This window comes from Staphylococcus coagulans, from assembly GCF_002901995.1.
GTDB classification, from domain to species: Bacteria; Bacillota; Bacilli; order Staphylococcales; family Staphylococcaceae; genus Staphylococcus; species Staphylococcus coagulans.
In genome coordinates, this window is the sequence record NZ_PPQN01000034.1 from 1 (window position 1) to 44,048 (window position 44,048).

Here is a 44,048-nt window from a genome sequence, read left to right on the forward strand (position 1 = left end):
AAACTATCTAGGATAATATTTAAACCTTTATAAGTAAGTTGAAATAATGAATTGTTCTTCATGATTTCATCTTCATCTTTAGATATTTTAGGAATTAAAACACTCTCTGCTGGATAAATGAGAGATGAAAATATTAAAGACAAACTCAATAATATATACATCGTTATTAAACTCATGTGTCCACTATAAAACAACAATGCTAACAAAGTGACTAAAATAATTTGTATCATCGTACTTAGATATAGGATTTTTTTAATATGATATCTATCTAAAATCGGTCCTAAGAATATCATGCACACATCTATAATACCTACAATAGCGCCTATTATGCCTAAATATACGGGGTTATCATATTGAGTAGCAATATACCAAGTTAAGGAAATTAATATAATACTATCTCCAATATTTGTCGCAATTCTCCCTATAAGTAATTGATATATTGTTTTCATGATTTCACCCCCAAAACCTTTTATAAAATAAGATGTAGCAACGCTTAAAGTACAGTCATATTAGAAATTTAATTTATCTCTATTATAATCTAAAGTGTTATCATGAGAAATCCCATAGCTGATCACATTCCTTATTGATTCAACTTCGAGTACTGCTATTTTAAATTATTTAAGGTTACAATGAAATAATGATAAAAACCCAAAACAAACTATAGCTATGAAATACGTGTAGTGATTATAGCCCAAAGATTAGGGCATAGTGATACAACAGAAGTGTATAACCGATACGGTCACTTATATCCTAGTACGCAAAAAGAAGTAGTAAAATATTTGTAAGGAGTAGATATATGATTATTAACGATTGGAAACTTTATAATAATTCGAATCTAAACTTAATTTTTATAAATACTAAAGATAGTATCCTAGCTACTAGTGAAATGACACCAGCTTTTTGAGTTTACTTTGAAAATGATTTACAAAAAGAAGAAATAATAGAAATTAATCCAGAGTTATACGCAGAAATAAAGAAAGATAATAAAACAATTAAACTGTTTGATAAATAAACACCCTAAATATGGGTGTCTTTTTTTATGTGTTAGGGCATATCTGGGGTAATATTTGTGCACTCAAAAATAAAAAGCCCATAACCACAAGGATTATAGACTAAAGTATGGAGACGGCGGGATTTGAACCCGCGTCCAAAGGTCCTGATACAAATGTTTCTACGTGTGTAGTCTATCCATGAAATTCACATCATGCAAGGCGATAGACAGCCAACATGATGCTAGTTTGATTGATCTCTTCTCGTCAGACTTCAAACGGCAGTGACGAGCGTATCCTACTAAAGTTGAATCACGTTAACAGCACATAGGCGATGCGGTTAGGTGATGCAGAGTGCAATTACGCAGCTACTGCTAAATTATTGTTAGTTTTGCCAGTTATTATAAACTGATGTGTTGATGACGGAGACAACCCTCCGACACGCTTCATGAGCTCTGGGGACCCCTGTCGAATCCATAAACGTCCCCGTATTTTTAAATGTGCTTTCTTTATACGAAAGCACATTATATCATATCAAAATTTTACAATCTTAGCAATGCTTTAATATTTTTGTTTCATCGCACGATCCATATCACGCTTCACAGCTTTTTCTTTTAAAGTTTGGCGTTTATCGTATTTTTTCTTACCTCTTGCAATACCAAGTAATACTTTACAATTTCCGTGCTTTAAATAGAGCTTGAGCGGAATAATCGAATATCCGATTTCACGTGTACGTTCACCGAGTTTAGTAATTTCACGCTTGTGCAACAATAATTTGCGTATACGTCTTGGGTCATGGTTGAAACGATTACCTTCTTCATAAGGTGCGATATGCATATTGTGAAGAAAGATTTCACCGCGTTTAACTTGTGCATAGCTGTCCTTTAAATTCGCACTTCCACGACGTATCGACTTAATTTCAGTCCCTTGCAACACAATGCCCGCTTCAATCGTGTCTTCGATGTTATAATCATGACGTGCCTTACGATTTTCTGCTAATGTGCCTTTACCTGATTTTTTTGGCATTGGTTTCACCTCAAATTATTTTTTCTTTTTACGTGCTTTTTTCTTCACACTTTTCCCTTTATAAAAAGGCTGATGCTGTGTATTTCCAGATTTTTCACGACGGCGTGCGTTTTTTCCTTTACGCTGCTTCTGCTTTTTCTTTTTAGTTTTTTTCTTTTCAAACTGATTACCTTTTGTTTTTGCTTGTATCGTTTTACCGCGTGCTTTTTTATCTTTTTGTCGACCAAAATCAATAGGCATGCCTACAATTTGAAAATCAATTTGTCGTTCTTCCACATCTACATGAACTACTTTGACTTTTACAACATCACCAATTCGATAGACAGTCGCTTTTCTTTCACCGATAAGCGCCATTTGTCGCTCATCAAAATGATAATAGTCATCAGTCATATTTTGAACATTGATCATCCCTTCAATTGTGTTAGGGAGTTCAATAAACATACCAAAGTTTGCTACTGAACTAATGACACCTTCAAATTCATCACCAATATGTTGAATCATGTACTCTGCTTTTTTAAGTTCATCCGTATCACGTTCAGCATCGACCGCACGGCGTTCACGTTGTGATGTATGCTCAGCAATTTGAGGTAACTTTTCTTCCCATTCGTGTTTCGCTTTTCCATCCATCGACTTTTCAATAAGATATTTTCTAATCAATCGGTGTACGATTAAGTCTGGATAACGTCGTATAGGTGATGTAAAGTGTGTATAATAATCAGCTGCTAAACCAAAATGACCTAAATTTTCTGCGTCATAATGCGCTTGTTGCATTGAGCGAAGCATCATTGTGGATATGACCATATCTTCTGGTCTTCCAGCAATTTCTTCACTAATACTTTGTAAAGTACTTGGATGAATATCTTCTCCTGTTCCTTGAATCATGATGCCAAAATTCGTAATAAAGTCAAAAAATTGGCGTAATCGCTCTGATTTTGGTTGTTCATGAACACGGTAAATAAATGGAACTTCCATCTTACTAAAATGTTCTGCTATCGTTTCATTGGCAATCAACATAAATGATTCAATCAGTCGCTCGCCTTCACCACGCTCACGTGTAACCACTTCTTTTGGAATACCTTCTTCATTGACTAAAACTTTAGCCTCTTTGATATCAAAATCTATTTCGCCACGTTTTTTACGCATATCGATTAATGTTTGAGATAAATTTTTAGCTAAATCTAACATTGATACAAGCTCACGATATTTTTGGCGTGCTTCTGGATCTCTATCAGTAATGATACGATTCACAGCTTCATATGTCATTCTTGCATTAGAATGGATCACACTATCAAATATTTCGTGTTTGATGACTTTACCTTCGGGATTAATGACCATACGGCAACTCATCGCCAAACGATCAACATTTGGATTTAACGAACAAATTCCGTTACTTAATCGGTGTGGAATCATCGGTATAACACGATCCACTAAATACACACTTGTCGAACGATCATAAGCTTCTCGATCGAGTGCAGAACCTTCTTTGACGTAATAACTCACGTCAGCAATACTTACTGTTAATTCAATATTTCCATGATCTAATTTTTTGACTGCAATCGCATCATCTAAATCTTTCGCGTCTGCGCCATCAATAGTAATGGTTAAATCTTGACGCAAATCTTGTCGTCCTTCAAGTTCTGACGGTTGGATTGTTTCAGGAATGCATTCTGCCTCTTTCAGCACATCATTTGGGAATTCTATCTCGATTCCATGTTGATAAATGATGGACAAAATATCTACGCCTGGATCATTTTTATGGCCTAAAATCGCTGATACTTGGCCTTCAGGATTATTAGTTCCATCAGAATACTTTGTAATTTGTACAAGAACTTTATGGCCATCAATCGCACCTAAATCCTGCCCTTTAGGAATAAAGATGTCTTGCATAATTCTTTTATCGTCAGGGACGACGAAACCAAAATGACGGGCTTCTGAGAATGTACCGACCACTTGTTTAATCGAATGTGATTCTATCGCCTTCACTTCACCTTCAAATTTTCCTTTACGGAAGTCGCCGCGAGATTTTTTTACTTCTACGATAACTGTATCGCCATCCATTGCTCTATTGATTTTTGTAGGCGGTATAAAGATATCTTCCATGTCCTCTTCTTCAGGTCTTAGAAACGCAAATCCTTTTTTATTTTGGCTTAATGTTCCTCTGACAATGCCTGGTTTAGGTCCGCGTTTTTGATAACGGTCTTGTTTTGTCCGTGTAACCATTCCTGATTGTTCTAACTCAACCAATATTTTTATGAGGTCACGAAATGAATCTGCACTATTTAATCCTAATGCATCTTGGAAGTCAGACACTGACATAGGTTCATAATCAGCGCTTTGGATAATTGCCTTAATCTCTTCTTTTAAATTCATCTTGCTCCTCCTTTCTATTTAAAATCTGATTTAAATGACTTTCTAACTTGTTACGTATTTAAAATTGACTGTTTTAATATGCACTATTCTGACCAATCTAATGTTTCTAAAAATGAATAAATTTCTTCAAACACAGCTTCTTTTTCTTTATCAATTGTAATGACATGGCCTGAATTTTGATACCATGATAAATGCTTATCATCAGAAATAGCTTCATTGTATATGATATTAGCAGAATCCGGATTAATCATTTCATCGTTTTCTGATTGAATCACGAGTAACGGATCCATCACTTCATCTACAGCATCTCTGACTTCTTGCAATGTACCTTGGAGTTCTTTTAAAGTACTCGTCGGATGAAATGCTGCCATTTCTTTTTCTATCGTCTCTTCATCTTTTCCCTCATACTTTTTAAAGTTTCTAGCATATTCTAAAACACCTTCATACATTGCACCTTCTGTTTTAATGTACATCGGCGTACACATGGTTACAATACCCTTCACACTGCGATTTAAGCTTAATTTCAGCGCAAATACCCCACCTAATGATAAACCTGCTACAGCAATTTCATCGTAGCCTTGTTCTACTAAGTAATCATAACCATCCAGTGCATCTTTATACCACACATGCGGGCTTGATTTTAAAATTTCTTCTGGTGGCGCTGCATGTCCCTCATAATGAGGCGCATAGGAAGTATAGCCTTTCTTTTGTAAAAAGCGGCCTAACTGGCGTACGTCTGAACTATTACCTGTAAAACCGTGTAATAATAACACAGCGCGTTTTCCTTCTTCAAAAAAGAAAGGCTTAGGTAGTTGAATTTTCATAATACAATCTCGTCCTTTCAAACACTCATATGATTCATTCTATCGATAAAAAATCGTACATACAAACAAAAAAGCCCGACTTTTCAACGGCCGGACTCTACATATTAAAGTAACTGATACCTAACATTAATACAAAGAAAATAATCGATAGTACAATTGTCAATCTATGCAAAAATAAATCTACACCACGTTGTTTTTGCTTACCGAATAACTGTTCAGCACCACCGCTGATTGCGCCTGATAAGCCGTTACTCTTACCTTCTTGTAATAAAACAACCGTGATGAGTGCGATACAGTCAATAATGAGTAATACTACAAAAAAGGTATGCATCAGACTGTCCTCCATTCATCATATACGGAAGCTATTTTACCATATTTACCGTATATTCACAATATAGTTTAACGATTAAATGTCGATTTACGCTTCACACTTACGGTAATCATCATTATCGCGAGAACTAAAGAACCTAAATTCACGACGAGATAAGGGACTAATGCGAAAAATCCTTTTACATGAAAAATCGCTGCATAAAGGATGGGTGGATTGAGTAGCGCGTTAAATAATTGAGAAATAAAGACTGCAAGCATAAACCACCATAAATAAGGATGTTGATTTTTAAGTGCAACAACACCCGCTGCATAGGCTAAAACATATAAAATGCCTATATAGCGTAAGCTGTTATTAATTGCATTGATGCTATTTTCTGTTGCCTTATTACCCGAATGTTCCAACATATACGTAATCACTTGACCATCAACAATAACGACCTGATGAATCACTAAGCAGACCGCAAATAAAAATGAAATATAACCTAATAATTTGCCGGTATGTTGTGCACGCATTTCAGAGTTTTGTAGTTGTGACATAAAAGACTCCTTCTTATACTTTTAATATTATTATATCAGTTTCAAAACACATTGAAAATCTAAGTCTTGGTCGAAATAAGACGGACACAACGATATCGATTTAAGCAGTCCACTTATTAAAGTTTTGAATGAAAAAACGAGAGGTTAAGCAACACGTTAGTGTTCCTCAACCTCTCAAATATCATTTAATTCATCTATTTAACTTAATATTATTTGTTTAAGTTATAGAATGATTTTAAACCTTCATATTTAGCTGCTTCATATAATTCATCTTCAATACGTAATAATTGATTGTATTTTGCGATACGATCTGTACGTGATAATGAACCTGTTTTGATTTGACCTGCATTTGTAGCTACTGCAATGTCAGCAATTGTAGTGTCTTCAGTTTCACCTGAACGGTGTGATACAACAGCTGTATAACCAGCTTTTTGAGCCATTTCGATTGCTTCGAATGTTTCAGTTAATGTACCGATTTGGTTAACTTTGATCAAGATTGAGTTACCGATGTTTTGTTCAATACCTTTTGATAAAATTTCAGTATTTGTTACGAACAAGTCATCTCCAACTAATTGAACGCGATCGCCGATACGTTCTGTTAATAACTTCCAACCTTCCCAGTCGTTTTCATCCATACCATCTTCAATAGAAAGGATTGGATATTTATCAACAAGTTGTTCTAAGTAGTCAACTTGTTCTTCAGCTGTACGTTTTGCACCATTTTCGCCTTCGAATTTAGTGTAATCGTAAACACCATTTTCGTAGAATTCAGAAGAAGCACAGTCGAATCCAAGGTAAACATCTTTACCTGGTTCTAAACCAGCCGCTTTAATAGCTTCGATGATTGTTTCTACGCCATCTTCAGTACCTTCGAATTTAGGTGCGAATCCACCTTCATCACCTACTGCAGTCACTAAACCGCGTGATTTTAAGATTTTAGCTAACGCGTGGAACACTTCTGCGCCCCATCGTAATGCTTCTTTGAATGTTTCAGCACCTACTGGTAAAATCATGAACTCTTGGAATGCAATTGGTGCATCTGAATGAGAACCACCGTTTACAATGTTCATCATTGGTGTAGGTAATACAGTTGAATTGAATCCACCTAAATATTTGTACAATGGTTGACCTAAGAAGTCTGCAGCTGCACGTGCGACAGCAATTGAAACACCTAAAATTGCGTTTGCACCTAATTTACCTTTATTAGCAGTGCCATCTAATTGAATCATCATTTTATCGATTGAAACTTGTTCTAGTACTGAAAACTCACCTTCGATTAATTCTGGTGCAATAATTTCGTTTACATTTTCAACGGCTTTTTCTACACCTTTACCTAAATAACGAGCTTTATCTCCGTCACGTAATTCTACAGCTTCATGTTCACCAGTTGATGCACCTGAAGGTACGAGTGCGCGACCAAACGCACCACTTTCTGTTAAAACTTCAACCTCAACTGTAGGGTTACCGCGTGAGTCTAGTACTTCGCGAGCGTATACATCAGTAATAATTGGCATAATGTTAATCTCCTTTTTCAATCAATTTTATGATCTGTTCTTAATATTTTAAACAGACATTATTTTATCCAAAACAGGTTGGCTGTTCATTGTTATTATAACGAGTAATACTTATTTTTCAAAATGATTTAGTGTTCGATTAATGATTCACCAGTCATATCTTCTGGTTGTTCTAAGCCCATGATATCAAGTAATGTTGGCGCTAAGTCACCTAAGCGTCCTGTTGAACGCAAAGTATGACCTTCTTTAGTCAAGATTACTGGAACGGGGTTTGTTGTGTGTGTTGTCATCGGTTGATCATCATCTGTTAACACTTCATCAGAGTTACCATGGTCAGCAGTGATTAATGCATGACCACCCATGTCGATGATTTTATCAACGACTTCGCCGAGACATTCGTCTACAGCTTCGATTGCTTTAATAGTCGGTTCCAATTTACCACTGTGACCAACCATATCTGGGTTCGCAAAGTTTAAGATAATAAGGTCTAAATCACCTTTATCTAATTCTTCTAACAATGCATCGCGAACTTCATAAGCGCTCATTTCAGGTTTTAAATCATAAGTTGCAACTTTAGGTGAATTGATTAAACGACGACGCTCACCTTTGAATTCCTCGTTTTGACCCCCGTTCATAAAGTAAGTCACGTGAGGGTATTTTTCAGTTTCTGCAATTCTTAATTGCACTAAACCATTATCTTGAGCAACTTCACCGATTGTATTTTTCAAATCAACTTTTTCAAATACAATATGTGCATCAACTTGATCATTGTAGCCTGTAAATGTAGCAAAATATAGATCTTTAACTTGTTCAACCTCAAAACCATCAAAAACTTTATTTGTAAAGATTTCTGAAAGCTGTCCAGCGCGGTCAGGTCTGAAGTTATAGAAAATTACTGCATCACCGTCATTTACACCGTTATTTTGATTTTCTACAACAAAAGGTTCGATAAATTCATCTGTCAAATCGTTATCATAGTTTGCTTGAACCCCTTCGTGTGCTGAAGGATATTTAACGACATGATCAAATCCACGAATCGCATCATATGCTTTTTGTTCACGTTCCCAACGTTTATCACGGTCCATTGCGTAATAACGTCCAGAAACAGAAGCGAATTGACCAACACCAAGTTCTTTGAATTTATCTTCAGTTTCATCAATATATTTAAGTGCAGATTTTTGATCAACATCACGACCATCTAAAAATGCATGCACGTAAACTTTTGTTAAACCTTTTCTTTTAGCAAGTTCTAAAATCGCATAAAGGTGTTCGTAATGACTGTGCACACCACTATCAGAAAGTAGACCAAAAACATGTAATGCTGATTGATGATTCAACGCATGATCAATTGCACCGTTTAAAACACCATTGTCGAAAAAATCGCCTTCTTCAATAGATTTGTTAATACGTGTTAAACTTTGGTACACAATGCGTCCAGCACCGATATTCATATGTCCAACTTCTGAATTACCCATTTGGCCATCTGGAAGACCTACATCCAAACCACTCGCTTCAATTTGCGTTGTCGGATATTTTTCAAAATAGCGGTCAAAATTAGGCTTGTTTGCTAATTTTACTGCATTACCATGGATTTCTTCACGATTTGCAAATCCGTCTAAAATAATAAGAGCTGTTGGCTTTTTGGCCATAATTATTTCGCACCTTCTAACAATTGAACATAGTCATCAACTTTCAATGATGCGCCACCTACAAGTGCACCGTCGATATCTGATTCAGACATATATTCTTTAATGTTATTTGGTTTTACACTACCGCCATATTGAATACGTGCTGATTGTGCAACTTCATCACTTGTTAATTTTGCAATTGTTTGACGAACAGCTGCACACATTTCATTCGCATCTTTAGCAGTAGACGATTTACCTGTACCAATTGCCCAAATTGGTTCATATGCAATAACTACATCTTTAATTTGCTCATCTGATAAACCTTTTAAAGCTTTTTCTACTTGTGCTTCTACAACTTCATTTGCTTTGCCGTTTTCACGTTCTTCGTCTGTTTCACCTACACAAATAATAGGTGTCATGTTGTGATTAAATACAGCATGTGCTTTTTTATTTACATCTTCATCTGTTTCATGAAATAACTCACGTCGTTCAGAGTGACCAATAACGACATAGCTCACGCCTAGATCTTCTAAAGCAACAGGAGAAGTTTCACCTGTGAAAGCACCATTTTCTTCAAAATAAGTATTTTGTGCACCAATTTTAAGACCCGGTGCAACATTTTCTTTTGTTAAAGAAATTAATGCATCTAATTGAATTGTTGGTGCACAAATCACTGCCTCAACTTCATTTGTATCTGGTAATGCTGGTAGTTCTTTTACAAAATTTTTAGCTTCCTGCACCGTTTTATTCATCTTCCAGTTTCCAGCGATAATAGGTTTTCTCACTTCAGAACACTCCCTCTTAATTCTTAGTTTGCTTTCTATATTCACGCTTTAAAATTATTTATTCGCAATTGCTTTAATACCTGGTAGTTCTTTACCTTCTAAATATTCTAATGACGCACCGCCACCAGTTGAAATGTGTGTAAAGTCTTCTTCAAAACCAAGTTGCATTGCTGCAGCAGCTGAATCGCCACCACCAATGATTGTTGTTGCATCTTTAAGTTCTGCAATAGCTTCACATACACCAATTGTACCTTTAGCAAAGTTGCTAAATTCAAAAACACCCATTGGGCCGTTCCATACAACTGTATGTGCACCTGCAAGTTGTTTTTTGAATAACTCAACAGTTTTTGGTCCAATGTCCATTGCTTCTTGATCAGTAGGGATTTCATCGATAGATACAGTTGTAATTTGTGCATCGTTAGAAAATTCTTTTGCCACTTTACCGTCAATTGGTAATACAATTTGGTCACCTGCACGGTCTAATAAATCTTTGGCAAAATCAATTTTGTCTGCTTCAAGTAATGAAAGACCGATTTCTTTACCTTGTGCTTTTAAGAAAGTGTAGGCCATTCCGCCACCGATTAACACTTTATCTGCTATTTTTAATAAGTTTTCAATGACGCCGATTTTATCAGATACTTTAGCGCCACCTAATATTGCAACAACAGGTTTTTCAGGATTTTCAACAACGCCACCAATGAATTTGATTTCTTTTTCCATTAAGAAACCTGCAACAGCCTCAAGGTGTGTTGAGATTCCTACGTTAGAAGCATGCTCACGGTGTGCTGTACCGAAAGCGTCGTTTACGAAAATGTCACCTAAAGATGCCCAATATTTACCAAGTTCAGGATCATTTTTAGATTCTTTTTTACCATCTACATCTTCAAAGCGTGTGTTTTCAAACATTAAAACTTCGCCTTCGTTTAAGGCTTTAATGGCAGATTCTAATTTTTCTCCACGTGTTTCTGGAATAAATTGAACCTCTTTGTTTAGTTTTTCTGATAAACGTTTCGCAACCGGCGCTAATGAGAGTTTCTCTTTATCACTTTCTTCTTTGACTTTACCTAAATGTGAGAAAACAACAATTTTCCCACCTTGTTCAATGATATATTTTAATGTCGGTAATGCCTGAACAATACGGTTATCGTTGGTAATTTCGCCGTCTTTCATTGGAACATTGAAATCTGCACGCACAAGTACAACTTTACCTTTTAACTCAACATCTGTTACATCCTTTTTTGCCATCGAGAATCCTCCTCATAAAAAGTCATGAATTTTAAAATAAGCGGAGAAGCGTTTGTGCTCCTCCGCTTACTACAAGCTACAAAATAGTTCGAAGCACATATAGCCGTACTTACAATCCTATTTTAATCTATTTTATTTAGCGTGGCTTGCTAAATGTTCTAAAGTACGAACAAGTTGAGCAGTATATGACATTTCGTTGTCATACCAAGAAGCAACTTTAACTAATTGACGGTCACCAACAGTCATTACACGAGTTTGAGTTGCATCGAATAATGCACCGTAAGTCATACCTACAACGTCTGAAGAAACGATTTCGTCTTCAGTGTAACCGAATGATTCGTTAGTTGCTGCTTTCATTACTTTGTTTACTTCTTCAACTGTTACTTCTTTATCTAAAACAACTGTTAATTCTGTTAATGAACCAGTTGCAACTGGAACACGTTGTGCACCACCATCTAATTTACCAGCGATTTCTGGAATAACTAAACCGATTGCTTTCGCTGCACCTGTAGAGTTAGGGATGATATTTTCAGCAGCAGCACGTGCACGACGTTTGTCACCTTTTCTGTGAGGTGCGTCTTGTGTATTTTGGTCACCAGTATATGCGTGAATTGTAGTCATTAAACCTTCAACAATACCGAATTCGTCGTGTAAAGTTTTTGCAACAGGTGCTAATGAGTTTGTTGTACATGATGCACCTGAAACAACTGTTTCAGAACCGTCTAATGTTTCGTGGTTAACGTTATATACGATTGTTTTAAGATCACCTTTAGCTGGTGCTGAGATTAATACTTTTTTAGCGCCTGCTTGAATGTGTGCTTCAGCTTTTTCTTTATCTGTGAAGAAACCAGTACATTCTAATACTACGTCTACACCAAGGTCACCCCAAGGTAATTTAGCAGGTTCTGGTTCAGAGAATGATTTCACTTCTTTACCATTCACACGGAAACCACCATCAATTACTTCTACTTCTTCAGTAAAACGACCTTGCATTGTGTCATATTTCAATAAATGTGCAAGCATATCGTCGTCTGTTAAATCGTTTACAGCTACTACCTCAATGTTTTCTACATCTTGAATTCTTCTAAATGCTAAACGACCTATTCTACCAAATCCGTTAATTGCTACTTTTACTGCCATGTTAATGGCCTCCTTTAAATGATATTTAAAAAGTGGATCAATTCAAAATTAAATAAATCACGCACTTTTTATTATTGCTAAATTGTTTCACTCGTAATAACTTTAGCCGCAGCTTCATCCGTGATTAAAACGGTATTAGGAGAAGCGATTTTAAGGTATGCCTTAATTGCAAGGCCTTTCGATGCGCCACCCGCTACAGCAAAAATGTGTGCTTTTGATTGGGCTTCTTCTAACTGAATCCCAATCGTTTTAACCTTGTGAATGATGTTACCTTGTTGATCAAAATAATATCCTAACGATTCACCGACAGCATGATGATGTTGAAGCTTTTCGATGACTTCTAATGGCGATTGTCTTCGTCTCGCCATTTTCAGCGCATCACCGATACCGTGAATAGTGAATTGAGATTCTCTAATTTTATCCAATGTCTGGATAACAGAAGGCTCTTGCATCAAATTTTGATAAGTCAACTCACTCACTTGCTCAGGGACGTATAGTGTTGTGTAGTCGCCCCCAGTTCTCTGTGCCATTCTAGAACAAATTGTGTTGGCTTGAAAAACAACATTCTGACCTAAGCCACCGCGTGCTGGAACGAACAAAACATGAAAGGGAAGTTTAGACATCGCATCACTAACTGATGCCATTGTTGAACCACCCGTCACTGAAACAATTGCACGATCGTACAATTGTTTTTCAAGCAGTTGCCCAGCAATTCGACCAAGTTCTACTTTTACAGCAGAATCTGTATCGCTGTTCCCCGGAATGACATGAACTTCATTGATATCGAATTGACCCTTAATCGTTTGAGCAAGGCGATGATAATCAGAATAATGATTGAAATAAGCATTCAACTGTGTGACTACATCCTTACCTTCTACCGTTAACGTCATACCTGTTGGCTTGACAGAAATTAACTCTTGATGTTTAAGCAAGTCTGTTTCTGAACGTAAGACACGTTCTGTCAAATTCAACATCTCACTCAAAGTTCGTCGTCCTACAGGTTGATATTTCTGAATCGTTGCTAAAATAGAGAACCTTCGATACATTTTGTCTATCAAGTCAGGCACAATTTTTTGTTGCACTTGAATCATACGTTCCAAGGTGAATGCCCCCTTAATAGTCAATTAGATGGTCAACTTTGAGCCACGCTTTGACATTTATAGTCCCAAGCACTGTAAAAAAATATATCTTGTTGTTTACAAATCCATCATACTACTGAACTATATAAAATGCAAGTCATAAACCATCCCAATTTCATAAAACGTTGGACAAAAAACGACCAATAACAATTTCCTATGACTTTCATTCCATTTATAACACATTTCACCATTCTTAAACATCCTTATCAATTTTATTGCAACACGATAAGTTATTTCATATATTTACATAAAGAGGTGATACTATGACAAGAGATTCCGAACAGCCTGAGGTCATCGATCCTTCAGATCCTCGCTATCGTCGCCCCGAAGATATACAATACGGTTCAAACAAAAATAGATATGAAGGTGGGAATTATACCTATACGCGTTACTATGGGTGTACACCTGTAGGTTGCTTACCAGGTTGCTTATTTTCCATTTTTTTATCAATACTTTTAACATTATTACTCAATTTCCTTTTTTAATATGAAAAAGAAGAAATGAGACGAACTACGCTTTTGGTACTTCTAACCAATATCCATATAAAGCGAATAGAAATGATAAAGTTGCAAAAAAAGCATAGCCACACGCTTTGTGCGTTAAGTTGACTATGCTTTTCTTTATTTTATTCATACAATAACTGCACAACACGATACGGTACAAAATCTTCCGTCCTTCGTTTACTCTAGGCATCAATGTATATTGATTAAGCCATTTTAATGTTGATTACTTTTATCTTCTGACGGTTTTTGATTTTGGCTTTGGTTCTGATTTTGTTGAGGTTGTTGTTGAGAATGACCATTAGGTTGCTGTGTTGAAGGTTCCTTTTTAGGTTCCTGAGCTGAAGATGGCGGCGTTTTTGGCTCGTTTGAAGATGGTTCATTTGTCTTCGGGCCCGACGATTTTGGTTCTGAAGTATCTGGTTTTTCACTCGTCTTCGGTTCTTTTTTAGGCTCCTCGGTCTTCGGCTCTTCTTTCTTTGGTTTTTCCGTTTTCGGCTCAGTTGATTTAGGTTTTTGCTGCTGATTACGTTGGTTTTGTAACTGTGCTTGACGTTCCGCTTCAATGGATTGTTGACGCGCTGCTTCTAAAGATCTTTCTTGCTCAGCTTGTTCTTTTTCAATACTTTTTTCTTTTTCTCTCTTTTCTTGTGCTTTTTTTTCTTTTTCTTTTTTAATTTCAGCATCTCGCTTTTCTTTTTGTTCCTCAATAGACTTCTCTTTTAATCGCTCACTACTTCGGTGTGATTGATCGACGAATGAGAAGATTGCAAACACTAATCCAGCTAGCAATAACAATACAACAATAATACTGATAATCGCTAAACCTCGTTTTTTCTTTTCCCCTTTTTCAGCATATTTTGGTCCTTGTCCACTTCTTTTTGGTGCTGACATGTTTTTCCCTCTCTTTATTAAGATATCAATCTATTTAGTTTAAGCTATATTTATTTTTAAACTTACGTCTTGTCTGTATTGTGATATTACAATTATACAATATTAGAAAGTTAACGACTATGTGACTTTTAAATTAATAACATTCAATATAAATCATATCACTCAAAACGACAAGGCACCAATTATCGAAATCACCAATATCAAAACCATAATCCATATCACTCATCTTTTATGAAACAGTACTACCCAAAACTATGATTTATTACTATTGAAACGAATTAAAGCATATTAAGTCCAAATTGTTATTGAATCTAAAAACCTTTCATGCGCAATCTGCTGATACCATTCAAGTTGAAGTTTAAAAATAATCATAATGAGGAAATGACTAACTATTACACCATTAATCATCTGAACATAAACGAAGATAATAAAAAGAGGTCTGAATGCTGCATCATTCAGGCCTCAACTAAAGGGAGTCAAAAATTACCTTCGTCGTATATATTATGGGGTATACTGAATTTAATTAAGAGATGTATTAATTATCGAAGGTATTTCTATTATAACGCACTTTGTGAATTAATAAACACACTTTAATGCATTTAAAGTGAAAAGTTAATGTCTGTTCTATGACAATAATATGAACGAATCAAAAGGAGTGGTTTAAGTGACGAATTATTTAATAACTGGCGGCACAGGTATGGTTGGGACAGCGCTAGTTGAAGACATTTCACAACGACCTGATTCAATGATTTATATTCTGACACGTAGCGATCGAAGTTCAAAATCTTCACATATTCAATATATTAATTGGAGTCAAACGGGTTGGGAACAAAAAGTCCCCGACATTGATATCGTTATTAATTTAGCAGGCGCGACGTTAAATAAAAGATGGACAAAGTCGCATCAACAACTTATGATGACAAGTCGAATACAGTCCACGCGCGCATTATATGACTTATTTAAAACACGCAAGCAAAAGCCGAGTGTGCTTTTCAACGCAAGTGCGATGGGATATTATCCACCTTCTCATACTGCGACATATACGGAAGACTTTCGTACGACACCACATGATCTTTTATCCGAAATCGTTTATCAATGGGAAAAGCAGGCTTCACTATTTGAATCAGTAGGTACTCGTGTGATCTTAGGTCGATTTGGCCTCATCCTCTCTCAAAAGGGTGGCGCTCTACCTATGATAGAAAAAACGTATCGCTTCTTTGTAGGAGGACGTATCGGTAGTGGTCATCAATGGTATTCATGGATTCATCTTGAAGATTTAAAACGCGCAATTCTATTCTTGATTGATCATAAGACGGCTTCTGGAGTATACAATCTTGCTGCACCTGGGCCAGAAACACAACAACAGTTTGGGAAAATACTTGGAAAAACGTTGCATCGCCCCCACTACACATGGGCGCCAGCTACGCTTATGCGATTAGTTCTAGGGAAAATGTCAACATTGGTACTTGATACACAATTTATCGTCCCTCAAAAACTCAATCATCTCCACTTTACATTTAATTATCCAACGCTTTCACTTGCACTTAAAGATATCTATAACCATTAAGTGAACTGACCAGTGTTGAATGCTAAAAGTGCTTCAATGATATCATTTCGAGATATATGATAAACCAGAATTGACAAGTTGAAACACCATACATGTCAATTCTGATTTTTAATGATATCGCCAATTAAATCATGCCACATAAAGATACCTTATTTTAACTGTATCTGATAAAATGCAAGATCAAGCCACTGATCAAATTTATATCCAACTTTCTCTAATGTTCCCATATGTCGAAATCCAAATTTTTCATGTAACAGTTTACTTTGTATGTTTTGGTCATCAATACCTGCCACCATCGTTTGAACCTGTTTTTCGCGGGCATCTTGAATTATGTTCTCTAATAATTGAGAAGCAATGCCTTCTCTTCTCGCATTAGGACTGACATATAAAGAATGTTCAATCGTAAATTGGTAAGCGGGCCAATTTCTAAATTGACCATATGTAGCAAATCCCAACACCTCCCCATTCCGTTCGTATACAAAGACAGGTTGTTGTAATTGTTGCTTCGTTTGAAACCAATTTTCACGTTCTTCTAATGTTACTGTTTCATAAGTATAGACAGCGGTCGTATGCTTAATCGCATGATTATATATTTCTTGAATTTGAGTCAGATCATTCACTTGTGCCTGTCTTATCACGTCTGTTACCCCCTTCCCCTCATTTAAATAAAATCCGTTTGTTTTATCATAAAAAAAGAGTGGAGCATAAATCTAAAATACGCTTTCAGATTTCATTGCTCCACTCATTACATAGTAAGATGAGATAGGTTCATCATCTTATAAATGACAGAAACTTCTCTTCTATTCTGGTTGCATTACTTCATCAATTAAGCCATAAGCTTTAGCTTCTTCAGCAGTTAAGAAGTTGTCACGATCTGTGTCTTTCTCGATTTTTTCAATATCTTGACCTGTACGTTCAGCTAAGATCTTATTTAATTTTGCACGTGTTTTTAAAATATGGTTAGCAGCAATTTCGATTTCAGTTGCTTGACCTTGAGCACCACCAAGTGGTTGGTGAATCATCACTTCAGCATTAGGTAATGCATAACGTTTACCTTTAGCTCCTGCTGCAAGTAGGAATGAACCCATTGAAGCAGCCATACCAATACAAATTGTTTGTACATCTGGTTTAATGTGTTGGATTGTGTCATAAATCGCAAATCCAGCTGTTACACTACCACCAGGAGAGTTGATATAGAGGTAAATATCTTTTTCTGCATCTTGTGCTTGTAAAAATAAAAGCTGTGATACGATTGAGTTTGCTACATTATCGTCAATAGCAGACCCTAACATAATAATACGGTCTTTTAATAAACGTGAATAAATGTCATATGCACGTTCCCCGCGATTTGTCGTTTCAATTACTGTAGGAATTAAATTCATAGATTATTTCCTCCTAATTTCTTTGATTTGATTTTATTCTAACCTAAAAGTCAAACATGGTCAAAAATTACGCTTTTAACTTTCACTATTTTAGGAGTTGACCCCTACAATGCATGAAGGTAAAATGATGAGTGTACGTTTCAATTTACCCCTCGTAGTGTAATGGATAACACTTAAGATTCCGGTTCTTACAATAGAGGTTCGATTCCTCTCGAGGGGGCTATCTTACTTTTTAAAATCAAGAATCCCATAACGACGGGGTTCTTTTTGCTATACACGTTAACTATATCCCATATCATATTGAACTTCAGGTATTTAAAACGATGTCATATCTTACGAATTTTTCTCATAAAAAGAAAGCGATCAGATTATTTTTTAGTAAAAAACTCTGAGCGCTATTTTAAGAATGGATGTCTAAGCCGATATAGCGCATACTTTACAAAATGCACTATCAAATAGCATTGAAATATGATATAAAAAACAGGCTGTCCTCACCGGCTAAACACCTACTTTTTACACTTCAAATCGTTCTCCGCTTCTGATTTTATCCGCCATTTCGTTTAATTTTCTTAAACGATGATTGATGCCTGATTTCGAAATAGTTCCAGTACTTACCATTTCACCTAATTCTTTCAATGAAACATCTTGATGTTCAATTCTTAATTTTGCCACTTCTCTCAGTCGATCAGGCAAATTATCTATCCCGATTTCTTCATCTATCAGTTGAATACTTTCAACCTGCTTCATCGCCGCACTGACCGTTTTATTTAAATTCGCTGTCTCACAATTCACCAGTCGATTTACAGAGTTACGCATGTCTCTGACTATTCTTACGTCTTCAAATTTAAGCAATGCTTGATAACCACCGATTAAACTTAAAAATTCTGCTATACGTTCCGCTTCTTTAAGATACGTGATCCAACCTTTTTTACGCTCCAAACTTTTCGCATTGAGCTCGTAAGTATTCATCAATTGCGTGAGCCCTTCAGAGTGACCCTCATATAGAGAAAATATTTCTAGATGGTATGATGAAGTTTCTGGGTTATTTACTGAACCTCCTGCGAGAAATGCACCACGTAAATAACTTCTTCTCATTTCATTATCTTTAACCATAGTTGCATCGATATCATGGCTAAACATTCCATTTTTAAGTATTCCTAACTCGTCTAAAATCTCTTTTGCTTTCATTTTTATTCGGCATATATAAATGTTATTTTTCTTTAATTTCATCTTTTTACGTACTAATATTTCGACTTCAACCTGAAAAACAAGTTTTATTAGTGTATAGATACGTCTTGCAGTTGTGGCATTTTCAGTTTGAATATTAATGACAAACTGTTGATGTGATAGGCTTAAGGCCCCGTTCATACGAATTAAAGCACTGAGCTCTGCCTTAGCGTTATCTTTATCAACTTCAATCCTTGTCAGCTCATTTTTCATTTCTGATGCAAAGCTCATAATGAATCGTTTCCTTTCTATTTATCAAGAATCAATATGGTTAAAGTTATGATTTGAATTGATCAGGGTCAAATTGAATTGTACTAATTTCTTGTAATGCAATTTCATAAATCATCTCTGCCAATATTTCTGTTCGATGTCTCACGTATTCGTGCTCTGTAATTTCAGCGAGATGCTCCCCTGTTACAAGTTGAACACCTTGTTCCTTTAATAGCTCTTCATCACAATATACAGGCTTAGCGCCTTTATCTTCATACTTTTGAAGTATTTCTTGTGAGAATGGCAATTGATTCGCAATTACAAAATCAATAACATTCGCACCCAATTGTTGATGAATTGCACGAATATGATCTGTGACTGTATATTCATCGGTCTCTCCAGGTTGGGTCATTATGTTTGAAACATATAATTTTTTAGCATCACTTTCGACAATGGCTTTGGAAATACCATTGACACAAAGGTTAGAAATCACACTCGTATAAAGAGAACCAGGCCCTAAAACGATTAAGTCCGCTTCTCTTAGTGCTGCAACAGCTTCATCCATCGGTTTCACATCAGCCGGCTCTAAAAAGACACGTTTAATTTTTTTATGTTTTTGAGGAATATTAGATTCCCCTGTTACAATTTCTCCATCTTCCATCTCTGCGTTAAGCGCCACGCTGGAATTTGTAGACGGTATAACGCGACCTTTGATATTCAAGATTTTACTGAGCTCTTTTACCGCATGTCCAAAATCATTCGTAATATTTGTTAATGCGGCAATCAATAAGTTACCAACAGAATGGCCGCTAATGATATCTTTTTCGAATCGATATTGGAACAGCTGTTCTAACAACGGCTCGACATCGCTTAAGGCAACCAGCACGTTCCTTACATCACCCGGTGCTGGTATATCCATCTCACTTCTAATTTTCCCTGTACTTCCACCGTCATCTGCGACTGTTACAATCGCTGTAATATCTATTGGGAAGGATTTGAGACCCCTTGCCAAAACAGATAAGCCTGTCCCTCCACCAATCAGCACTAATTTGAGTTGTTTCATTTTATTCGCCACTTTCTATATGTGCATCACGATGATGAACATATATGTTATAATCATACGTCTGCTTAAGTTCCTCAGCTAATCGTTGTGCTAATGCGACAGAACGGTGTTGTCCTCCTGTACAACCAATTGCAATGACAAGTTGTGATTTCCCTTCTTTTTTATATCCTGGAATCATGAATAATAAGAGATCCAATAATTTTTCATAAAATGTATTCGTCTCTTTCCATTTCATCACGTATTTATATACTTCTTCGTCCATACCTGTCAACGGACGGAGTTCCTCTACATAAAAAGGGTTCGGTAAGAAGCGCACATCAAAAACCAAATCTGCATCTATTTGAATACCATGCTTGAAACCGAAGCTTGTCACATTGATTGTAAACGTTGATTTATTCTCTTTATTAAAATTTTCATAAACTCTTTTTCTTAATGCTTTCGGTGTTAACTTTGTAGTATCTAAAGTATAATTGGCCAAACTTCTCACTTCGGCAAGTAAATTACGCTCTTCATTAATCGCTGCAACTAGAGTTAAATCGCCCTGCTCTTGAAGTGGATGCTTACGACGTGTTTCCTTATAACGAGAAATTAATTTTTCCGTTTCAGCATCTACAAACAGTACATCTACGATTACATTTTTTCTACTTTGCACAGCATCTATTTCACGCACTAAGTATTTAAAAAATTCTCGTCCTCTTAAGTCGATGCCAATAGCTACTTTTTGTAACGAAGGGTTCCCTTGTTCCATTAATTCTACAAACTTAGGCAATAAAATAGGCGGAAGATTATCGACACAAAAATAGCCTAAATCTTCTAAACTTTGAATAACGACAGATTTTCCAGCGCCCGAAAGCCCTGTAATGACGAGTAATTCACTTTTAACGATTTCATTGTTTTCTTCATGTTGCATTGTTGACCACCATCCCTTAAGATTCTCTTTTAGTGTACATGAAAATCCTTCAAAGTCATAGACAGAAAGCTAAAATTTAACACTTTTCATAACCGTATGTATTGACGATGATGTAACAATGGCAACCTGTACCGAATATACTTTAACAACTCGGCTAGCACTCATTTTTCAATCATCTTGTCATAATAAAGTATGCTGTTTTCACGAGCATAAAAAACAATGATAAATAAAAAGAGTGGGACGTGGAAACTCGTTGTTACGTTAGATTCCTTTGTCCCACCTTTATAGGGTGTCGCAATTAATACGTTTATTTAATATAGGAACAGGCAAAATATAGCGCATTCGAACAGATTAACTCCAATCTTAAAAACGATTACTTAAAATCGTGATTAAGCTTCATCATGCAAGCTTTCGATATACGCTTGAACACTTTCTGCTGCGATACTACCATCACTTGTTGCTGTTACGATTTGACGCAATCCTTTTTCACGAACATCTCCAGCTACATAAATCCCTTTAACAGCTGTGCTCATGTCTGGATTTGCTACAATATAGCCCGCTTCATTTGTAATGCCTAAATTTTCAAACGGTTGTGTAAGAGGTTTCATGCCGATATAGACAAATAAGCCATCTGCATCCACTGTTTGTTCAGTGCCATCAACTGTTGAAACTAACGTCAATGAACCTACTTTACCATCTTTTTCGTTAACTGATTTAAGTGTATGGTTCCAAATAAAATCAATTTTTTCGTTTTTGAAAGCACGATCTTGTAAGATTTTTTGTGCTCTTAATTGATCTCTACGGTGAACAATAGTAACTTTATCTGCAAATTTTGTTAGGTACGTTCCTTCTTCAACAGCAGAGTCTCCTCCACCTACAACGTATACATTTTTATTTTTAAAGAAGGCACCGTCACATACAGCACAGTAACTTACACCACGGCCACCGAGTTGTTCTTCTCCAGGTACACCAATTTTTTTGTATTCCGCACCTGTTGCAATAATCACAGCAGTTGCCTCAATTTCGCTTGTGCCAAGATCGATAACTTTGTAATCGCCTTTATCTTCGATGCCTTTAATGTCACCATATTTGTATTCGGCACCAAACTTTTTAGAGTGATCGAACATTTTATTTGATAAATCCGGTCCTGAAATCATTTCAAAACCTGGGAAATTTTCAACTTCTTCAGTGTTCGCCATTTGTCCACCTGGCACACCGCGTTCAATCATAACTGTTTTTAAATTCGCACGTGAAGCATATACCGCAGCTGTCATACCTGCTGGGCCTGCACCGATGATTGCAACATCATATCTTACTTGTTCTGACATGATTCGTTCCTCCTCTTAATTTCATCATAAGAATTTTACAACATTTAAATACGAGACTCAAACTTATATGCTCAACAACCAATTGAGCGCAATTTCAAACGTTTCTGGACACACGTCAAATAGTTCAATGACCTCTTGTCGATGTAATGATTGTACGCCAGCATTAAAATACAAATAGGTAACTGCCGCAACATATGCATTTACTTCATCAACATTTATCTTTTCCACCGATAAGCTATCTGCATAATTGATCCAACTTAAAAATAATGCGTCATCACCTTTAGTTTTAGGTAGATGATAAAGCTTTTCCATTCCTTTGTGTATAAAGTGTAACTTTGTGAGCTGTAAGTTTTGTATTAAATAGGAAAGATAGAGTTTCTCATAATCTCCTAATGTTTCTAGTATGTCCCATACATCTTTCGTCATTAAAACCTCTTTACCATTTAATTGATTCAATAAAAAGAGCCCATAAAGACGTTCATGCTGATCCTCACTGGTCAATAGCGGTTCAATATGACAGTTAAAGTACTGTCTACTTTCATCCACGACCCAAGGGGGAAAACCAGGATTCGCTTTAAGAAATTGTGTCAATGCTTGCCAAAAATATTCACTTTGTTCAATATGACCCAGGTAATAATAATTATATGAAAGTGCATGAAAAAGCTGGAAAGTTTGAAATTTTCCTCTTCGGTGGAGCGGTAAGAGTAAATATTGCGATGCTTGATATTGCTTTAAATAGCTTAAAACGATCCCCAATTTAAAAGATTCTTCATCGTTAATTGGAACGACTTTATTGAGTAGTTTGAGATAGTGATTAAACAGTGTTTGTTCATTCATATTGTACAACAATAAAGTATAGTGACATAAAGCATGGACATCTGAAGCGTCTTCTTTCAAAAGCCGTTCAAACATTTCTTTTGCAATCGTGTTCTCGTTTAGATAGAGATAGCACATGGCAAGTAAATTTCGAATGAGGCGATTTTCTTGAATCACTTCATCTTGACGTAATATGTACGCTCTTGCATCTAACAAGCGCCCTTGTCCAAACAAATATTGAAAAATAACTTGTGTTACAAACAATTGGCTTTCTAATTCAAGCTCATTTTCGCCACTAAATGAAACTTCAAACATACTCTCAAGTTCTTCGCGGTAGTCTTCATCTTCCGCAATAAACGCATAGCTCAAACCAAATAAATAGGCTTTATTGGGTTCATTTAAATCAATATTTAATTGACTAAGTTCATAATAAGAGGCTTCGAGTTCAGAGCCTTTACTGATTTCTTCGTAATAAATGGCTTCTGCCTTGCTTGGTGCATTTAAGTTGATTAAACAAGTCGCAAGTTGTTGCTTCGCCTCAAAATGATCGGGTGACAATTCTAACACTTTTTCTAAATAGCGTTGTGCTTTTACATAATCTTGCTGTTGCATTTTCTGTTGTGCCAAACGTTCATAAACAGAAACATCAGACCACAATTGTATAATATTATTCTTTTGTGTCATCATTGCCACCTCTCTTTCTCTCATTGTTCTTTTATTTGAATCGGGTTGCCATATGCAATGACATCATTGGGTATATCTTTTGAAACAACACTGCCTGCACCAATTTTAGCGCGCGCGCCAATTTTAACACCGGGAAGAACTGTAACATTGGCTCCAATCATCGTATCGTCACCAATTTCAATCTCTCCTACTCTTAGTGCATCGGTCAAAAATTCATGTGTCAGTAGTGTTGTATTATAACCAATAATGACATTTTTGCCTATTTTTATTTTTTCAGGATAAAAAATATCAGGTGTCACTTTGAAAGCAATCGCCGTATATTGACCGACTGTCATTTTCAAAATATATCGATAGAGCCAGCGTTTGAATTTCAAACTCGGTACAAATCGCGCCAGTTCAATAATTAGTGTATTTTTAAATAATTTTGTAAAACTTTGATAGTCATACATGTGCCAAAGCGCATTATTCATTTTGGTCGGAATGACGGTTAAGCGTCTTTTCATTTAACGTGACCCTTCCTTTTCCCAAGGCCAATTTAAAACACCCACTTCTCGATACAACGGTGCTTTGGATTTAAATCGTCTCCATATAAACAGTGTTATCCCGATCACAATCGCGATAATAGAGACAAGCTGTGCAATTCGAATCGTCTCTGTTAACATCAAGCTATCTGTTCGCAAGCCTTCGATATAGAAACGGCCAATCGAGTACCAAATTAAATACGTAAAAAATGTTTCGCCCACACGAAGACGTCGACGCAAAAGAATTAAAACGATAAAACCAATCACATTCCATATGGATTCATATAAAAAAGTAGGGTGATAATAAATACCACCAATTTTCATATTCTCAATTATGAATTGTGGTAAATGCAATTGTTCCAAAAAGGCACGGCTAACTGGTCCACCATGAGCCTCATGGTTCATGAAATTTCCCCAGCGTCCAATCCCTTGCGCCAATATAATACTAGGTGCAACGATATCACCGAGTTGTAAGGGATGCCAATTTTTGCGATAACAATAATACATCCCCATGGCAAACGCACCAATTAAGCCACCGTGGATGGCAATTCCTCCACGCCAGATCATGATAATCTCTGCGGGGTTTTGTAAGTAATAATCCAAGTGGAATAAAACAAAATAGAGTCGCGCAGTAATGATAGCGACAATGACGCAGACAATTAAAATATTAATTAAATCGTCTTCTTTAAAGCCCACTTTTTGTGCACTTTTTTGTGCGAACCAATAACCAATTAATATTGCAGTTGCTATAATAATCCCATACCACTTGATTTGCAATCCACCTAGATCAATTGCTACAGGATTGATGTAACCAATCATCATTCTTTATCTCCTTTTTGATGTGTACTATTTCTTAATATTTCAGCATTTAAACGTTCGTTAAATTCTTCTGCTGTGTTAATGCCCATAATATTGAGTCGATAATTCATTGCGGCTACTTCAATAATGACAGCCACGTTTCTTCCTGGTCGAACTGGGACTGTTTTTTTAGTAATTTCCGTATCCAAAATTTTAAGCGTCTCGTGATTCAATCCAACGCGATCATATAATTTGTTTTGATCCCACGTTTCAAGATTGATATTCAGCCGTATGCGTTTTTGCGTCAAGATAGAACCTGCGCCAAAAAGCGTCATCACGTTAATAATTCCTAGCCCTCTTATTTCTAGTAAATGCTCAATAATTTTAGGCGGCTTACCAATCAATTCGTTTTTATTGATTTCTTTAATTTCTACATTATCGTCTGCGACTAGACGATGACCACGCTTCACAAGTTCTAAAGCTGTTTCACTTTTACCTATGCCTGAATCTCCAGTAATTAACACACCAATCCCATACACGTCTACCAGTACACCATGTAATGCTGTAGAATTTGCTAATTCGTGCTCAAGATAAGAAGTGAGACGTCCCATGACACGTGTCGTGGCTTCGTCCACATAAATGAGTGGTGTATCTAACGCTTTGGAAGCTTCTAACAATTCCTCAGGCGCTTCAAGCCCTCTCGTGATAATGATTGCTGGTGTTTCTGGACGACAAAGCTTTCTCATCCGCCCTTGTCTATCCTCATCTGGCAATAAATTATAAAACGAAAGTTCTGTTGTACCTAATAGTTGAATTCGATTCGAAGCATAATGTGAGAAATAGCCCGCCATCTCTAAACCAGGTCTAGAGATATCTGTATTATGAATAGGTCGGTTTAAACCTGCTTCACCAGCTATCACTTTCAAATTAAATCGCTTTACCAAATCTTGAGTTGTTAACATGTCAGTCACCTCAGTATTCACTCTATCTCTCATTAATCATCATATAGAAAGACGTAAAATAACAGTCCTATTGCGAGACTGATTTCATACGCTCAGTTAAACACGATTCTTTTTAACACAGTTCAATACGATGGACTGTGCCTATCGTTGTTAATTATGTCCTATATTATACATGAAATGCGAAAGAAAGAGATGTATTTCATTATTAAAAAACTTTTACATTCGTCTTAACTCGTTGTGTCTCATCTATTAAAAGCGGTTCACCCTACTCAATGACCCTATTCATTTTAACATTTTTACTATTTAAGAAGGAACATCTGCCACTAGACAGAAAAAAAGTCCCCAAAATTCAAAAATCACATGAATTTTAGGGACGCATATAAGAACAATCTCTACACTATAATATAAGTACGAAATCACAATGATAATCTTTTAAATAAAGGACATTTACTTTTCTTTATTTAATCGATCTGTCACTTCTTTTAATGTTTTTTCAAATTGTTTTAAAGGATCGATAGGGTGTGCTTCTTTATTTTGCTTTGCTTGTTCGCGCTGTTGATTTACATATTCAACGCCTTGACGTAGTGTTTCACTAACATTTTCAAATGTGTCGCGGACAAAGTCTTCTACTGATGATTTAAAATCGCTGTCTACGCTTGTATCATCAGCTTTCGCTTCGCTTTTTTGAGTATCTGAATGGTTCGTTTGCGCTTGTGCTGTCGTTGCGTCTGTAGCCATTGCATCTAAAAGTATTGCTGCTTCTTCTACTGAAATCTTTCCATCTTGTAGTAATTCTAACACTTTGATTTTTGCTTCTTTCATTTACTAGCCCTCCTGTCGCGCTTTATCACGTGCCAATATTTCTTTCAAATATCGTCCAGTGTATGAAGTTGGATGTGCGGCAATCTCTTCAGGTGTCCCTGTTGCTAGGATTGTCCCGCCGCCTTCACCACCTTCTGGCCCTAAGTCAATTAAATGGTCAGCCGTTTTAATGACATCAAGGTTATGTTCAATAATAACGACTGTATCACCATTGTCAACAAGTCGATTTAAAACTTTTAATAATCGACTAATATCGTCAACATGTAAACCTGTTGTTGGCTCATCTAAAATATAAATTGAACGTCCAGTTGAACGTTTATGCAATTCAGATGCGAGTTTCACACGTTGTGCTTCACCACCCGAAAGCGTTGTTGCCGGTTGACCTAACGTAATATAACCTAAACCTACATCCACAAGCGTCTGTAATTTACGTTTGATTTTAGGGATATTTCCAAAGAAATGGACCGCGTCTTCAACTGTCATCTCTAAGACGTCAGAAATGTTTTTACCTTTATATGTGACTTCTAAAGTTTCGCGATTATAACGTTTCCCTCCACATACTTCACATGGCACATAAACATCTGGTAAAAAATGCATTTCAATTTTGATAATACCGTCACCTTTACATGCTTCACAACGTCCGCCTTTCACATTAAAGCTAAAACGTCCTTTTTGATAACCTCGTACCTTTGCTTCGTTTGTTGAGGCAAAAACATCTCGTATATCATCAAAAACACCTGTATATGTGGCTGGATTAGATCTTGGCGTACGACCAATAGGCGACTGATCAATATCTATAATTTTATCAATCTCTTCAATGCCTGTAATTTCATCATGTGCCCCAGGTCTCACTTTTGATTTGTTGATTGCTTTAGCAAGAGATTTATACAATACTTCGTTAACAAGCGAACTTTTTCCAGAACCTGAAACCCCAGTTACCACATTCATAACAGACAGTGGAAAATCGACATCTACACCTTTAAGGTTGTTACTTCTTGCGCCTTTTACCGAGATTTTACGGTTGTTTTTTTCTCGACGATGTTCAGGAACAGGAATAAACTTTTTACCACTCAAATATTGACCTGTCAGTGATCTTTTATCTCGCATCACTTGTTTAGGTGTACCACTAGAAACAACATGGCCCCCATGATCACCTGCACCCGGTCCGATATCGACAAGGTAGTCCGCTTCAATCATCGTATCTTCATCATGTTCGACAACAATTAATGTATTTCCTAAATCGCGCATTTCTTTTAGTGTATTGATGAGACGATCGTTATCACGCTGATGCAAACCAATGGAAGGTTCATCAAGTACATAAAGGACACCAGAAAGACGTGAACCGATTTGAGTTGCCAAACGTATGCGTTGCGCTTCTCCTCCTGACAATGTTCCTGATGCACGATTCAACGTTAAATAATCCAAACCTACGTTATTCAAAAAGGATAAACGAGATGTAATCTCTTTTAAAATTAAACGCGCAATTTGGGCATCTTGATCTGATAATTCGATATTTTCATAGTAATCAAGCGCTTCTTTTATAGATTGTTCAACGACTTCACCAATATTTTTTCCAGCAACATAAACTGAAAGTGCTTCTCGACTTAATCTTTGTCCATGACATGTTTCACAAGGTTGTTCTGCCATATATTTTTGCATCATTTCACGGACATATTCTGAAGGCGATTCATGGTAACGGCGCTCAATATTCGGAATGACACCTTCAAACGGCATCGTACGTGTACGCTGTTGTCCATTTTTAGATTGGAATGAGAAAGTTATCTCTTTATCCCCAGAGCCGTGCAAAATAATGCTTTTTTGTCGATCAGTTAATTTTTTATAAGGTTTATCCATATTGATTTTATAAACTTCACACACACGTTTTAATAACGTTGGATAAAAATCTGAACTCGTTGGCTCCCATGGGACAATCGCCCCTTCATTAAGGGATTTGTCTTTGTCAGGAACAACTAAATCAATATCCACAGTTAATTTAGTTCCTAAACCATCACAAGTCGGACATGCGCCAAACGGACTGTTAAAACTGAACATTCTTGGTTCAAGCTCACCAATCGAAAAACCACATATTGGACATGCATGTTTTTCAGAAAACTCAAGTTGGTCTCCATCAATTACATCGACAACAAGATGGCCATCTGCAAGTTCTAATACGGTTTCAATTGAATCAGCCAGACGTGTTTCAATACCTGGTTTGACTACTAAACGATCGACAACAATTTCAATGGTATGGTTTTTATTTTTATCAAGTTCTGGCACTTGTGTCACGTCCATAATCTCGCCATCAACACGGACACGCACATATCCCTTTTTACTAATATCATTCAATAATTTTTCGTGCGTTCCTTTACGATGATTAACGACAGGTGCCATTAATTGGATTTTTGTCCGTTCTTCTAACGCCATAATTCTATCCGTCATTTGTTGTACAGTCTGTGATTGTATCTCAATACCATGATTTGGACAATAAGGTTTGCCGATACGTGCATATAACAAACGAATATAATCATAAATTTCAGTTACCGTAGCTACTGTAGAACGTGGATTTTTACTCGTTGTTTTTTGGTCTATTGATATTGCAGGTGACAAGCCTTCTATTGTATCCACATCGGGCTTGTCCATTTGACCTAAAAATTGACGTGCATATGCACTTAATGATTCTACGTATCGACGTTGCCCCTCAGCATAAATCGTATCAAAAGCCAATGAGGATTTACCTGATCCAGATAAACCCGTCATCACTATCAATTTTTGTTTAGGTAATTCAATATCAACATTTTTTAAATTGTGGGCGCGCGCCCCTTTCACAACAATCGACGGTTCTTTCATGCTTTTCACCCTTCTGATTTTAGTTCGAATAATAAATCTCTTAATTCTGTTGCTTTTTCGAAATCCAGTGCTTTTGCTGCTTCTTTCATTTCTTTTTCGACATTTTCTATCGTTTTTTGACGCTCTTTTTTCGTCATTTTCTTCGGCACTTCTGTACGTGCATCTTCATTTGTCTCATCAGATTCCACAGTCGCACTAATCACATCATGAATTTGCTTATTAATTGTTTGAGGCACTATGCCGTGTGCTTCGTTGTAAGCCATTTGAATTTCACGACGTCGTTCGGTTTCATCGATTGCGACTTGCATAGAGTCAGTGATTTTATCAGCATACATGATAACTTCACCTTTATCATTTCGTGCTGCACGACCAATCGTTTGAATAAGGGAACGTTCAGAACGTAAAAAGCCCTCTTTATCAGCATCTAAAATCACAACTAAAGAAACTTCCGGTATATCTAAACCTTCACGTAACAGGTTGATACCAATTAATACATCAAATGTTCCCATTCTTAAATCTCGAATGATTTCTATACGTTCCAGCGTTTTAATTTCTGAGTGAAGGTAATTAACTTTAACACCTGCTTCTTTAAGATATGTGGTTAAGTCTTCACTCATTTTTTTCGTTAATGTCGTAATTAAGACACGTTCATTACGCTCTGTGCGTTCCTGAATTTCACTTAATAGGTCGTCGATTTGGTTTTTCGTAGGTCGTACTTCAATTTTAGGATCCAATAAGCCTGTAGGTCGAATAATTTGTTCTACCATTTCGTTAGTATGTTCAATCTCGTAAGGTCCTGGTGTTGCCGAAACATATACGAGTTGCTTCGTTTTTTCTTCAAATTCTTCAAATTTTAATGGTCTATTGTCTAACGCACTTGGTAGACGAAAGCCATGCTCAACCAGTACCTTTTTACGTGCTTGGTCACCATTATACATACCCCGTATTTGTGGTAAAGTCACATGTGATTCATCAATCATCACTAGCCAATCGTCACCGAAATAGTCTAGCAACGTATACGGCGTCGAACCTAAAGGTCTTAATGTTAAGTGGACAGAGTAATTTTCAATCCCTGAAGTGAATCCCATTTCTCGCATCATTTCTAAATCATAATTAGTACGTTGTTCTAAACGTTGTGCCTCTAAAAGCTTGTTTTCACTTCTTAAATATTCAAGTTGTGTTTCAAGTTCTTTTTCAATTCTTTCGATTGCAATTTTCATTTTTTCTTCACGTGTTACGAAGTGTGATGCAGGGAACAACGCAAAATGTTCTCGTTCTCTAAGGACTTCCCCAGTTAAATAATTAATCTCGCTAATTCGATCAATTTCATCACCAAAAAATTCAACCCGAATACATAATTCATCACGTGAAGCCGGAAATATCTCAACAACGTCTCCTCGCACTCTGAAAGTTCCCCGTTTAAAATCAATATCGTTACGTGTATACTGCACATCAACAAGCTTTCTCAATAAATCACTGCGGTCCATTTCCATACCGACACGAATACTTACTACTAAGTCACGATATTCATCCGGATTCCCTAAACCATAAATACAGCTTACACTTGCAATAATAATGACATCATCTCTCTCAAATAACGCACTTGTCGCAGAGTGACGCAGTTGATCAATTTCGTCATTAATAGATGCGTCTTTTTCTATAAATGTGTCAGTAGATGGAACATACGCCTCAGGTTGATAATAATCATAATAACTCACAAAATACTCTACTCTGTTCTCAGGAAAGAAGGCTTTAAATTCACTGTAGAGTTGTCCTGCGAGCGTTTTATTGTGAGCAATAATTAATGTTGGTTTCCCTACCTCTTTTATCACATTACTCATTGTAAAGGTTTTACCTGTCCCAGTAGCCCCTAACAATGTTTGATGGCGCTTGCCTTCCTTAATCCCTTTCACAAGCGCCTCTATTGCTTTAGGTTGATCACCTTGTGGATCAAATTTTGAAGCAATTTTAAAATCATGATGCTCCATCCCTGTTCGCCTCCTATCAACTTAATACTCATATTTTAACAGAATACAATTAAAAAATACAAACATTTGTTCGTAATGCGTGATTGTGCTTGCGCTATGTTTTAACATGTCAAAAAGGAGCGTATCTGATTGCCATGTCTTGCTTTTCAGATTCACTCCTGGTGAAAAATATTTATTTTTATAACCATTCTAAATATAACAATTGTAATATAAATACTTTTAAATGTTATATTCCACTGTCATCATCATGCTCAGTCCGGTGTTTCTCTAAGTAATCCATAATGAGATATCCTACTAGCAATGAGACAACATCTAAAAAAATAATCCATTCATTATGAAAAAAGCCCTTGTAGACGGAAGCCCCTATAACTACAAGTGTAATGAGAGTCCCAATCCATTTACTTCTCGTTATCGTACTGAAAAGAACAACAAGTACACATGGAAAAAAAGCGGCTAATATATACCAGATCAATCCAATCACATCTTTCTTTTATTAAGGATATGCATTGTTGTTTCTCTTAATTCAGTTTTAGGGATAAATCTTTCTGTTAACATTTCAGGAATAATATGTTCTATGAAATCTTGAACTGAATACAAATGATCAAATTGCATGATGGTTTCGAGACTCATTTCGTAAATTTCGAAAAATAGAGGTTCAGGGTTTCGTTTTTGAATTTCTCCAAACGTTTCATACAATAAGTCAATTTTATCAGCTACTGACAAAATTTGTCCTTCTAATGAATCATCTTTCCCTTCTTGTAATCGGCGTCGATATATATCTTGATACTTTTCTGGAATTTCTTCCTTAATAAAAGTATCAACCATTTCTTCCTCAACCTGTGAAAAAAGTTTTTTTAACTCACCGCTTGCATACTTTACAGGTGTTTTAATATCACCTGTAAAAACCTCTGCAAAGTCATGATTTAATGCTTTTTCATATAAACTTTTCCAATCCACTGTTTTCCCGTGATACTCTTCAACAGTGCCTAAATATTGGGCGATTTTTGTTACTTTAAATGAATGTGCCGCGACATTATGCTCAAAATATTTAAACTTTCCCGGTAAACGAATTAGTTTTTCTAAATCTGATAATCTTTTAAAATATTGATGGACGCCCATAGCCAACCTCCTCTAAAATCAATTAAACGCATGCAAGCTATTTGTTGATTATATTAACACATTTATATTGAATTTTTCACTTGTTTTTACAGGTTTCACTGATATTTAACAAAAATGAATACAATTTAAAATAATTCTTTTCGCGAAGCCTTAAAGTCTAAAATACAAACGAGCTGACACGCCATCAATATCAGTTTTTTAGCGTTTTTAATTTGAAAAACATGTATAAAAAAGGAACGAAGATGAATTCTATATCACATCATAGAATTCATCTTTCGTTCCTTATTTTGATACAACTTAATGCATGAGATGTCTTAAATAAGCCTCTATAAATGGACTAATATCGCCATCCATCACTGCATTGACATTGCCTGTTTCTTCATTTGTTCGATGATCTTTTACCATGGAATACGGATGGAATACATAAGATCGAATTTGGCTTCCCCATCCAATTTCTTTTTGTTCACCACGAATAGCTGCTAACTCTTGTTCTTTTTGCTCGAGTTCAAGTTGATATAGCTTTGCTTTTAACATTTTCATCGCAGCTTCTCTGTTTTTAATTTGTGAACGCTCATTTTGGTTGTTCACAACGATGCCAGTTGGACGGTGTGTAATACGAATGGCAGACTCTGTTTTATTAATATGTTGTCCACCTGCACCAGAAGCACGGAAAGTATCTACGGAAATGTCATCAGGATTGATTTCAATTTCAATTTTTTCGTTGTTGAATTCAGGTATTACATCACAAGATGCGAAAGACGTATGACGTCGGCCCGAAGAATCGAAAGGCGAAATACGTACTAAACGATGAACACCCTTTTCAGCTTTCAAATAGCCATAAGCATTATGACCTTTCACAAGCATGGTAACGCTTTTGACACCCGCCTCATCACCCGCTTGGTAGTCTACAATCTCCGTTTTGAATCCTTGTTGCTCACAAAAACGCTGGTACATGCGTAACAACATATTGGTCCAATCTTGAGATTCTGTTCCACCTGCACCGGGGTGCAACTCTATAATTGCGTTATTTGCATCATGTTCACCATTAAGTAAGAGTTGCAACTCAAAATGATTGAGCTTCTCTTCAAAGTCGATGACTTCAGCTTCTACATCTTGCTTGATATCTTCATCATATTCGTCTTGCAATAGCTCAACGGTTGCTTCCATATTTTCAATCAATTCTGCGACTTCGTAATAGTCTTGAACTACTGACTTTAACGCATTATTTTTATCGATGATTTCTTGAGCACGGTTTTGATTGTCCCAAAAATGTGGATCAGCCATCATTTCCTCATACTCTTGAATATTTGTCTCTTTATTTTCTAAGTCAAAGAGACCCCCTTAGTTGTTCTAATTTTGAGGCATAGTCATCAATATTACGCTTAATCTCTGATAATTCCATATTTATCTCTCCTTCAATTGTTCGACAACTTATTTTCCATGACAATTTTTATATTTTTTGCCACTACCGCATGGACATTGCTCATTACGACCAATTTCTTGGTCCTTTACAAAAGGTTGGGGCTTCGCTTTCTCTTTGCCGTCCTCAGCTGAGACGTGCTTCCCCTCCAACTCCTTTGTTTTTTCACGCTCTACATCATCATCCACAGTAATTACTGATTTTAGGATATATTTACTTACATCTTCTTCAATGCTTTGCATCATGATATCAAATAACTCGTGACCTTCATTTTGATAATCTCTTAACGGATTTTGTTGACCATATGAACGTAAGTGAATCCCTTGTCTTAATTGATCCATCGTATCGATATGTGATGTCCAATGATCATCGATAGAACGAAGAAGAATCATACGTTCAAATTCTGGCATACGATCACCTAATTGAGATTTTTGACGCTCATAAGCAGCCTCAATTTTAGCCCAGATGACTTCAAACATGTCTTCTTGGTCTTTGCCTTTAATTTCACTTTCTTTTAAGTCGCCCTCATGTAAGAAAACGTCTTCGATATAATGAATAATAGGTTCATAATCCATTTTTTCTTCGTCTTCATTCACATAATAATTCAATGTTCGTTGCAACGTTGATTTCATCATTTGAATTACGAGCTCTGAACTTTCAACTTCATCAATAATGCGATTTCGCTCTTCATACATAATTTCACGTTGTTTACGTAAAACTTCATCATATTCTAAAATACGTTTACGTGCATCAAAGTTATTACCTTCAACACGTTTTTGCGCAGATTCTACAGCACGAGAAACCATTCTAGATTCAATTGGAGTAGAGTCATCCATACCCAATCGGTTCATCATAGCTTGCATTCGATCTGAACCGAAACGCACCATTAAATCATCTTGTAATGAAAGATAAAAACGGCTGTCCCCTTGGTCCCCTTGACGACCTGAACGACCACGTAATTGGTCATCAATACGGCGAGACTCATGTCGTTCTGTACCAATAACAGCAAGACCTCCAAGTTCTTCTACACCTTCGCCAAGTTTAATATCTGTACCACGACCGGCCATGTTTGTTGCAATTGTTACCGATCCTCTTTGACCTGCACCTGCAACAATTTCGGCTTCTCTTTCGTGGTTTTTAGCATTTAACACACTATGACGAATACCACGCTTTTTCAGTAAGTTAGAAATATATTCAGAAGTTTCAACCGCAACTGTCCCTAGTAATACCGGCTGACCTTTACGGTGTTTTTCTATAACCTCTTCGACAACCGCATCGAATTTACCTTTTTGACTCACATAAATTAAATCGGACTTATCGTGACGTTGAACAGGTCGGTTGGTTGGGATTTGCGTTACTGTCATATTGTAAATATTGCGGAATTCTTCTTCCTCTGTTTTAGCAGTCCCTGTCATACCAGCTAACTTGTTATACATTCTGAAATAGTTTTGGAATGTAATTGAGGCCATTGTTTTGGACTCATTTTGAATTTTTACGTTTTCTTTTGCTTCAATTGCTTGATGCAATCCTTCTGAAAAACGGCGTCCAGGCATTGTACGACCTGTAAATTGGTCTACAATTAAAATTTCGCCACCTGTTACCATATAGTCAACATCGCGTTGCATTGTATAATGCGCACGTAACGCAAGATTAATGTGGTGAATAATATCAACGTGTTTCACATCATATAAATTCTCTATTTTGAACATACGCTCAGCTTTATCAATCCCTTGTTCAGTTAATTGAATCGCTTTTGTTTGTACATCGTAATTATAATCTTCTTCAGATTTAAGCATCTTCGCAAAAACGTTGGCTTGCGTATAAAGTGATGTTGATTTTTCGGCTTCTCCAGAAATAATTAAAGGTGTACGTGCTTCATCAATTAAAATAGAGTCAACCTCATCAATAATTGCAAAATTTAGCGGACGCATAACACGATCTTCTTTATAGTTCACCATGTTATCTCTCAAATAATCGAAACCAAGTTCGTTATTTGTACTGTACGTAATGTCTTTACTGTACGCTTCACGTTTGTCGATAGTGCTCAAACTGTTTAAGTTTAAACCTACAGATAGGCCTAAAAAGTTATACAGCTCAGCCATTTCTTCACTTTGTACACTTGATAAATATTCATTGACTGTAATTACATGCACACCGCGACCAGTGAGAGCATTTAAATACGTTGGCATCGTTGCAGTCAATGTTTTACCTTCACCTGTTCTCATTTCAGCTATGTCACCATTATGGATAGCAATCCCACCCATGATTTGAACTTTGTAAGGTGTCATATTGAATACACGTTTAGAGGCTTCACGGACGAGCGCAAATGCTTCAGGTAAAATGTCATCTAACTTATTATTTTGTTTTCTAATATCTTCAACTTTTTGTACTTCTTCTTGAAAAGCTTTCGTTTTCGCTTTCATTTCATCATCAGTTAATAGCGCCATTTGTTCTTCTAAGGCTATGACTTTGTCTGCTAATTTACTTAAACGTTTGACTTCTCTTTTATTACCGTCAACCAGTTTAGTTAAAAAACCCATTTTGTTCGCTCCTTTAGCGTTAATACTGTGTCGCTTACAACAACTCATCATACCATTTTTGAGTATAAATTTATACTCAAATACTCAGTTGCATTGCCGTCGTTATTTATCACACTACTATCATACGCGTATTTTACTAAAAAAGAAATCTATGGCAATGGTCTACCATAGATTTCTTAAATATCAATCCAATATGTCATGAACTCCATTCTCTATAATACTAGGCTCAAAGGTTGTGCCTAAATGGTGAAATTCACGTTTCCTTACTCGACATATTGATTATTCAGTTTCAATTAAACCGTATTTTCCATCTTTACGACGATATACAATACTTGTACCATCTGTTTCTCGGTCATTGAATACGAAGAAATCATGTCCTAATAAGTTCATTTGTAAAACCGCTTCTTCTGAATCCATTGGTTTTAAACTAAATGTTTTTGAACGGATGATTTCGATATCAGAATCTGTAGCTTCGTTTTCAACCTCTGGTTCTGCACCTTCAACATCAACAAAAACATCTTCTTCAAAACCACGATCTCTATTTTTACGGTTCACACGTGTTTTATATTTACGGACTTGACGTTCAAGTTTATTATTAATCAAATCGATTCCGGCATATAAATCATCGTGACGTTCTTCCGCACGAAGTGTAACATTCTTCAAAGGAATTGTCACTTCAATTTTAGTGCTAGAGTTTTGGTATGTTTTAACTTTAACATGAGCAGTTGCATTGGGTACATTAGTGAAATAACGTTCTAATTTACCAATCTTCTCCTCAATATAATTTCTGATAGCATCTGTGATTGTGAGGTTGTCTCCATGAATTTCAAAGTTAATCATAGTGCTCGCTCCTTTCAACCTCTTTTTAAAATATATTCCTTACTTATATTTTAACATGTTTACGCTATCTCGCAAACGTTAACATACTTAATTTTCTGACTTTTTGTTGTAATAATACATCTGCGGCACAATGTGCTGTATGACCTGTTGTGTAAATATCATCAATAAGTAGAATAGACTTGTTTTCTAAACATATCACACTCTTATCATGTTCAAAATAAATCGGATTCTGAACCTTAAATCGTTCGCTTAGCGTTAAAGTATATTGTTTCGGTCGTACATTCATCTTTAAACAATCAACATAAGCGATTCTTTGAAAATCTAATATCGTCTTTACAGGGTTAAATGTACGTTTGATATCATTATCTCGACTTGAGGGGATAGGAACAATGAAATCAATATCATGTGCTGGTATTTTAATATAGTAAGCAAAAATCTCTGCTAGGGCTACATCTTGTAAAAATTTATATTGATGAAACAGCGCTTTAATAAAGCCTTGGTAATGAAAAATCGCGTTTATCGTTTCAAAGTATTGCGTAGAAAGATTGAGGTAATCACAATTACGACAATATCCAGATGCACAGACACCTAAACAATAAGGACATCGACCCTCTTTATTAAAACGGCAAGCTTGGATCGCTTCGTCACAACTCATACACACAATTTTTGGTTTTGAAAAAAGCGATCGTATCCCCACCTCTTCATCATATGTTTTCATACAGTAATGGCATCTCACCCATCAATCCACCCTTTCTGCCTCGCAATTCGATTCATCATTTTGATTTCTCGTCGTGCTGTATACATGGCTGTTGTTCTTCCCTCGTGAAAAAAACACACATCACCTCCTGGGCTTTGCATTTTCCGCCCCACACGACCAGCAATTTGAATTAATGCTGTTGCAGAAAATCGGTGACTATCAACCACCCAGACATCTAAGTCTGCCATTGTAAAACCACGTTCTAATATCGTGGTTGTTAACATAATTGAATACGCTTTTTGTCGTAGGGCATCAACTTTCTTTATGCGCGCACTATCTTCACTATGCACAAAGTGAAGTTGATCTATTTGATGACGGTACGTTTCAAAAAATTTTCGCATTTGTTGAATATCACTAAAGAAAATCAGTGTGGTTCGTTGCTGTTTTTGTTGATGTCTCATTTGATTAAGAAGATAAAATTGAACTTTAGAAAAACGAACTTTAAAGTATTTAAAACGTGGGACGACAAGTGGCTTTTGATGAAAGCGAGCAGGTAAAGTAATCGTATGTTTATCATCAAACTGTGCTTTTAATTTTTTAGGTGGCGTAGCTGTCATATAAATCAAACTTTTATGCGTTCTTGCGGCATTTTCAATTGTATTCATTAAAGTGGTATCCATCGATAAAGGAAAAGCGTCCACTTCATCTACAAATATCACATGGAAATGATTTTTAAACCGGTAGAGTTGGTGTACTGTTGAAATCACAAAATGCGCATCATAACGCTGTTTGCTCGCTTGATGTAGCACATCGATTGCTTCGCTTTGAAATGATTGTTGAACACGATAACTGAGTTCAACCACAACATCTAGTCGCGGAGATACAATCGCCACATTGTATCCGGCACGTCTTGCGCGTGCAATAGCTTCAAACATCATTTCTGTTTTTCCAGCACCTGTTACAGCGTGAAGTAATAAACTTTCAAAATTCATAACCGCTTGTACAATACGATCAGAAGCAAATTGTTGCTGTTCCGACAGCTGGAAAGTGAGATGGTACTCCCCTGTTGTACACTTCATTAAACTTTTCATTATATAGACCGTCGTTAAATTATCAATCCTCCCCATTTGAACACAGTGGCGACAATATACAACTGTCTTTTCGTGGTAGGGACTCTTGTAACGATAAAAATGTTCAGAAGCTGTTGTTGCACATCTCGCACAAAACCATCCTTGTTTCGTTCGTTCAATGCCTTTCTGTTGTGTTTCGATATCTACTTTCCTACATAGCGCTAGATCAGTAATCAATTGTCCATTAAGGTACATTTAAGTGGCCCCTTTCACCTATATACACGCTTATATCCAATGAATTACTTTCTCGCTTCAAAAATATTTACACATTGTTTTATAACTTCATGCTACTCAAAAATCAATGACAGGCCGAAGAATTTAAATAACTGGCAATTTATCATCTTTTATAAGCAAATTCGTCTTTAAGCATCACAAAAAATAAAGACACCTTAAAACCAACACTATGCGTTTGGTTTTAAAATGCCTTATGCTTCGAATATGTTTATTCAACTTCTTCATCTGCTTCAGGTAAACGGATATCACGATTCGTGACACCAATCCCAAAACCACCTAAACCTAAATGAGATGAAATAACTGGACCAAATTCTGAAAAAATAATATTTTTTTCAGGAAAACGTTCTAGCAGATCTTCATAGACATGGTGAGATTCTTCTTTATTATCTCCGCCAATCACCATTACTGTTGCAGCTTCAAACTGATCAGCTAATTCGATTGCTTTTTGTTCGATTAATTTCAACGCTTTCTTTTTAGTACGGACTTTTTCATAAGGAACAATTAAACCGTCTTCAAATGTAAGCACGGGTTTCATTTTGAGTAAGTTTCCAATCCATGCTTGCGCCCCAGTAATTCGGCCACTTTTATGTAAATTTTTCAAATCATCTACAACTAAAAAAGCACCTGTATGATCTCTCATTTCAATCAAATCGGCTAATATTTCTTGTACATCTAAACCTTGAGCAATTAGGTCTAACGCACGAATAACAAGTGCGCCCTCTGGTAAACATGCAATTTTTGAATCAACTGGGTGAACGTTAATACCTTCAACCATATCAGCTGCTTGTAATGCTGTTTGATACGCACCACTAATACCGCTTGAAAGATGAACCGTAATTACATCTGTATAACCCTCATTTTTGTATGCTTCATAAGCATTTATCATCTCGCCAATTGCGGGTTGACTTGTCGTCGGAATTGTTGCTGATTTTTCTAATATATCATAAAATTCATCTGCAAAAATTGAAATATTTTCTTTATAATTCTCACCGTTTTCCAATGTAATACTCAATGGTACAACACGAATATTATTTTTTTCTAAAACATGCTGAGGGATATAGCTTGTTGAATCAGTCATCACAGCTATCTTCATTTTTATTTCCTCCTCTAAAAGCTAAAACACAATCGTGTATTTTATTTGCAATCACTTTGATATGATTTAAGTGATATAAACGCTAATCAAAAAAATAGCGATAATTGTCAATGTGTGCAGTTCGGACTCGAACGTTGTCAAGTATGGCTATGCATATTTAAACTAAACCTACCCGCGCCATTACACCTCCAGTTTAATTCAACCGAAGGACACAAATCCTTACAATATGTACTTGATACTTTCTTTTATATCAGATTTCTTATTATATTGCTATTGTTTTAACATACAACAATTTATAATTATACCAACAGTTTTCATTGGTTTCCAATAGGTATGTGGATGCAATCACCTAACACACATCAATTATTGCGTTTTAACAATACGTGAAAGACGCTCGATTCATTCATGATAACTACTATAGCCTATAAGAAAATTCATCTCGTGGTGTGGCATCAAGAACAAAAAAATATTGCAACATTTGCCTAATCTTATATGAGACTTGTTAATATAGTATAATAGACAAAGTAATTTGAACAATAAAGGGTGACATTTATGACAGATTCAGTCATTACAATAAAAGATGAGCATATCATAGAAAATGTAATTAATAAATCACGATTTATTGCACATATCAAACCTGTGCAAGATGAATCAGAAGCAAAAGCATTTATTGAGACCAAAAAGAAAGAACACCGTGAAGCCACACACAATTGTTCAGCATATACAATTGGGGATACCATGTTAATTCAAAAAGCAAATGACGATGGTGAACCTAGTGGTACAGCAGGTGTCCCTATGTTAGAAATGTTAAAAAAACTGGAGGTTCATAATGCAGCGGTCGTTGTTACACGTTATTTTGGAGGCATTAAATTAGGTACGGGCGGTCTGATTCGTGCATATGGTGGCGCAGTGAGAGATGTCATCCAAGATATTGGACGTGTTACTTTAAAGCCTGCGATTCCAACACGACTATCAATTGCATATGAACTGACAGGTAAATTTGAGCACGAACTTCAAAGTACCAACTTCATATTAATAGACACAAATTATACGGATCAAGTTACATATCATATCGATGTGTTAGAAGAAGATTACGATGCGTATATTCAATTTGTAAACCAACATACGCAAGGCAAGTTCACCATGGAAGAAGACCCTGTTAAACGTTTGCCTTTCGATATCGATTAACGAATGACTTCAAAAATCAATTTACCCTTCCATGACTGGTGTAAAATCATTGATGCATTCATCCTCAACCTCCTTTCATGAAAACAAACAAAAACGGGAGTGGGCATTACTCCCAATCCCGTTGTAACTTGTTTATGAACAAACGAACTTCGTTGAATTAAGTTTTAAAAATTTAATACTTGATTAATTAAAGGCGCTTCATCTTCTTAATACTAAATCCATTCTTAAGATTCTGTCGTAAAAATGGATTTGAAAAGACTACACTATTATCTACTCTCTTTTCGTTTTGAAATTAAGTTAAGTAATGGTCGATAATCATCGTCAATTAACCCAGTAAACTCGACAATCAACTCAATTGTAACCACAATCAAAATAATCATTAAGAATACGCCCCATGGTTGTGATAAGTATAAAATAATACTTACAACACTAAACATGAAAGCGATGGAATAAATGAGTATGACGGTTTGACGGTGTGTATAACCTAAGTCCAACAGTTTATGATGGAGGTGCGATTTATCTGCTTGCATAATATGTTGTCCTTTTTTCACACGACGAATCATTGCAAATAAAGTATCAATGAACGGTACAGCTAAAATGACTATCGGGAAAAACAAGGATATAAATGTAATATTTTTAAAACCAAGTAATGACACAAAGCCAATAATAAAGCCAATCAATAACGCCCCGCTATCCCCTAAAAATATTTTTGCCGGGTGGAAGTTGAATACGAGGAAACCGAGTAGTGAACCAATTAATACACTACAAATCATGATGATAAAGATATTACCTTGTAAGATGGCAATAAATGCAATCGTAGCTAATGCAATGACAGATACCCCTGCAGCTAGACCGTCTAAACCGTCAATAAGGTTGATGGCATTTGTAATGGCGACAATCCAAAAAATAGTAATTGGGATACCTAGCCATCCAAAATGAATCGTTGGTCCAATAGGCAAGGAAATAAAATCAATGGTCACCCCATAAGAGACAACTACAGTTGCTGCTAATATTTGACCTATCAACTTAATAATAGGTTTAAGGTCATATAAATCATCAATCAAACCCACTAAATAAATCACAACTGAACCTAAAAGTAACGGCTTAATTTCCCTTTCAATAGGTTCTCCAAGCCATATACCAATTAAAAATGAGAGTAAAATCGCCGATCCTCCCAGCATTGAAATAGGCTTAGTGTGGATCTTACGGAAATTAGGCTTATCAACAATATCCAATTTTTTAGAAACAGCGATAACGACAGGTATAATCATCAAACTGACTATCATTGAAACGCCAATGAGTATTAAAGTATACATCAGTTCACCTTCAATAAATGAAAATTTTCTTTATTAATATTCGACAAACAACAGCATATTTATAATGAGCTACCTTTAGAAAGTTTAACATAAAGAATGAACTGTACTAAAACATAAATAAAAGTTAGAATGCTTTGTATAAGACAATCTAGAAGTTAGAACCAACATTCATCTTTTATAAACTTCAAACGGTAAATTGCGCACACTTGTAAAGCGCATACGTCATCTTATGCGCGATTGCGCTTTTAGCATGAATTAAATAATCATACGTTTTATTTTAAAATAAAACTATTTGCATTAAAATCTATTTAAAAATGGTTTTACACGCTCAATCCTGTTATATATCCTACCATTCAAACGCTTCAAACACTTTATTATATTATCATATATTAACATGTAAATGCCTTTAATAACATTTATAGAAG

The 44,048-nt window shown here is 36.0% G+C and carries 38 protein-coding genes, 1 other RNA gene and 1 pseudogene; 4 read left to right on the forward strand and 36 right to left on the reverse strand.

Going from position 1 to position 44,048, the window contains the following annotated elements:
• A partial coding sequence (locus tag CD118_RS07895; RefSeq protein WP_142380864.1) for an MFS transporter occupies positions 1–449 on the reverse strand: 449 nt, incomplete at its 3' end.
• A 228-nt stretch (positions 450–677) separates the two neighbouring features.
• Here CD118_RS07895 and CD118_RS07900 point away from each other — a divergent pair.
• A pseudogene (locus tag CD118_RS07900) lies at positions 678–785 on the forward strand (tyrosine-type recombinase/integrase); the annotation flags it as partial.
• Between the two features lie 332 nt (positions 786–1,117).
• Here the strand turns inward: CD118_RS07900 and ssrA are convergent.
• The 12 genes from ssrA to CD118_RS07965 form a co-directional block, all read right to left on the reverse strand.
• Positions 1,118–1,477: a transfer-messenger RNA gene (gene ssrA / locus CD118_RS07910) on the reverse strand.
• A gap of 73 nt (positions 1,478–1,550) precedes the next feature.
• Complete coding sequence (smpB, locus tag CD118_RS07915; RefSeq protein ID WP_016424549.1) at positions 1,551–2,015, reverse strand: SsrA-binding protein SmpB; 465 nt, start codon at positions 2,013–2,015, stop codon at positions 1,551–1,553.
• 15 nt (positions 2,016–2,030) lie between these two features.
• Positions 2,031–4,385, reverse strand: a complete 2,355-nt coding sequence (gene rnr, locus CD118_RS07920) for a ribonuclease R (protein WP_103356538.1) — start codon at positions 4,383–4,385, stop codon at positions 2,031–2,033.
• Positions 4,386–4,468: 83 nt separating this feature from the next.
• On the reverse strand, positions 4,469–5,209 hold the full coding sequence (locus CD118_RS07925) for an alpha/beta hydrolase (RefSeq protein WP_050331578.1): 741 nt from the start codon (positions 5,207–5,209) through the stop codon (positions 4,469–4,471).
• A 97-nt stretch (positions 5,210–5,306) separates the two neighbouring features.
• Positions 5,307–5,540: a preprotein translocase subunit SecG gene (gene secG, locus CD118_RS07930; RefSeq protein ID WP_016424546.1), complete on the reverse strand. Its 234-nt coding sequence runs from the start codon at positions 5,538–5,540 to the stop codon at positions 5,307–5,309.
• Between the two features lie 68 nt (positions 5,541–5,608).
• A complete protein-coding gene (locus CD118_RS07935; RefSeq protein WP_103356539.1) occupies positions 5,609–6,076 on the reverse strand; it encodes a hypothetical protein in 468 nt (155 codons plus the stop codon).
• Between the two features lie 209 nt (positions 6,077–6,285).
• Positions 6,286–7,590, reverse strand: coding sequence for a surface-displayed alpha-enolase (eno, locus tag CD118_RS07940; RefSeq protein ID WP_060830257.1), 1,305 nt, complete (start codon positions 7,588–7,590; stop codon positions 6,286–6,288).
• A 128-nt stretch (positions 7,591–7,718) separates the two neighbouring features.
• Entirely contained in the window at positions 7,719–9,239 is a 1,521-nt protein-coding gene (gene gpmI, locus CD118_RS07945) for a 2,3-bisphosphoglycerate-independent phosphoglycerate mutase (RefSeq protein WP_103356540.1), read from the reverse strand.
• A gap of 2 nt (positions 9,240–9,241) precedes the next feature.
• Positions 9,242–10,003 carry a triose-phosphate isomerase gene (gene tpiA / locus CD118_RS12220; protein ID WP_050345939.1) on the reverse strand — a complete coding sequence of 254 codons (762 nt, stop codon included), beginning with the start codon at positions 10,001–10,003 and terminating at the stop codon, positions 9,242–9,244.
• A gap of 54 nt (positions 10,004–10,057) precedes the next feature.
• A complete protein-coding gene (locus tag CD118_RS12225) occupies positions 10,058–11,248 on the reverse strand; it encodes a phosphoglycerate kinase (RefSeq protein WP_050345940.1) in 1,191 nt (396 codons plus the stop codon).
• Positions 11,249–11,380: 132 nt separating this feature from the next.
• On the reverse strand, positions 11,381–12,388 hold the full coding sequence (gene gap / locus CD118_RS07960; RefSeq protein WP_050331583.1) for a type I glyceraldehyde-3-phosphate dehydrogenase: 1,008 nt from the start codon (positions 12,386–12,388) through the stop codon (positions 11,381–11,383).
• Positions 12,389–12,465: 77 nt separating this feature from the next.
• Positions 12,466–13,479, reverse strand: a complete 1,014-nt coding sequence (locus CD118_RS07965; RefSeq protein WP_372448659.1) for a sugar-binding transcriptional regulator — start codon at positions 13,477–13,479, stop codon at positions 12,466–12,468.
• Positions 13,480–13,790: 311 nt separating this feature from the next.
• Here CD118_RS07965 and CD118_RS07970 point away from each other — a divergent pair, with 311 nt between their 5' ends.
• Entirely contained in the window at positions 13,791–14,012 is a 222-nt protein-coding gene (locus CD118_RS07970) for a hypothetical protein (protein ID WP_050331585.1), read from the forward strand.
• A gap of 231 nt (positions 14,013–14,243) precedes the next feature.
• On the opposite strand, the gene CD118_RS07975 is transcribed toward CD118_RS07970, so the two are convergent.
• Positions 14,244–14,921 carry a prolipoprotein diacylglyceryl transferase gene (locus CD118_RS07975; protein ID WP_103356542.1) on the reverse strand — a complete coding sequence of 226 codons (678 nt, stop codon included), beginning with the start codon at positions 14,919–14,921 and terminating at the stop codon, positions 14,244–14,246.
• A gap of 664 nt (positions 14,922–15,585) precedes the next feature.
• On the opposite strand from CD118_RS07975, the gene CD118_RS07980 reads away from it, so the two are divergent.
• Entirely contained in the window at positions 15,586–16,488 is a 903-nt protein-coding gene (locus tag CD118_RS07980; protein ID WP_103356543.1) for a TIGR01777 family oxidoreductase, read from the forward strand.
• Positions 16,489–16,637: 149 nt separating this feature from the next.
• Here the strand turns inward: CD118_RS07980 and CD118_RS07985 are convergent, their stop codons facing one another.
• The 21 genes from CD118_RS07985 to fakB1 all read right to left on the reverse strand — a co-directional run bounded on the left by CD118_RS07985 (position 16,638) and on the right by fakB1 (position 41,119).
• On the reverse strand, positions 16,638–17,126 hold the full coding sequence (locus CD118_RS07985) for a GNAT family N-acetyltransferase (protein ID WP_050331586.1): 489 nt from the start codon (positions 17,124–17,126) through the stop codon (positions 16,638–16,640).
• Positions 17,127–17,288: 162 nt separating this feature from the next.
• Positions 17,289–17,870 carry an ATP-dependent Clp endopeptidase proteolytic subunit ClpP gene (clpP, locus tag CD118_RS07990; RefSeq protein ID WP_016424534.1) on the reverse strand — a complete coding sequence of 194 codons (582 nt, stop codon included), beginning with the start codon at positions 17,868–17,870 and terminating at the stop codon, positions 17,289–17,291.
• Between the two features lie 513 nt (positions 17,871–18,383).
• A complete protein-coding gene (gene whiA / locus CD118_RS08000) occupies positions 18,384–19,328 on the reverse strand; it encodes a DNA-binding protein WhiA (protein WP_050331587.1) in 945 nt (314 codons plus the stop codon).
• A 46-nt stretch (positions 19,329–19,374) separates the two neighbouring features.
• Positions 19,375–20,370 (reverse strand): gluconeogenesis factor YvcK family protein, encoded by a 996-nt coding sequence (locus tag CD118_RS08005; protein WP_050331588.1) that lies wholly within the window; start codon positions 20,368–20,370, stop codon positions 19,375–19,377.
• 1 nt (position 20,371) lies between these two features.
• The gene (rapZ, locus tag CD118_RS08010; protein WP_016424531.1) at positions 20,372–21,280 is read right to left on the reverse strand and encodes an RNase adapter RapZ; all 909 of its coding nucleotides are present in this window, start codon (positions 21,278–21,280) and stop codon (positions 20,372–20,374) included.
• Positions 21,281–21,669: 389 nt separating this feature from the next.
• Complete coding sequence (gene trxB / locus CD118_RS08015) at positions 21,670–22,608, reverse strand: thioredoxin-disulfide reductase (RefSeq protein ID WP_050345948.1); 939 nt, start codon at positions 22,606–22,608, stop codon at positions 21,670–21,672.
• 63 nt (positions 22,609–22,671) lie between these two features.
• Positions 22,672–24,108, reverse strand: a complete 1,437-nt coding sequence (locus CD118_RS08020; RefSeq protein ID WP_103356544.1) for a tetratricopeptide repeat protein — start codon at positions 24,106–24,108, stop codon at positions 22,672–22,674.
• Positions 24,109–24,128: 20 nt separating this feature from the next.
• Positions 24,129–24,611, reverse strand: a complete 483-nt coding sequence (locus tag CD118_RS08025) for an acyltransferase (RefSeq protein ID WP_103356545.1) — start codon at positions 24,609–24,611, stop codon at positions 24,129–24,131.
• Complete coding sequence (gene lgt, locus CD118_RS08030; RefSeq protein WP_103356551.1) at positions 24,612–25,448, reverse strand: prolipoprotein diacylglyceryl transferase; 837 nt, start codon at positions 25,446–25,448, stop codon at positions 24,612–24,614.
• Positions 25,448–26,389 carry an HPr(Ser) kinase/phosphatase gene (gene hprK, locus CD118_RS08035; protein ID WP_050331593.1) on the reverse strand — a complete coding sequence of 314 codons (942 nt, stop codon included), beginning with the start codon at positions 26,387–26,389 and terminating at the stop codon, positions 25,448–25,450. The genes lgt and hprK overlap by 1 nt, the downstream gene beginning before the upstream one ends.
• A 447-nt stretch (positions 26,390–26,836) precedes the next feature.
• Entirely contained in the window at positions 26,837–27,211 is a 375-nt protein-coding gene (locus tag CD118_RS08040; RefSeq protein WP_060830266.1) for an SHOCT-like domain-containing protein, read from the reverse strand.
• Positions 27,212–27,214: 3 nt separating this feature from the next.
• Positions 27,215–30,058, reverse strand: coding sequence for an excinuclease ABC subunit UvrA (gene uvrA, locus CD118_RS08045; protein ID WP_103356546.1), 2,844 nt, complete (start codon positions 30,056–30,058; stop codon positions 27,215–27,217).
• A 5-nt stretch (positions 30,059–30,063) separates the two neighbouring features.
• Entirely contained in the window at positions 30,064–32,046 is a 1,983-nt protein-coding gene (gene uvrB / locus CD118_RS08050) for an excinuclease ABC subunit UvrB (RefSeq protein ID WP_050331596.1), read from the reverse strand.
• 226 nt (positions 32,047–32,272) lie between these two features.
• On the reverse strand, positions 32,273–32,518 hold the full coding sequence (locus CD118_RS08055) for a CsbA family protein (protein WP_050346234.1): 246 nt from the start codon (positions 32,516–32,518) through the stop codon (positions 32,273–32,275).
• A gap of 5 nt (positions 32,519–32,523) precedes the next feature.
• On the reverse strand, positions 32,524–33,165 hold the full coding sequence (locus tag CD118_RS08060) for a YfbR-like 5'-deoxynucleotidase (RefSeq protein WP_016424521.1): 642 nt from the start codon (positions 33,163–33,165) through the stop codon (positions 32,524–32,526).
• A 297-nt stretch (positions 33,166–33,462) separates the two neighbouring features.
• A protein-coding gene (prfB, locus tag CD118_RS08065) for a peptide chain release factor 2 (RefSeq protein WP_425353203.1) occupies positions 33,463–34,567 on the reverse strand; the annotation gives its coding sequence in 2 pieces (ribosomal slippage) (positions 33,463–34,503 and positions 34,505–34,567; 1,104 coding nt in all).
• 29 nt (positions 34,568–34,596) lie between these two features.
• Entirely contained in the window at positions 34,597–37,125 is a 2,529-nt protein-coding gene (gene secA / locus CD118_RS08070) for a preprotein translocase subunit SecA (RefSeq protein WP_050331598.1), read from the reverse strand.
• A gap of 279 nt (positions 37,126–37,404) precedes the next feature.
• Complete coding sequence (hpf, locus tag CD118_RS08075) at positions 37,405–37,965, reverse strand: ribosome hibernation-promoting factor, HPF/YfiA family (RefSeq protein WP_016424517.1); 561 nt, start codon at positions 37,963–37,965, stop codon at positions 37,405–37,407.
• Positions 37,966–38,029: 64 nt separating this feature from the next.
• Positions 38,030–38,683, reverse strand: a complete 654-nt coding sequence (locus CD118_RS08080) for a ComF family protein (RefSeq protein ID WP_169925599.1) — start codon at positions 38,681–38,683, stop codon at positions 38,030–38,032.
• Between the two features lie 14 nt (positions 38,684–38,697).
• Entirely contained in the window at positions 38,698–39,987 is a 1,290-nt protein-coding gene (locus CD118_RS08085; RefSeq protein ID WP_103356548.1) for a DEAD/DEAH box helicase family protein, read from the reverse strand.
• Between the two features lie 247 nt (positions 39,988–40,234).
• Positions 40,235–41,119, reverse strand: a complete 885-nt coding sequence (gene fakB1 / locus CD118_RS08090; protein WP_103356549.1) for a fatty acid kinase binding subunit FakB1 — start codon at positions 41,117–41,119, stop codon at positions 40,235–40,237.
• 552 nt (positions 41,120–41,671) lie between these two features.
• Between fakB1 and CD118_RS08095 the strand changes: the two genes are divergently transcribed.
• Positions 41,672–42,307, forward strand: coding sequence for a YigZ family protein (locus CD118_RS08095; RefSeq protein ID WP_103356550.1), 636 nt, complete (start codon positions 41,672–41,674; stop codon positions 42,305–42,307).
• Positions 42,308–42,573: 266 nt separating this feature from the next.
• On the opposite strand, the gene CD118_RS08100 is transcribed toward CD118_RS08095, so the two are convergent.
• Entirely contained in the window at positions 42,574–43,623 is a 1,050-nt protein-coding gene (locus CD118_RS08100; protein WP_050331602.1) for a glycosyltransferase family 4 protein, read from the reverse strand.
• Positions 43,624–44,048 lie beyond the last annotated feature (425 nt).

Coding starts and splice junctions, on each gene's coding strand:
- smpB (WP_016424549.1), bottom strand. CDS start 2,015: ATGCCAAAAAAATCAGGTAAAGGCACATTAGCAGAAAATCGTAAGGCA.
- rnr (WP_103356538.1), bottom strand. CDS start 4,385: ATGAATTTAAAAGAAGAGATTAAGGCAATTATCCAAAGCGCTGATTAT.
- CD118_RS07925 (WP_050331578.1), bottom strand. CDS start 5,209: ATGAAAATTCAACTACCTAAGCCTTTCTTTTTTGAAGAAGGAAAACGC.
- secG (WP_016424546.1), bottom strand. CDS start 5,540: ATGCATACCTTTTTTGTAGTATTACTCATTATTGACTGTATCGCACTC.
- CD118_RS07935 (WP_103356539.1), bottom strand. CDS start 6,076: ATGTCACAACTACAAAACTCTGAAATGCGTGCACAACATACCGGCAAA.
- eno (WP_060830257.1), bottom strand. CDS start 7,590: ATGCCAATTATTACTGATGTATACGCTCGCGAAGTACTAGACTCACGC.
- gpmI (WP_103356540.1), bottom strand. CDS start 9,239: ATGGCCAAAAAGCCAACAGCTCTTATTATTTTAGACGGATTTGCAAAT.
- CD118_RS12225 (WP_050345940.1), bottom strand. CDS start 11,248: ATGGCAAAAAAGGATGTAACAGATGTTGAGTTAAAAGGTAAAGTTGTA.
- gap (WP_050331583.1), bottom strand. CDS start 12,388: ATGGCAGTAAAAGTAGCAATTAACGGATTTGGTAGAATAGGTCGTTTA.
- CD118_RS07965 (WP_372448659.1), bottom strand. CDS start 13,479: ATGATTCAAGTGCAACAAAAAATTGTGCCTGACTTGATAGACAAAATG.
- CD118_RS07970 (WP_050331585.1), top strand. CDS start 13,791: ATGACAAGAGATTCCGAACAGCCTGAGGTCATCGATCCTTCAGATCCT.
- CD118_RS07975 (WP_103356542.1), bottom strand. CDS start 14,921: ATGTCAGCACCAAAAAGAAGTGGACAAGGACCAAAATATGCTGAAAAA.
- clpP (WP_016424534.1), bottom strand. CDS start 17,870: ATGAATTTAATTCCTACAGTAATTGAAACGACAAATCGCGGGGAACGT.
- whiA (WP_050331587.1), bottom strand. CDS start 19,328: ATGAGCTTTGCATCAGAAATGAAAAATGAGCTGACAAGGATTGAAGTT.
- CD118_RS08005 (WP_050331588.1), bottom strand. CDS start 20,370: ATGAAACAACTCAAATTAGTGCTGATTGGTGGAGGGACAGGCTTATCT.
- rapZ (WP_016424531.1), bottom strand. CDS start 21,280: ATGCAACATGAAGAAAACAATGAAATCGTTAAAAGTGAATTACTCGTC.
- trxB (WP_050345948.1), bottom strand. CDS start 22,608: ATGTCAGAACAAGTAAGATATGATGTTGCAATCATCGGTGCAGGCCCA.
- CD118_RS08020 (WP_103356544.1), bottom strand. CDS start 24,108: ATGACACAAAAGAATAATATTATACAATTGTGGTCTGATGTTTCTGTT.
- CD118_RS08025 (WP_103356545.1), bottom strand. CDS start 24,611: ATGAAAAGACGCTTAACCGTCATTCCGACCAAAATGAATAATGCGCTT.
- lgt (WP_103356551.1), bottom strand. CDS start 25,448: ATGATTGGTTACATCAATCCTGTAGCAATTGATCTAGGTGGATTGCAA.
- hprK (WP_050331593.1), bottom strand. CDS start 26,389: ATGTTAACAACTCAAGATTTGGTAAAGCGATTTAATTTGAAAGTGATA.
- CD118_RS08040 (WP_060830266.1), bottom strand. CDS start 27,211: ATGAAAGAAGCAAAAATCAAAGTGTTAGAATTACTACAAGATGGAAAG.
- uvrA (WP_103356546.1), bottom strand. CDS start 30,058: ATGAAAGAACCGTCGATTGTTGTGAAAGGGGCGCGCGCCCACAATTTA.
- uvrB (WP_050331596.1), bottom strand. CDS start 32,046: ATGGAGCATCATGATTTTAAAATTGCTTCAAAATTTGATCCACAAGGT.
- CD118_RS08060 (WP_016424521.1), bottom strand. CDS start 33,165: ATGGGCGTCCATCAATATTTTAAAAGATTATCAGATTTAGAAAAACTA.
- secA (WP_050331598.1), bottom strand. CDS start 37,125: ATGGGTTTTTTAACTAAACTGGTTGACGGTAATAAAAGAGAAGTCAAA.
- hpf (WP_016424517.1), bottom strand. CDS start 37,965: ATGATTAACTTTGAAATTCATGGAGACAACCTCACAATCACAGATGCT.
- CD118_RS08080 (WP_169925599.1), bottom strand. CDS start 38,683: ATGAAAACATATGATGAAGAGGTGGGGATACGATCGCTTTTTTCAAAA.
- CD118_RS08085 (WP_103356548.1), bottom strand. CDS start 39,987: ATGTACCTTAATGGACAATTGATTACTGATCTAGCGCTATGTAGGAAA.
- fakB1 (WP_103356549.1), bottom strand. CDS start 41,119: ATGAAGATAGCTGTGATGACTGATTCAACAAGCTATATCCCTCAGCAT.
- CD118_RS08095 (WP_103356550.1), top strand. CDS start 41,672: ATGACAGATTCAGTCATTACAATAAAAGATGAGCATATCATAGAAAAT.
- CD118_RS08100 (WP_050331602.1), bottom strand. CDS start 43,623: ATGTATACTTTAATACTCATTGGCGTTTCAATGATAGTCAGTTTGATG.